The sequence below is a fragment of the Variovorax sp. CAN15 genome (assembly GCF_030462475.1).
Taxonomy (GTDB): domain Bacteria; phylum Pseudomonadota; class Gammaproteobacteria; order Burkholderiales; family Burkholderiaceae_C; genus Variovorax.
On record NZ_JASMRZ010000038.1, the window covers coordinates 1 to 48,776 of the forward strand.

At 68.3% G+C, this 48,776-nt stretch carries 51 protein-coding genes and 1 pseudogene; 24 read left to right on the forward strand and 28 right to left on the reverse strand.

All coding sequences use genetic code 11. From position 1 onward, the window contains the following. A pseudogene (locus tag QMO14_RS20845) lies at positions 1 to 114 on the reverse strand (FtsK/SpoIIIE domain-containing protein); the annotation flags it as partial. Positions 115 to 182: 68 nt separating this feature from the next. Here QMO14_RS20845 and QMO14_RS20850 point away from each other — a divergent pair. The 7 genes from QMO14_RS20850 (at position 183) to QMO14_RS20880 (ending at position 5,511) form a co-directional block, all read left to right on the forward strand. Then, complete coding sequence (locus tag QMO14_RS20850) at positions 183 to 314, forward strand: hypothetical protein (RefSeq protein WP_301509526.1); 132 nt, start codon at positions 183 to 185, stop codon at positions 312 to 314. A gap of 1 nt (position 315) precedes the next feature. Then, positions 316 to 1,050: a phospholipase D-like domain-containing protein gene (locus QMO14_RS20855; protein WP_301509447.1), complete on the forward strand. Its 735-nt coding sequence runs from the start codon at positions 316 to 318 to the stop codon at positions 1,048 to 1,050. Then, on the forward strand, positions 1,047 to 1,829 hold the full coding sequence (locus QMO14_RS20860) for a hypothetical protein (RefSeq protein WP_301509449.1): 783 nt from the start codon (positions 1,047 to 1,049) through the stop codon (positions 1,827 to 1,829). The genes QMO14_RS20855 and QMO14_RS20860 overlap by 4 nt, the downstream gene beginning before the upstream one ends. Positions 1,830 to 1,952: 123 nt before the next feature. Further along, the gene (locus tag QMO14_RS20865) at positions 1,953 to 3,125 is read left to right on the forward strand and encodes a CaiB/BaiF CoA-transferase family protein (protein WP_301509451.1); all 1,173 of its coding nucleotides are present in this window, start codon (positions 1,953 to 1,955) and stop codon (positions 3,123 to 3,125) included. Further along, positions 3,122 to 4,111: a hydroxymethylglutaryl-CoA lyase gene (locus tag QMO14_RS20870; protein ID WP_301509452.1), complete on the forward strand. Its 990-nt coding sequence runs from the start codon at positions 3,122 to 3,124 to the stop codon at positions 4,109 to 4,111. The genes QMO14_RS20865 and QMO14_RS20870 overlap by 4 nt, the downstream gene beginning before the upstream one ends. Next, entirely contained in the window at positions 4,108 to 4,488 is a 381-nt protein-coding gene (locus QMO14_RS20875) for a VOC family protein (RefSeq protein ID WP_301509453.1), read from the forward strand. The genes QMO14_RS20870 and QMO14_RS20875 overlap by 4 nt, the downstream gene beginning before the upstream one ends. A gap of 54 nt (positions 4,489 to 4,542) precedes the next feature. Next, entirely contained in the window at positions 4,543 to 5,511 is a 969-nt protein-coding gene (locus QMO14_RS20880; protein ID WP_301509454.1) for a tripartite tricarboxylate transporter substrate binding protein, read from the forward strand. Positions 5,512 to 5,522: 11 nt separating this feature from the next. Here QMO14_RS20880 and QMO14_RS20885 read toward each other — a convergent pair whose 3' ends face one another. After that, on the reverse strand, positions 5,523 to 5,669 hold the full coding sequence (locus tag QMO14_RS20885; protein ID WP_301509455.1) for a hypothetical protein: 147 nt from the start codon (positions 5,667 to 5,669) through the stop codon (positions 5,523 to 5,525). Positions 5,670 to 5,888: 219 nt separating this feature from the next. On the opposite strand from QMO14_RS20885, the gene QMO14_RS20890 reads away from it, so the two are divergent. Then, a complete protein-coding gene (locus QMO14_RS20890) occupies positions 5,889 to 6,380 on the forward strand; it encodes a GNAT family N-acetyltransferase (protein ID WP_301509456.1) in 492 nt (163 codons plus the stop codon). On the opposite strand, the gene QMO14_RS20895 is transcribed toward QMO14_RS20890, so the two are convergent. Next, a complete protein-coding gene (locus QMO14_RS20895) occupies positions 6,377 to 6,943 on the reverse strand; it encodes a LuxR C-terminal-related transcriptional regulator (protein WP_301509457.1) in 567 nt (188 codons plus the stop codon). The genes QMO14_RS20890 and QMO14_RS20895 overlap by 4 nt on opposite strands. Before the next feature lie 104 nt (positions 6,944 to 7,047). Here QMO14_RS20895 and QMO14_RS20900 point away from each other — a divergent pair, with 104 nt between their 5' ends. The 3 genes from QMO14_RS20900 (at position 7,048) to QMO14_RS20910 (ending at position 9,950) form a co-directional block, all read left to right on the forward strand. Further along, positions 7,048 to 7,854, forward strand: a complete 807-nt coding sequence (locus tag QMO14_RS20900) for a CoA transferase subunit A (protein ID WP_301509458.1) — start codon at positions 7,048 to 7,050, stop codon at positions 7,852 to 7,854. Between the two features lies 1 nt (position 7,855). Next, a complete protein-coding gene (locus QMO14_RS20905) occupies positions 7,856 to 8,494 on the forward strand; it encodes a 3-oxoacid CoA-transferase subunit B (RefSeq protein ID WP_301509459.1) in 639 nt (212 codons plus the stop codon). A 73-nt stretch (positions 8,495 to 8,567) separates the two neighbouring features. After that, positions 8,568 to 9,950, forward strand: a complete 1,383-nt coding sequence (locus QMO14_RS20910; protein ID WP_301509460.1) for a CoA transferase — start codon at positions 8,568 to 8,570, stop codon at positions 9,948 to 9,950. Here the strand turns inward: QMO14_RS20910 and QMO14_RS20915 are convergent. Both QMO14_RS20915 and QMO14_RS20920 read right to left on the reverse strand, forming a co-directional pair. Then, on the reverse strand, positions 9,947 to 11,116 hold the full coding sequence (locus QMO14_RS20915) for a pyridoxal phosphate-dependent aminotransferase (protein WP_301509461.1): 1,170 nt from the start codon (positions 11,114 to 11,116) through the stop codon (positions 9,947 to 9,949). The genes QMO14_RS20910 and QMO14_RS20915 overlap by 4 nt on opposite strands. Before the next feature lie 35 nt (positions 11,117 to 11,151). Further along, complete coding sequence (locus tag QMO14_RS20920; protein ID WP_301509462.1) at positions 11,152 to 12,114, reverse strand: LysR family transcriptional regulator; 963 nt, start codon at positions 12,112 to 12,114, stop codon at positions 11,152 to 11,154. 161 nt (positions 12,115 to 12,275) lie between these two features. On the opposite strand from QMO14_RS20920, the gene QMO14_RS20925 reads away from it, so the two are divergent. From QMO14_RS20925 to mmsB, 4 genes are read left to right on the forward strand one after another with little or no spacing between them, the layout of a single operon-like run. Further along, complete coding sequence (locus tag QMO14_RS20925) at positions 12,276 to 13,799, forward strand: CoA-acylating methylmalonate-semialdehyde dehydrogenase (RefSeq protein WP_301509463.1); 1,524 nt, start codon at positions 12,276 to 12,278, stop codon at positions 13,797 to 13,799. Positions 13,800 to 13,814: 15 nt separating this feature from the next. Beyond that, positions 13,815 to 14,969 carry an acyl-CoA dehydrogenase family protein gene (locus tag QMO14_RS20930; RefSeq protein WP_301509464.1) on the forward strand — a complete coding sequence of 385 codons (1,155 nt, stop codon included), beginning with the start codon at positions 13,815 to 13,817 and terminating at the stop codon, positions 14,967 to 14,969. A gap of 28 nt (positions 14,970 to 14,997) precedes the next feature. Beyond that, complete coding sequence (locus QMO14_RS20935; protein WP_301509465.1) at positions 14,998 to 16,113, forward strand: enoyl-CoA hydratase/isomerase family protein; 1,116 nt, start codon at positions 14,998 to 15,000, stop codon at positions 16,111 to 16,113. A 44-nt stretch (positions 16,114 to 16,157) separates the two neighbouring features. Beyond that, positions 16,158 to 17,054, forward strand: a complete 897-nt coding sequence (gene mmsB / locus QMO14_RS20940; RefSeq protein WP_301509467.1) for a 3-hydroxyisobutyrate dehydrogenase — start codon at positions 16,158 to 16,160, stop codon at positions 17,052 to 17,054. 19 nt (positions 17,055 to 17,073) lie between these two features. Here mmsB and QMO14_RS20945 read toward each other — a convergent pair whose 3' ends face one another. Continuing rightward, on the reverse strand, positions 17,074 to 17,241 hold the full coding sequence (locus QMO14_RS20945; protein ID WP_301509468.1) for a hypothetical protein: 168 nt from the start codon (positions 17,239 to 17,241) through the stop codon (positions 17,074 to 17,076). After that, positions 17,238 to 18,536, reverse strand: a complete 1,299-nt coding sequence (locus tag QMO14_RS20950; RefSeq protein WP_301509469.1) for an MFS transporter — start codon at positions 18,534 to 18,536, stop codon at positions 17,238 to 17,240. The genes QMO14_RS20945 and QMO14_RS20950 overlap by 4 nt, the downstream gene beginning before the upstream one ends. Positions 18,537 to 18,665: 129 nt before the next feature. Here QMO14_RS20950 and gcvA point away from each other — a divergent pair, with 129 nt between their 5' ends. Continuing rightward, positions 18,666 to 19,613 carry a transcriptional regulator GcvA gene (gcvA, locus tag QMO14_RS20955; protein ID WP_301509470.1) on the forward strand — a complete coding sequence of 316 codons (948 nt, stop codon included), beginning with the start codon at positions 18,666 to 18,668 and terminating at the stop codon, positions 19,611 to 19,613. 2 nt (positions 19,614 to 19,615) lie between these two features. Here the strand turns inward: gcvA and QMO14_RS20960 are convergent, their stop codons facing one another. Beyond that, positions 19,616 to 20,542 carry a LysR family transcriptional regulator gene (locus tag QMO14_RS20960; protein ID WP_301509473.1) on the reverse strand — a complete coding sequence of 309 codons (927 nt, stop codon included), beginning with the start codon at positions 20,540 to 20,542 and terminating at the stop codon, positions 19,616 to 19,618. A 113-nt stretch (positions 20,543 to 20,655) separates the two neighbouring features. Here QMO14_RS20960 and metE point away from each other — a divergent pair, with 113 nt between their 5' ends. The 4 genes from metE to QMO14_RS20980 all read left to right on the forward strand — a co-directional run bounded on the left by metE (position 20,656) and on the right by QMO14_RS20980 (position 25,683). Then, positions 20,656 to 23,001 (forward strand): 5-methyltetrahydropteroyltriglutamate--homocysteine S-methyltransferase, encoded by a 2,346-nt coding sequence (metE, locus tag QMO14_RS20965; RefSeq protein ID WP_301509475.1) that lies wholly within the window; start codon positions 20,656 to 20,658, stop codon positions 22,999 to 23,001. Between the two features lie 67 nt (positions 23,002 to 23,068). After that, positions 23,069 to 23,923, forward strand: a complete 855-nt coding sequence (locus QMO14_RS20970; protein ID WP_301509477.1) for a hypothetical protein — start codon at positions 23,069 to 23,071, stop codon at positions 23,921 to 23,923. 146 nt (positions 23,924 to 24,069) lie between these two features. Then, positions 24,070 to 24,996: a tripartite tricarboxylate transporter substrate binding protein gene (locus tag QMO14_RS20975; RefSeq protein ID WP_301509523.1), complete on the forward strand. Its 927-nt coding sequence runs from the start codon at positions 24,070 to 24,072 to the stop codon at positions 24,994 to 24,996. Positions 24,997 to 25,329: 333 nt separating this feature from the next. Beyond that, positions 25,330 to 25,683 carry an alpha/beta hydrolase gene (locus QMO14_RS20980; protein ID WP_301509479.1) on the forward strand — a complete coding sequence of 118 codons (354 nt, stop codon included), beginning with the start codon at positions 25,330 to 25,332 and terminating at the stop codon, positions 25,681 to 25,683. An 83-nt stretch (positions 25,684 to 25,766) separates the two neighbouring features. On the opposite strand, the gene QMO14_RS20985 is transcribed toward QMO14_RS20980, so the two are convergent. The 9 genes from QMO14_RS20985 to QMO14_RS21025 all read right to left on the reverse strand — a co-directional run bounded on the left by QMO14_RS20985 (position 25,767) and on the right by QMO14_RS21025 (position 33,693). Further along, on the reverse strand, positions 25,767 to 26,354 hold the full coding sequence (locus QMO14_RS20985; RefSeq protein ID WP_301509480.1) for a DNA-3-methyladenine glycosylase I: 588 nt from the start codon (positions 26,352 to 26,354) through the stop codon (positions 25,767 to 25,769). A gap of 129 nt (positions 26,355 to 26,483) precedes the next feature. Beyond that, a complete protein-coding gene (locus QMO14_RS20990) occupies positions 26,484 to 26,930 on the reverse strand; it encodes a MerR family DNA-binding protein (protein ID WP_301509482.1) in 447 nt (148 codons plus the stop codon). A gap of 117 nt (positions 26,931 to 27,047) precedes the next feature. Next, entirely contained in the window at positions 27,048 to 27,365 is a 318-nt protein-coding gene (locus QMO14_RS20995; RefSeq protein ID WP_301509483.1) for a chaperone modulator CbpM, read from the reverse strand. Between the two features lie 2 nt (positions 27,366 to 27,367). Beyond that, complete coding sequence (locus QMO14_RS21000; protein ID WP_301509484.1) at positions 27,368 to 28,330, reverse strand: DnaJ C-terminal domain-containing protein; 963 nt, start codon at positions 28,328 to 28,330, stop codon at positions 27,368 to 27,370. 55 nt (positions 28,331 to 28,385) lie between these two features. Continuing rightward, positions 28,386 to 29,033, reverse strand: coding sequence for a histidine phosphatase family protein (locus tag QMO14_RS21005; protein WP_301509485.1), 648 nt, complete (start codon positions 29,031 to 29,033; stop codon positions 28,386 to 28,388). Between the two features lie 24 nt (positions 29,034 to 29,057). Next, entirely contained in the window at positions 29,058 to 31,460 is a 2,403-nt protein-coding gene (locus tag QMO14_RS21010) for a penicillin acylase family protein (protein ID WP_301509486.1), read from the reverse strand. Positions 31,461 to 31,558: 98 nt separating this feature from the next. After that, entirely contained in the window at positions 31,559 to 32,140 is a 582-nt protein-coding gene (locus QMO14_RS21015; RefSeq protein WP_301509488.1) for a glutathione S-transferase family protein, read from the reverse strand. 34 nt (positions 32,141 to 32,174) lie between these two features. Then, a complete protein-coding gene (locus QMO14_RS21020) occupies positions 32,175 to 32,813 on the reverse strand; it encodes a phosphatidylcholine/phosphatidylserine synthase (protein ID WP_301509490.1) in 639 nt (212 codons plus the stop codon). 136 nt (positions 32,814 to 32,949) lie between these two features. Continuing rightward, positions 32,950 to 33,693, reverse strand: a complete 744-nt coding sequence (locus QMO14_RS21025) for a glutamine amidotransferase (protein WP_301509492.1) — start codon at positions 33,691 to 33,693, stop codon at positions 32,950 to 32,952. A 109-nt stretch (positions 33,694 to 33,802) separates the two neighbouring features. On the opposite strand from QMO14_RS21025, the gene QMO14_RS21030 reads away from it, so the two are divergent. Genes QMO14_RS21030 through QMO14_RS21040 form a run of 3 tightly spaced genes read left to right on the forward strand, consistent with a single transcriptional unit; the run spans position 33,803 to position 35,055 of the window. Beyond that, the gene (locus QMO14_RS21030) at positions 33,803 to 34,273 is read left to right on the forward strand and encodes a hypothetical protein (protein ID WP_301509494.1); all 471 of its coding nucleotides are present in this window, start codon (positions 33,803 to 33,805) and stop codon (positions 34,271 to 34,273) included. Between the two features lie 11 nt (positions 34,274 to 34,284). Next, positions 34,285 to 34,761, forward strand: a complete 477-nt coding sequence (locus tag QMO14_RS21035) for a ribonuclease HI family protein (protein ID WP_301509496.1) — start codon at positions 34,285 to 34,287, stop codon at positions 34,759 to 34,761. A 45-nt stretch (positions 34,762 to 34,806) separates the two neighbouring features. Next, on the forward strand, positions 34,807 to 35,055 hold the full coding sequence (locus QMO14_RS21040; protein WP_093200855.1) for a DUF3297 family protein: 249 nt from the start codon (positions 34,807 to 34,809) through the stop codon (positions 35,053 to 35,055). A 22-nt stretch (positions 35,056 to 35,077) separates the two neighbouring features. Here the strand turns inward: QMO14_RS21040 and QMO14_RS21045 are convergent, their stop codons facing one another. From QMO14_RS21045 to QMO14_RS21075, 7 genes are all read right to left on the reverse strand, one after another. Next, positions 35,078 to 36,103, reverse strand: a complete 1,026-nt coding sequence (locus QMO14_RS21045; RefSeq protein ID WP_301509503.1) for a DUF2272 domain-containing protein — start codon at positions 36,101 to 36,103, stop codon at positions 35,078 to 35,080. Positions 36,104 to 36,123: 20 nt separating this feature from the next. Beyond that, a complete protein-coding gene (locus QMO14_RS21050) occupies positions 36,124 to 36,900 on the reverse strand; it encodes a DeoR/GlpR family DNA-binding transcription regulator (RefSeq protein WP_301509505.1) in 777 nt (258 codons plus the stop codon). A 189-nt stretch (positions 36,901 to 37,089) separates the two neighbouring features. Further along, the gene (locus QMO14_RS21055; RefSeq protein WP_301509507.1) at positions 37,090 to 39,345 is read right to left on the reverse strand and encodes a phosphocholine-specific phospholipase C; all 2,256 of its coding nucleotides are present in this window, start codon (positions 39,343 to 39,345) and stop codon (positions 37,090 to 37,092) included. Between the two features lie 49 nt (positions 39,346 to 39,394). Continuing rightward, a complete protein-coding gene (locus tag QMO14_RS21060) occupies positions 39,395 to 39,580 on the reverse strand; it encodes a hypothetical protein (protein ID WP_301509509.1) in 186 nt (61 codons plus the stop codon). 51 nt (positions 39,581 to 39,631) lie between these two features. Next, positions 39,632 to 41,725, reverse strand: a complete 2,094-nt coding sequence (locus QMO14_RS21065) for a LamG-like jellyroll fold domain-containing protein (protein WP_301509510.1) — start codon at positions 41,723 to 41,725, stop codon at positions 39,632 to 39,634. Between the two features lie 240 nt (positions 41,726 to 41,965). Continuing rightward, positions 41,966 to 42,502 (reverse strand): SRPBCC family protein, encoded by a 537-nt coding sequence (locus QMO14_RS21070; protein ID WP_301509512.1) that lies wholly within the window; start codon positions 42,500 to 42,502, stop codon positions 41,966 to 41,968. 35 nt (positions 42,503 to 42,537) lie between these two features. Beyond that, entirely contained in the window at positions 42,538 to 42,888 is a 351-nt protein-coding gene (locus tag QMO14_RS21075) for a helix-turn-helix transcriptional regulator (protein ID WP_301509513.1), read from the reverse strand. 174 nt (positions 42,889 to 43,062) lie between these two features. Between QMO14_RS21075 and bla the strand changes: the two genes are divergently transcribed. Further along, on the forward strand, positions 43,063 to 43,950 hold the full coding sequence (bla, locus tag QMO14_RS21080) for a class A beta-lactamase (RefSeq protein WP_301509515.1): 888 nt from the start codon (positions 43,063 to 43,065) through the stop codon (positions 43,948 to 43,950). An 18-nt stretch (positions 43,951 to 43,968) separates the two neighbouring features. Here the strand turns inward: bla and QMO14_RS21085 are convergent, their stop codons facing one another. The 4 genes from QMO14_RS21085 to QMO14_RS21100 form a co-directional block, all read right to left on the reverse strand. After that, positions 43,969 to 44,829: an amidohydrolase family protein gene (locus QMO14_RS21085; RefSeq protein ID WP_301509525.1), complete on the reverse strand. Its 861-nt coding sequence runs from the start codon at positions 44,827 to 44,829 to the stop codon at positions 43,969 to 43,971. An 85-nt stretch (positions 44,830 to 44,914) separates the two neighbouring features. Then, the gene (locus tag QMO14_RS21090; protein ID WP_301509517.1) at positions 44,915 to 45,343 is read right to left on the reverse strand and encodes a hypothetical protein; all 429 of its coding nucleotides are present in this window, start codon (positions 45,341 to 45,343) and stop codon (positions 44,915 to 44,917) included. A 64-nt stretch (positions 45,344 to 45,407) separates the two neighbouring features. Then, a complete protein-coding gene (locus QMO14_RS21095; RefSeq protein WP_301509519.1) occupies positions 45,408 to 46,238 on the reverse strand; it encodes an OmpA family protein in 831 nt (276 codons plus the stop codon). A gap of 47 nt (positions 46,239 to 46,285) precedes the next feature. Further along, positions 46,286 to 48,776: YadA-like family protein (locus QMO14_RS21100; protein ID WP_301509521.1), on the reverse strand; the 2,491-nt coding region annotated here is incomplete at its 5' end.

Consider the following 48,776-nt stretch of genomic DNA (forward strand, 5'->3'; position numbering starts at 1 on the left):
GTGGATGCCGGCCGCGCGCGCCTTCTGCGCGAGGCGGGCGATCAGCTCTTCGATCTTCTTGCCGACCACCATCATCAGGTCGGCCAGTTCGTCGATGACCACGACGATGTGCGGCTCGCGCTTGAGCGGCTCGGGGTCGTCGGGCGTGAGGCTGAAGGGGTTGTAGACTGATCCTGCCGCTGGTGACTGCCACCGAGCGCCGACTGGAGCTGGACCGCTCCATCGCCCAGAACATGGAGCGCCTGGCGGCGGAGGCGATGGCCACGCGCACGCCACCGAAGCGCGCGTCCAAGCCGGACAACAAGGAGCAATGAGATGTCGGCCCTGCCCGCGACCACCGAATCGCCGCCTGGTCTGCCCTCGCTGCTGGCGCAGCTCGACGACACCCTCGCCGACGCCCGCCTGAGCGACGACGAGCGCCGCGTGCTGGTCCACACGCTGCGCGAGGCCCAGCCGCCCGAGGACGGCCTGCGCCAGCTGCGCAACCGCGCGTTCGACCTGGTGCGTGCGCGCACCGCCGACCCCGAGCAGCTTGCGCTGCTGAAGTGGCTCGAAGGAGTGGTTCGCGCCATCGATACCGGCCGCTCGGCCGACGGAAACGTGACCGTGCGCTCGCAGGCCTTCTTCAGCCCCGGCACGGCCTGCCTGCAGACCATCAACCAGCAGCTGCGCTCGGCCAGGCATTCCGTCGACCTGTGCGTGTTCACCCTGTCTGACGACCGCATCACGGCAGAGGTGCTGGCCGCGCACCGGCGCGGCGTGTCGCTGCGCTGCATTTCCGACAACGACAAGGAGTTCGACCTGGGCAGCGACATCGGCCAACTGCGCGCGGCCGGCATTCCGGTGGCAGTGGACCGCACCGAGGCGCACATGCACCACAAGTTCGCCATCTTCGATGGCGCCCGGCTGCTCAACGGCAGCTACAACTGGACGCGCAGCGCCTGCGAGTTCAACGAGGAGAACCTCGTGCTGACCAACGACCCAGCGCTCGTGCGGCGCTTCGCCGATGAGTTCGACAGCCTCTGGAAAGAACTGCAGGCCCCCCGATGAGCACCCGACGCGTCGACTACGACTGGGAGCTGCCGCCCGAGATGCAGCAGCGTCTGGGCGGCTCCAGCTACGGCGCGCAGCGCGTCATCCACGAGCAGGGGCACCTGATGGTGATCCTGCACGAGCCGCCCGCGGGCACGGCGTCGGAGCGCAAGGCGGCGGTGTTCCTGCGCAAGCCCGATGGCACCTGGCTGCACAAGGGCAACAACCCGGGCGAGCGGCCGCTGGCCAAGCTGGTGGAGAACTACCGCGCGGCCATGGCTGCCTTCGAGGTCCGGCATGAGGCCGCCGAGAGCTCGCAGGCGCTGTTCCAGATTCTCGGGCCGCTGATTCCGCTCTCGCGCGCCGCCTCGAACATGCAGGCCACCTTGCAGGCCGCGCGCGAGGCCGTGCCTGGGGACCCGATGATCACAGACCTGCGCGACCGCGCGGTCGAGATCGGACGCGGGCTCGAACTGTTGCTGGCCGACACCCGCATGTCGCTGGACTACCGGCTCGCGCATGCGGCCGAACAGCAGGCCCGCGCGGCCAACGAGGTCAGCCGCGCGCAGCACAAGCTCAACACCATCGCCGCGCTGACCTTCCCGCTGATGGCCATCGGCGCGGCCTTCGGCATGAACCTGCACAGCGGCGTCGAGAACCTGCCGGGCTGGGTGTACTGGGCGATCTTCGGCGCGGGGCTCTTCAAGGGCGTGCTGCTGCGCGGATGGGTGAAGGCGCCCGATGCGCCAGCGCCGGCCGCGCCGCCGATCGGATCGGGCTTGCCGAAAAAGAAGTAGGGCAACTCTGTCGCAGCCGGGGCCTTCGCGTTTCGCGAAGGACTGCTGCCACCAAAGCAATTCCGCATTCCGCGATCCGTTCCTAGAGTCGGGGCCAGCCCAACAAAGGAGACGGACGCGGACATGAATGCACTCGAAGGCCTGAAGGTGCTGGAGCTCGGCCAGCTCATCGCCGGCCCCTTCGCCGGCAAGACGCTGGCGGAGTTCGGCGCCGACGTGATCAAGGTCGAGCCGGCCGGCGTCGGCGACCCGCTGCGCAAGTGGCGGCTGCTGCGCGACGGCACCTCCGTGTGGTGGGAAGTCCAGTCGCGCAACAAGCGCTCGGTGTGCCTGGACCTGCGCAGCCCCGAAGGGCAGGAGGCCGTGCGCGCACTGGCGCTCGAAGCCGACGTGCTGATCGAGAACTTCAAGCCCGGCACGCTCGAAGGCTGGGGTCTGGGCTGGGAAGCGCTGCATGCGCTGAACCCCCGGCTCATCATGCTGCGCATCTCGGGCTACGGGCAGACCGGGCCCTACCGCGACAAGCCCGGCTTCGGCGTGCTCGGCGAATCGATGGGCGGGCTGCGCTACCTGAGCGGCGAGCCGGGCCGGGTGCCGGTGCGGGTGGGGGTGTCGCTGGGCGACACGCTGGCGGCGCTGCATGGCGTGATCGGCGTGCTGACCGCGCTGCACCACCGCACGGCCCATGGCGGGGAGGGCCAGTTCATCGACGTGGCGCTCTACGAGTCGGTGTTCAACGTGATGGAAAGCCTGCTGCCCGAATACGACGCCTTCGGGGCCGTGCGCGAGCGTGCGGGCAGCGCGCTGCCCGGCATCGCACCGACCAACGCCTACCGCTGCGAGGACGGGCACTACGTGCTGGTGGCCGGCAACGGCGACAGCATCTTCCGCAGGCTGATGCGCGCCATCGGCCGGGAAGACCTGGGGAGCGATCCTGGCCTCGCGCACAACGACGGCCGCGTGCTGCGCGTGGAGGAGATCGACGCAGCCATCGAGGCTTGGACGCTGCAGCGCAGCCGCGACGAGGTGCTGGCCGCGCTCGATGCGGCGGGTGTGCCGGTCGGGCGCATCTACACCGTGGCCGACATAGCGAGCGACCCGCAGTACCTTGCGCGCGGAATGATCGTGGAGGCGCCGACCTCCGACGGCAGCACCCTGAAGGTGCCGGGCGTGGTGCCCAGGCTCAGCGCCACGCCGGGGCGAATCGCGCATCCGGCGCCTCGGCTGGGCGAGCACGATGGCGATCTGCGCGGTGCCGGATGGCCCGCGCGGCGCACGGAAGGAGCGGCGGCATGAAGACGGGCAACGGCACGCGGCTGTTCATCAACGAGGTCGCCACGCGAGACGGCTTCCAGATGGAAAGCCGCTTCATTCCCACCGACGACAAGATCGCGCTGATCGACCGGCTGAGCGGGCTGGGCTACGCGAAGATCGAAGTCACGTCCTTCGCGTCGGCAAAGGCGATTCCCGCGCTGCGCGACGGCGAGGAGGTGATGCAGCGCATCGCCCGCCGCCCCGGCGTGGTCTATACCGCGCTCGTGCCCAATGTGCGCGGCGCCGAGCGCGCGCTGGAGAGCCGCATCGATGAATTCAACATCGTCATGTCGGCGAGCGAGACGCACAACCTCGCCAACCTGCGCATGACGCGCGAGCAGTCGTTCGCGCAGCTTGCCGACGTCATCGGCCTGGCGAAGCAGGCAGGCGTGCCGGTCAATGTGTCGCTCTCATGCGTGTTCGGCTGCCCGATGGAGGGCGATGTGCCGCTGGCGGCCGTGCGGGCCTGGATCGACCGTTTCGCCGCGCTGCAGGTGCAGGGCATCACGTTGTGCGACACCACGGGCATGGCCTATCCCACGCAGGTGGGCGAGATCTGCGAAGCGGTGATGGCGAGCCATCCGGCACTGGAGTGGACGGCCCACTTCCACAACACGCGCGGCATGGGCCTGGTGAACACGGTCGCTGCCGTCGAGTCCGGCATCCGCCGGCTGGACATGTCGCTCGGCGGCATCGGCGGATGCCCCTACGCGCCGGGCGCGACCGGCAATGTCGCGACCGAGGACGTGGTCCACATGCTGCAGTGCATGGGCTACGACACGAGCATGGACCTCGCGGGCCTGGTCGGCGCGGCGGCCGAGCTGGAAGCGCTGGTGCAGCACGAACTGCCGGCCCAGGTCTCGCGCGCAGGCCACCGGCTGACGCGGCATCCGCCGCCGCCCGATTTCAACGACATCGTGACCCGCGCCCGTGAGCGCGAGCACGCAAGCAGGGAGCTTCAACCATGATCGACCACCTGGATCACCTCGTGCTGACCACCGCGCACGAGGAAGCCTGCATCCGTTTCTACGTCGACGTGATGGGCATGTCGCTGGAGAGCTTCGGCGCGGGCCGCAAGGCCTTCCGCTTCGGCAACCAGAAGATCAACCTGCATGTGAAAGGCCACGAGTACGAGCCCAAGGCGCAGCTGCCGACGCCCGGTTCGCTGGACCTGTGCTTCATCGCCAGCGTGCCGCTCGACGAGGTTGTCGCGCGCCTCGGCGAGAAGGGCGTGCCGGTGCTCGAAGGGCCGGTGATGCGTACGGGCGCCGCCTCGCGCATCCGCTCGGTCTACGTGCGCGACCCCGACCTGAACCTGATCGAGATCTCGGAGCTGTCGCCCTGAGGGCGCTGTCCGAAGACAGCAGGCAAGCGAATACAAAACCACCGGAGACAAACCATGAAACCCATCCACCGCCTTCTCGCGGTAGGCCTTGCCCTGGCCGCTTCGGCCGCGGCGGCCGGCGAAGCCTGGCCTTCGAAACCCATCACCATGGTGGTGCCGACCGCGCCGGCCGGCTCCACCGACATCATGGCGCGGCTGGTCGGCGACCCGCTGCAGCGCGCGCTGGGCCAGCCCGTGGTGATCGACAACAAGCCCGGCGCCAGCGGCAACATCGGCACCGAGTTCGTGGCGCGCGCCGCACCCGATGGCTACACGCTGCTGATGCAGTACTCGGGCTATCACGTCGGCAATCCCTCGCTCTACCCGAACATCCGCTGGAGCCCCGCCAAGGACTTCGTGCCGGTGGCGATGGTGATGCGTGCGCCGCACGTGGTCGCGGTGAGCGGCAAGCTGCCGGTGAAGTCGATGAAGGAGCTCATCGAGTACGGCAGGAAGAAGGAGGGCGGGCTCTTCTACGCCTCCTCGGGCAACGGCTCGATCCAGCACATCGCGGGCGAGCTGCTGTCGCGGCAGACGAAGCAGGCCATGACGCACGTGCCCTACAAGGGCTCGGGGCCGGCGATCAACGACCTGATCTCGGGCAACGTGGACATGTTCATCACCACGCCGCCCTCGGTCATCGGCCATTTCGCGGGCGGGCGCATCAAGCCGCTGGCGTACACCGGCAGCAAACGCCATCCCTCGATGCCCGACGTGCCGACCTCGGCCGAGGCGGGGCTGCCGGGCTACGAAGTGGAGTCGTGGTTCGCTGTGTTCGCGCCGGCGAAGACGCCGCCGGAAGTCGTCAACAGGCTCAGCACGGAACTGCGCAAGATCGTGGAGAGCGAGGCCTTTCGCAAGAAGGTGGACGAGCAGGGCGCCTTCGCCACCTACATGGACTCGCCGACGCTCGCGAAATTCGTCGACCAGGAACTCGCGACTTGGTCGAAGGTGATCAAGTCGGCGGACATCAAGCCCGAATGATTCAGGGCGCGCTAAAGCTTGACGTTGATGATCGACAGGATGATCGCGGAGAGCGTCATCGCGACCGGCAGCTTCCGCACGGCAAGCGCATGGGCGCGGGCGACGGAGGCCTGGGTCTGCAGCAGAAGGCTGCGTTCGGAATGGATGGGGGTGGACATTTCGGACTCCTGTGTGGTTGCGGGCTTGTCGCCCTTGATGACCTCCACGATAGGCTTCGCGGAGCGCTCCGGCGCAGGCGTTTCGCCGACACGGCGTTTCTGTTTTCGCAACGATGAGGCGGCAACCGGCCGGAACTTCGGGCGGGTCTTTCGGATCGGCGGGTCTGCGTGCAACGCGAGAATCCGGCACCGACTACCCATGGAAGCAGACAGGAATAGATGACGAGCAAGAAGGCAACGCTCCGGCCGCAGATACGCCGTGCCACCCCCGACGACTCGACACCATGGCCGCTGCTGCTGGCCGCCGACGGTCCGCGTGCCGAGATCCGCAAGTACCTCTTGCGCGGCGAGCTCTGGCTGGCGGAGGCTGCAGGCGAGGTCGTCGGCCAGATGGTGCTGCTCGAAACCCGCATCGGCACCTGGGAAATCATGAACATCGCGGTGAGCGATGAGCTGCGCGGTCAGGGCTTGGGCACCGCGCTGCTGCGCAAGGCGAAGGCGCTGGCCATCGAACGCGGCGCGCACCTGCTCGAAGTCGGCACCGGCAACAGCAGCCTGCGCGAGCTGGCCTTCTACCAGCGCTTCGGCTTCCGCATCGTCGGCGTGGATCGCGATTTCTTCGTGCGCCGCGCGGCCGGTGGCAGGCTGCAGAAGCAGGACGGCATCGTGCTGCGCGACATGGTGCGCCTGCGCATCGAACTCGCCGGTTAGCCGGCGATCAGTTTCTGCACCAGTTCGGCCGTGGTCGCGGCCGCGTACTTGCGCATCAGCCGGGCCCGGTGCAGTTCCACCGTGCGGTGGCTGATGCCCAGCGCCTTGCCGATTTCCTTCGAGGTCAGCCCGCGCATCACCTGCGCCGCCACCTCGCGCTCGCGCGGCGTGAGCTCGGCCTTGACTGCGCGGCGCGAGCCCAGGTCCTCGAAGGTCCAGATGCCGGCCTCGTGCGGGGCGGCGCGGTTCATGGCGTGGCCGGTGACGTGGCACCAGAAGGTTTCGTCCGCGATGGCGCCGTGCAGGCCGCCGAGGCGCTTCATCATGCGGTTGTCGGCGTAGTGCCCGCTGGCGTTGAGGAAGGGCTCCATGCGCTTGCCGATGCGCTCGAACTCGGCCACGCTGGGGTAGAGGATGCTGAAGGAATGCCCGACCAGCGCGGAGGGCGTTGCGCCGAAGATCTCGCAGACGCGCAGGTTGCACGCCACGATGATGCGGTTGCTCGACACCACCATGCCGACGGGGGCGTGTTCAAAGGCCAGCCGGTAATCGATCTCGGGCATCGGGGGTCACCATTACGAAATACTACGTATGTGGGTACGTAGTATCGTTCAGGGCTGTCTTCCTCCCGCTTTCACCACTCTCATTCATCCATCAAGGAGCTCGAGTGAACAAGATTTTTCCTACCGCGGACGCGGCACTCAAGGGGGTCGTCGCCGACGGGCAGATGCTCGCGGTCGGCGGCTTCGGCCTCTGCGGCATTCCTGAAGCGCTGATCGACGCGCTCAAGGACTCCGGCGCGCAGAACCTCACCGTCATCTCCAACAACGCGGGCGTCGACGGCTTCGGCCTCGGCAAGCTGCTGGAAACGCGCCAGATCAAGAAGATGGTCGCCTCCTACGTGGGCGAAAACAAGGAGTTCGAGCGCCAGTACCTGGCCGGCGAACTCGAGCTCGAATTCACGCCCCAGGGCACGCTGGCCGAGAAGCTGCGCGCGGGCGGCGCGGGCATCCCGGCCTTCTTCACCAAGACCGGCGTGGGCACGCAAGTGGCCGAAGGCAAGGAACTGCGCGAGTTCGACGGCGAAACCTACGTGATGGAACGCTCGCTCGTGCCCGACGTGGCGCTGGTGAAGGCCGACGTGGCCGACAAGTCGGGCAACCTGCGCTTCCGCCTGACGGCACGCAACTTCAATCCGGCCGCCGCCATGGCCGGCAAGATCTGCATCGTCGAGGTCGAGAAGATCGTGGAAGTGGGCGAGCTGGCCCCCGACGACATCCACCTGCCTGGCATCTACGTGCACCGCATCGTGCTCAACGCCAGCCCCGAGAAACGCATCGAGAAGCGCACCGTGAGCGCCGCCGCGCCGATCGACGCCGCCGCCGCCAWGGTCGAGGCGCAGACCGCCATTGCTGCCGCCGCTGCAGGCAGCGAAGTACCCGCCAAGGTCGTCAACAACAAAGAAGGAGCCTGAGATGCCCTGGACCCAAGACCAGATGGCGGCCCGCGCCGCCCAGGAGCTCGAAGACGGCTTCTACGTCAACCTCGGCATCGGCATTCCGACGCTGGTGGCCAACCACACCGGCGACAAGGAAGTGTGGCTGCAGAGCGAGAACGGCATGCTCGGCATCGGCCCGTTCCCCACCGAAGACCAGGTCGACGCCGACCTGATCAACGCCGGCAAGCAGACTGTGACCACGCTGCCCGGCTCGGCCATCTTCGGCAGCCATGACAGCTTCGCGATGATCCGCGGCGGCAAGATCAACCTGTCGATCCTGGGCGCGATGCAGGTCAGCACCAAGGGCGACCTCGCCAACTGGATGATCCCCGGCAAGATGGTCAAGGGCATGGGCGGCGCCATGGACCTCGTGGCCGGCGTGAAGCGCGTGATCGTGCTGATGGAGCACGTCGCGAAGAAGAAGGACGGCACCGAGGACCTGAAGATCCTCGAGAAGTGCACCCTGCCGCTGACCGGCGTGGGCGTGGTCGATCGCATCATCACCGACCTGGCCGTGATGGACGTGGTGCCCGAGGGCCTGAAGGTCGTCGAATTGGCGCCGGGCGTCAGCTTCGACGCGCTGCAGGCGAAGACCGGGGCGAAGCTGATCCAGTAAGGGCGGCGAACGCAATGACGAACGAGGGCAGGGCCGTGATGCGGACCTGCCCTTTCTGCTTTGGAGCATGGGCATGACGAATGCGAGCGAGGTTCTCGGCGGCATCTGGCGGCAGGCGGGGCTTCCCGAAGAAGCGCTGGCATTCGCGCGGCTCACCGGCGTCGACCCGGTGCTGCCGTCCTCCTTCGCGGTGGGTGCGGCCGCGCAGGCCACCGTCGCCGCAGCCGCGCTCGCGGCCTGCGAGCTGGGCCATCTGCGCGGGACGGCGCGCCAGCAGGTGAGCGTCGACATGCTGCACGCAGCCCTGGAATGCACGGGCTGGTTCAGCCTGGACGGGCAGGTGCCGCCGCAATGGGACGAGTTCTCGGGGCTTTACCGATGCGCCGATGGCTGGGTGCGCGTGCACGCGAATTTCGCGCATCACCGCGACGGCGCGCTGCGGCTGATGAAGCTCGACCCGCTCACCGCCACGCGCGCGGATGCCGAGACGGCCATGGCCCGGTGGCGCGCGCTCGACTTCGAGGACGCGGCCGCCTCAGCCGGACTTGTCGCGACGGCATTGCGGCGTTTCGACGAATGGGACACCACCCCGCAAGGGCAGGCCATCGCCGCGCAGCCTCTCTTCACCGTCGAGCGCATCGGCGACGCACCGCCGCTCGCACTGCCGCCGCTGCGCGAAGACCAGCGGCCGCTGTCGGGCCTGCGTGTGCTCGACCTCACGCGCGTGCTGGCGGGGCCGGTCGGCGGACGCGCGCTCGCGGCCTATGGCGCCGACGTGATGCTCGTGAATTCACCGAACCTGCCGAACATCGCCGCGATCGCCGACACCAGCCGGGGCAAGCTCTCGGCGCATGCCGACCTGCGGACCGAGGAAGGGCGGATCGCGCTTCATCGGCTGGTGGCCGATGCGCATGTGTTCGTGCAGGGCTACAGGCCGGGCGGTATCGAGGCGCGCGGCTTCGGGCCGTTGGCGCTGGCGCGGCTGCGGCCGGGCATCGTCTGCGTATCGCTCAACGCATACGGCACGAAAGGCCCGTGGGCCGGCCGGCGCGGTTTCGATTCGCTGGTGCAGACCGCGATGGGCTTCAACCACGCCGAGGGCGAGGCCGCCGGCGACGGCAAGCCCAAGCCGCTGCCCATGCAGATCCTCGACGAAGCCACCGGCTACCTGATGGCCTTCGGCGCCGCCGCCGCGCTCTGGTGCCAGCAGCGGGAGGGCGGCAGCTGGCACGTGCAGGTGTCGCTCGCGCAGACGGGACAATGGCTGCGCAGTCTCGGGCGCGTGCGGGATGGGCTCTCGGCTCCGAAGCCCGACCTGAAGCCGTATGTCGAAACCTCGGACTCCGGCTTCGGCAGGCTGGCCGCGTTGCGCCACAGCGCGCAACTGCAGCGCACGCCCGCTGCGTGGTTGCGGCCTTCGATGCCGCCGGGCAGCGATCCGCCGTTGTGGCCTTAGACCCCCAGCGCCGCCCGCACCTTGTCCCCCAACCCCCGCAGCCGCTCCACCGGCTCGTTGGAGAACACGAAGCGCAAATACTGCGCCCCGTGCGTCTCGCCCCAGCCCTTCATCGCTGTGGCGCACACCCGGTGCGCCAGCAGGCGTTCAGACAGCGTCTGACCGTCGATACCGAAGTCGCTGGTGCGCAGCAGCAGCGACCAGCCGCCGCCCGGTACGCCGACCGGCAGGCCCTTGAGTTCGTCGAGCACCGTGTCGCGCCGCCGCTCCAGCTCGGCCACGTAGGGCGCGAGCGTGCGAGGCGATTGCTCCAGCGCCGTAGCCACCGCGTCCTGCGCGATGCCTACCGGCACCACCACGTTGGCGAGCGACACGGCCACGAGGTCGGGCATGTAGCTCTCGGGCGCCACGGTCCAGCCCACGCGCCAGCCGATCATGCGCAGTTCCTTGGCCGAGGAGCCCACGGTGATGGTGCGCTCGGCCATGCCGGGCAGGCCTGCAGGGTGGATGACCTTGCGGCCGTCGTACAGCAGGCGTTCCATCGCGGCGTCGAGGATCAGCGTGAGGTCGTGCCGCACGCACAGCGCGGCGATGGCGCGCCAGTCTTCCTCGTCGAAGCAGCCGCCCGAGGGCATCGAGGGCGACATCAGCAGCATGGTGCGCAAGCGCGGGCCGACGGCTGTCTGCAGCGCTTCGCGGTCGAGCTTCCATTCGCCGCCGGGCGTGAACCGGAAGGGCACGTACTTCGGTGTGCCGCCCGCGAGGCGGATGCGGTTGAGCAGGCCGGCGTAGGTCGGATCGGTCACCAGCACTTCGTCGCCCACCTCGACGGTGGCGAGCAGCGCATTGAGGATGCCCGAGAGGCCGCCCGCCGAGATCACGCAGTTGCGCGCGCCGCTGTATTCCACGCCCGAGAGCGCCGACACGTGCCGCGCCGCCACGTCACGAAGCCGCGACTGTCCGACGAAGGGCAGGTAGCTGTTGTCCGGGTCGAACGACGCGGCCTGCACGGTGCGCGCGACGGCCTCGGGGTCGGGCGGGATGTCGACGTCGAGGTTCTCCAGCCGCAGGAAGGGCGGGCCGTCCGCGTCGTCGGCGATGGCGCCCATGCGGTCGACGCCGATGCCGGCGATGTGTTCCAGGCGGGCAGGGCGATGGCGTGGCATGGGGCGTGTCTCCGTGTAGGGGTTTGCGTTGCTCGTTACGGGGCTGCTGGCTTGCGCGGGCGGCCCGGGCGCTGCGGCGGGCCGCTCGCGCCATTCTCTTCGCCGGGCGGCGGCAGGAGCAACAGCGGCTGCCGCTCCTGCACCGTCTCGCGCAGGAAGTTCCACACCGCCTGCATGCGCGCGAGGTGCTTGGTCTCCGCCGGCATCGACATCCAGAAGGTGCGCGTGAAGTTCGCCTGCCCAGGCAACACGGGGCGCAGCGCGCTGTCGTGCTCGGCGACGAAGGCCGGCAGCACCGCGATGCCCGCGCCCGCCGCCACCGCGCTGTGCTGCGCGAGCACGCTGGTGCTGCGCAGCGCGAACGCGTCGGGGCGGTGCAGCTCGTCGAGGTACTGCAGCTCCTTGCTGAAGAGCAGGTCGTCCACGTAGCTGATGAAGGTGTGGCCGCGCAGGTCCTCGCGCGTACGGATGGGCTTGTGCGCCGACAGGTATTGCCTCGACGCGTACAGGCGCAGCGTGTAGTCGGTGAGCTTGGCGACCACCACCGGCCCGCGCGCCGGGCGTTCGAGCGAGATCACGATGTCGGCCTCGCGCCGCGACAGGTGCACCAGACGGGGCATCGCGAGCAGGTCGATGGTGAGCTTCGGGTGCCGCACCGCGAACAGCGCGAGCTGTGGCGCCAGCACCATCGTGCCGAAGCCCTCGGTGGCGCCGATGCGCACCAGCCCCGAAAGGCCTTCCTGTGAGGCCGGCGCGGTGCTTTCCACGGCCTGGAATGCGCTTTCCATCGCTTCGACCTGCGGCTGCAGCCTGCGACCGGCCTCGGTGAGCCGGTGGCCGCCCGATTCGCGCGAGAACAGCGGGGCGCCGACTTCCTTTTCGAGCGCCTGGATGCGGCGCGCCACGGTGGTGTGGTCGACCTCCAGCCGGCGTGCCGCGCTCATCAGCGTGCCCGAGCGGGCCAGCTCCAGGAAGTACCGCAGGTTGTCCCAGTCCATGTGCTTTCGTGCCTCGGGTGGTTCCGAATGTGAGGCTCTGCATTTTTGCAAAGCGGTCGCGCAATTTTGTCTATTGTCATGGCAAATCTGCAAAGCTAGGATGCGTGACCGACCCGGCTCGCCCGGCGCCGCTTTCACAGGATTCACAGGAGACAAACCCCATGGACGCCACAACCACGCCCTCTACCCAGGTCGCCACCGTCAAGCTGCTGATCGGCGGCAAGCTGGTCGAATCGAAGACAACCGAATGGCGCGACGTCGTCAACCCCGCCACGCAGCAGGTGCTGGCGCGCGTGCCCTTCGCCACGCAGGCCGAACTCGACGCGGCCGTTGCTTCCGCAAAGGAAGCCTTCAAGACCTGGCGCAAGACGCCCATCGGCGCCCGCGCGCGCATCTTCCTCAAGCTGCAGCAGCTCATCCGCGAGAACATGGGCGAGCTCGCCGCGATCCTCACGGCCGAGCAGGGCAAGACGCTGCCCGATGCCGAAGGGGACGTGTTCCGCGGCCTCGAAGTGGTCGAGCACGCATCGAACATCGGCAACCTGCAGCTCGGCGAGCTGGCCAACAACGTGGCCAACGGCGTCGACACCTACACGCTGCTGCAGCCGCTGGGCGTGTGCGCCGGCATCACGCCGTTCAACTTCCCGGCCATGATCCCGCTGTGGATGTTCCCGATGGCCATCGTCACCGGCAACACCTTCGTGCTCAAGCCCTCCGAGCAGGACCCGATGGTCACCATGCGCCTGTGCGAACTGGCGCTCGAAGCCGGCATTCCGCCCGGCGTGCTGAACGTGGTGCATGGCGGCGAAGCCATCGTCAATGGCATCTGCGACCACAAGGACATCAAGGCGATCAGCTTCGTCGGCTCGACCAAGGTCGGCACGCACGTCTACAACCGCGCCACGCTGGCCGGCAAGCGCGCGCAATGCATGATGGGCGCGAAGAACCACGCCATCGTGATGCCCGACGCCAACAAGGAGCAGACGCTCAACGCGCTGGCCGGCGCCAGCTTCGGCGCCGCGGGCCAGCGCTGCATGGCGGTGTCGGTGGCGGTGCTGGTGGGCGAGGCGCGCAACTGGGTGCCCGAACTCATCGAGAAGGCGAAGACGCTGAAGATCGGCGCCGGCACCGAGAAGGGTGTGGACGTGGGGCCGCTGGTCTCGTGCGCCGCCTATGACCGCGTGAACGGCCTCATCGAACGCGGCGAAGCCGACGGCGCAAAGCTGGTGCTCGACGGCCGCAAGCCCACCGTGCCCGGCTACGAGAAGGGCAACTTCGTGGGCCCGACGATCTTCACCGGCGTGAAGCCCGGCATGACCATCTACGACCAGGAAATCTTCGGCCCCGTGCTGTGCATCGCCGACGCCGAGAACATCGACGAGGCCATCGATCTGATCAACAGCAACCCGAACGGCAACGGCACGGCGATCTTCACGCAGTCGGGTGCCGCTGCGCGCCGCTTCCAGGAAGACATCGACGTGGGCCAGGTAGGCATCAACGTGCCGATTCCGGTGCCGGTCCCGATGTTCTCGTTCACCGGCTCGCGCGCCTCGAAGCTCGGCGACCTGGGGCCGTACGGCAAGCAGGTGGTGCTGTTCTATACGCAGACCAAGACGGTGACGGCGCGCTGGTTCGACGACAGCACCGTCTCGCACGGCGTCAACACCACGATCAGCCTCAAGTAAGAAGAAGCCCGGCGGATGGACTTCGAACTTTCCGAGGAGCAGCGCGCCTTCGCCGAGACGGCGCGCGACTTCGCTCAGGCTGAATTCGCGCCGCACGCGGCGCAGTGGGACGCGGAAGCCATCTTCCCGAGGGAGGCGATCGCCAAGGCCGGCGAGCTGGGCTTCTGCGGCCTGTATGCGCCCGAGCGCATCGGCGGCCTCGGCCTGCCGCGGCTCGACTCCGCGCTGGTGTTCGAGGAGATGGCCGCGGTCGACCCCTCGACCACCGCCTTCATCACCATCCACAACATGGCGACGTGGATGCTGGGCACCTGGGCCACCGATGAGGTGGCACGCCAGTGGGGCGAAGAGCTGACGAGCGGGCGCAAGCTGGCTTCCTACTGCCTGACCGAGCCCGGCGCCGGCTCGGATGCGGGCTCGCTCAAGACGCGCGCCGAATTGCAGGGAGCCGAGTACGTCATCAACGGCGGCAAGGCCTTCATCTCCGGCGCGGGCTCGACCGACGTGCTGGTGCTGATGGCGCGCACGGGCGGCGCGGGTGCCAGTGGCATCTCGGCCTTCGCGGTGCCGGCCGACGCGCCGGGCATCAGCTACGGCAAGAAGGAGCACAAGATGGGCTGGAACAGCCAGCCCACGCGCACCATCAACTTCGACAACGTGCGCATTCCCGCGCAGAACCTGCTGGGCAAGGAAGGCGAAGGCTTCCGCATCGCCATGAAGGGGCTGGACGGCGGGCGCATCAACATCGCGACCTGCTCGGTGGGCGCGGCGCAGGGCGCGCTCGACGCGGCGCGCCGCTACCTGCACGAGCGCCAGCAGTTCGGCAAGCCGCTGGCGAGCTTCCAGGCGCTGCAGTTCAAGCTGGCCGACATGGCGACGGAGCTGGTCGCTGCGCGGCAGATGGTGCGGCTCGCAGCCTCGAAGCTCGATGCCGGCCATGCCGACGCCAGCACCTACTGCGCAATGGCCAAGCGCTTCGCGACCGACGCGGGCTTCAATGTCTGCAACGACGCGCTGCAGCTGCACGGCGGCTACGGCTACCTGGGCGAGTTCCCGCTGGAGCGCCTGGTGCGCGATACACGCGTGCACCAGATCCTCGAAGGCACGAACGAGATCATGCGCGTGATCGTTGCGCGAAAATTGCTGGAAGGGGACAGCGATATCCGCTGAAGCCCTGCATCCAGAACCTCTCAAGACAATGACCGACTCCGTAGTTCTCTTCGACGAAATCAAGACCGCCGGCGGCCAGCGCTTCGCGGTGGCCACGCTCAACGCGCCGGCTTCGCTCAACGCACTGTCCGTGGACATGGTGCGGCTGCTCACGCCCAAGCTGCGGGAATGGGCGAGTGACGCCGGCATCGTCGGCGTGCTGCTGCAGGCGGCAGGCGACAAGGCCTTCTGCGCCGGCGGCGACCTGCGCCAGCTCTACCAGACACTGCTCGACTGCGGCCCCGCGCGCAATACCTACGCCGAAGACTTCTTCCGCGAGGAGTACGAGCTCGACTATCTGATCCACACCTTCCCCAAGCCCTTCCTGTGCTGGGGCCACGGCATCGTGATGGGCGGCGGCGTGGGCCTGCTGGCCGGCGCATCGCACCGCGTGATGACGCTGCAAAGCCGCATCGCCATGCCCGAGATCAACATCGGCCTGTACCCCGACGTGGGCGGCAGCTGGTTCCTGCGCCGCACGCCGGGCCGCACCGGGCTGTTCCTGGCGCTCACGGCTGCCAACGTCAACGCGGCAGACACCATCTTCTGCGGCCTTGCCGACGCGCTGGTGCCGCAGGAGCGCAAGGGCGAAGTGCTGGAAGCCATCGCTTCGACCCAATGGGCCGGCGAGAACAAGGCCGACCGCGCCACGCTGTCGCGCATCCTCGCCAAGGCGGGCGAGGGCGCCGGGATGCCGGCCTCGAAGGTGCGCGAGCACTACGACACCATCAACGCGCTGATGGCGGGTGACGACCTGCTCGACATCGCGAAGCGCCTGCGGGATCTGCAGAGCGACGACGCATGGCTGCAGACCGCGGCCAAGACCTTCGCCAAGGGCGCGCCCAGCTCGGCCGCGCTGAGCTTCGAGCTGTGGCAGCGCGTTCCGCGCATGTCGCTGGCCGAGGTGTTCCGCCTCGAATACTGGGCCTCGCTCGGCTTCTGCGCGCACAAGGACTTCGCCGAAGGCATCCGCGCGGTGCTGGTTGACAAGGACCGCAATCCGCGCTGGAGCCCGGCGACGCTCGAAGAGATCACGCCCGCCTTCATCGAAGACCACCTGCGCCCGCGCGGCGAGATGCCGGCAGAGCTGGCATCGCTGGTCTGACCCGCACGCACCGATTCCTGCACAGAACAACGGAGACAAGACACATGAAGATCGCTTTCATCGGCCTGGGCAACATGGGCGGCCCGATGGCCATGAACCTGCACAAGGCCGGCCACGCGCTCGCCGCCTTCGACCTCTCGGCCGAGGCCTGCGCGAAGTTCGGCGCCGAGGGCCTGCCCATTGCCCGTTCGGCCGCGGAGACGGTGGCGGATGCCGAAGTCGTCATCAGCATGCTGCCGGCCAGCGCGCACGTCGAGGGCCTGTTCCTTGGCGGCGCGGGCAAGCCCGGCCTGCTCGACAGCATCCGCGCCGGAACGCTGGTGATCGACAGCAGCACCATCGCTGCTGCCACCTCGCGCAAGGTGGCGGAGGCGGCGGCGGCCAAGGGCATCGCGATGATCGATGCGCCGGTGTCGGGCGGCACGGGCGGTGCCATCGCCGGCACGCTGACCTTCATGGTCGGCGGCGAGGCGCAAGACCTGGAGCGCGCGCGCCCGGTGCTGGAGAAGATGGGCGCCAACATCTTCCACGCCGGAGCGGCCGGTGCGGGGCAGACCGCGAAGATCTGCAACAACATGCTGCTGGGCATCCTGATGATCGGCACCTCCGAGGCACTGGCGCTGGGCGTGGCCAACGGGCTCGATCCGAAGGTGCTGTCGGAAATCATGCGCCGCAGCTCGGGCGGCAACTGGGCGCTGGAAAAGTACAACCCGATGCCCGGCGTGATGGAAACCTCGCCCGCCTCGAAGAACTATGCAGGCGGCTTCGGCACCGACCTCATGCTCAAGGACCTGGGGCTGGCCCAGGAAAACGCCACCGCCGTGCGTGCGGCCACGCCACTGGGTGGGCTGGCGCGCAGCCTGTATGCGGCCCACAGCCTCGCCGGCCACGGCGCGCTCGATTTCTCCAGCGTGCTGAAGCTGGTGCAGAAGGCTTCCTGAGCCCGCTGCGTCTGCCGGCTCAGCTGTAGCGGGACTGCAGCAGCCACAGCAGGCCGAGCACCACCGCGAACAGCACGGCGAACAGAACCCAGGCGCGCATGAACGCCTGGGTTTCGGTGAGTTCGATCTGTGCAATCTGCTGTGAAGGAGGCGGGCTGACGGTAACTTCGGGTTGCGGTTGTGTCATTTCCCCACTGTACAGCGCAGTTCGCCGGCCGTGGCCAGCTTTGCACGGGCATCCATCCGCGACATCGACCACATGATGGCGGCCGCCACCAGGTTGGCTCCCACGCTGAACAAGATCGGCAGGAGGTAGCTGCGGCTGATGTCGAAGGCATAGCCCGCGGCGGCCGGACCGACCAGCGTGCCGAAGGCCACGCTGGTGTAGAGCACGCCGATGATCGCGCTGATGTTGCGCCCGCCGAAGTAGTCCATCACCAGCGCCGGCAGCAGCGCGACGAAGCCGCCGTAGAACGCGCCATAGAAGAAGGCGAACACCGCCAGCCCCCGGAAGCCGCCCGATGAGGCCCACACCAGCAGCGACAGCGCCATGCCGGTGGACATCAGCAGCATGGTCTGCGCGCGGCCCATGCGGTCCGCCAGCCCTCCGAGAAAGAAACGCCCGGCCGTGCTGCCCACGCCGATGGCGCCCAGCAGCAGCACCGCCGATGCATTGGGCACGCCATGGTCCAGCGCATAGGGCACCAGGTGCACGAAGGGCACGAACAGGCCGAAGGAACTGATGAGGCAGGCCGCGTAGAGCCCGGCGAAGCGCCGCGAGCGCACGGCATCGCGCACCGTGAAGCCCTCGGGCCGGGCCGTCGCGGCCTTCGGCTGGGAAGGATCGCCGTCGGGCCCCAGCCCACGGTCGCGCGGGTCGTTCTCGATCAGCAGCGCCATGCCCACGCCCACCACCACCGCCAGCGCGCCCAGTGCAAGGTAGGCGTTGCGCCAGCCCAGCGTCTCGATGAAGAGCGATGCCAGCGGCGGCATCACCAGCGTGCCCACGCCGATGCCACTCACCGCGAGCCCTGATGCGAAGCCGCGCCGCCGGACGAACCAGCGCTGCACCGCGCCCAGTACCGGCACGTAGGAGGCGCCGACGCCCAGGCCCACGCCCAGCCCGTAGGCAAGGTAGATCTGCGTCAGGCTCCGCGCCTGCCCCGCGAGCGCAAGGCCGAGCCCCACCAGCACCATGCCCGCCACGGCCAGCCGCCGCGAACCCCAGCGGTCGGCCAGCGGGCCGCTGAGCACGCCGAGGCCGAAGTAGAGAAAGCCCGCCAGCGAGAACACCAGCGAGACCGATCCGCGCGAGGCGCCGAAGTCCTTCTGCAGCGATTCGAGAAAGGCACTGAAGGTGTAGGCGCAGCCGAAGCCGACGAAGGTCACGGCAAAGGCGCCGGCGACCACCAGCCAGCCGCGGAAGATGCCCGTGCCCTGCAGCGTTGCGGAAGAAGGCTGGCTCGATGGTGTGGTCTTCATGCAGGTGTGTGGATCAAAATATCTAAGCTCGCGAGACTCGTTCTGGCCGCGCGGATGCCGATACTCCTCCTTTGCCGTCTGCGGCACAAACCAGAATTTCTGCCTCGTTCGAATCAGTTTAGCTAAACGATGGAACACCAGCTCCCGCCACTCAACGCATTGCGTGCCTACGAGGCCGCCGCGCGCCATCTGTCGGTGAAGAACGCGGCCGACGAGCTCTGCGTGACGCCGGGCGCCGTGAGCCAGCTCGTGAAGACGCTCGAGCTGCACCTGGGCGTGCAGCTGTTCCGACGCGTCAACAGGGGCATCTTCCTGACCGAGGCGGGTCAGGCCTACCTGCCGCCTGTGCGCAGTGCATTCAGGCAGATCAGCGACGCGACGCAGAAGCTGGCCGTGCCCGCCGAAAACGGCCTGCTCACCGTGAGCACCTCGCCGTTCTTCGCTTCCGCGTGGCTGGTGCCGAGGCTCAAGTCATTCCAGAAGGCGCATCCCGACATCGACCTGCAGGTGCAGGCGAGCAACGCGTTGGCCGATTTTTCGCGCGACGGCGTGGACGTCGCCATCCGCCACGGCACGGGCCAGTACCCGGGGCTCGTCAGCCACTGCGTGCTGACCGTCGAGGTTGTTCCCGTTGCCGCGCCCTCGTTGCTCGCTGAGCAGGGCAAGCCCGCGAAGCCAGCCGATCTGCTGCGCTGGCCGCGCGTGAACGACGCGCAGCGCAAGGGCTGGCGCCTGTGGTTCGCGGCGCAGGGCGTGGCCGATGCGGGCCCGGTGCGCGGACCGTCGTTCGACGATGCCGGTCTGTTGCTGGGGGCGGTGCAGACAGGGCAGGGCGTCGGCCTGCTGCCCGCGGCGCTGGTGGCGAGCGACGTGGCCGAGGGCAGGCTGGTGCGGCTCTTCAAGGCTTCGCTGCTCGACGGCTTCGCCTACCACCTCGTGTATCCGCCGGCCAGCCATGACCGGCCGAAGGTGGCGGCCTTCCGTTCCTGGCTTGCAGAGGCGATGGCTGATGGCGGCCTGGCCGCGGCCAGGACGCCGCCGAGGGAGCTGCAGCCGGCGCGGAAGCGGAGGAAGTAGCGCTACAGCAGCTCGATCCCCGGCAGGCTCTTGAAGCAACTCTCGCGCGTGACGCGCACGAAGTCCGCGAGCCAGGGCTGCGCCGAGGTGTTTTGCGTGCACGCCATGTAGAGCCGCCCGGTCAACCCCTTGCTGCCGACGCGGCGGGCCGTGACGTAGCCGCGGTCCAGGTAGTTCTGCACCGCCCACAGGGGCAGCGTCGCCACGCCGCGTCCGCTGGCCACCAACTGCAGCATCGCCACGGTGAGTTCGGTGGTGCGCCGGTGCGCTGGCTCCACGCCGGCGGGGCCGAGCACCTGGCGAACGATGTCGAGCATGTCGTCGGGCACGGGGTAGGTGATGAGCGTCTGGTCGGCGAAGTGCCGCGCCGTGAGGTAGGCCTTGGCCACGAGCGGGTGATCGTTGGCCAGCAGCGCCATGATCTCGAAGCGGAACAGCGCGTGGTAGTCCACGGTTTCGCCGGGGTCCTGCTCGGACACGATGGCCACCTCGGCGCGGTTCTGCATCACCAGCGCGATCGGGTCGGGGTGGAAGCCCGAGACGATGTCGAGCTCGATCTCGGGCCAGCGCTGGCGGAAGGCGTCCATGGCCGGCATGAGCCAGTCGAAGCAGGTGTGGCACTCGACCACGATGCGCAGCTGGCCGCTGCGCCCCAGCGCGAGCCGGGCCACGTCGCGCTCGGCTTCCTCGATGAGCGGCAGCGCGGTGTCGGCCAGCTGCAGCAGCCGCAGGCCTGTGGTGCTGAACTGCGGCGGCACCGACTTGCGCTCGAACAGCTGCGCGCCGTAGCGGTCTTCGAGCAGCTTGATCTGGTGCGACAGGGCCGACTGGGTGAGGTTGAGCAGCTGCGCGGCGCGCACGAGGCTGCCTGTGTCGCGCAGCGCGATGAGCGTGCGCAGGTGGCGTATTTCAAGGATCGATTGCTGCATGACGGGCTGCATGAAAAATATTCAATCGAATGGGCAAAAGGTTTCGTTTGAATCATATGACGCAAACGCCGACCATCGCAGATTCCCAAGATCAGCGACCGGATTACCTGCAAATGACCACCCGTACCCACACCCTCGGCTTTCCGCGCATGGGCGCGCACCGGGAACTCAAGTTCGCCCTCGAGAAGCACTGGCGCGGCGAGATCGACCGTGCCGCGCTCGAAGCGGTCGGCGAGCAGCTGCGCGCCCGCCACTGGCAGGCCCAGCGCGACGCGGGGCTCGACTTCGTGACGGTGGGCGACTTCGCCTGGTACGACCACGTGGCCAACCATATCCAGCTGCTGGGCTGCGAGCCGGCGCGCTTCGGCTTCCATGGCGACGAGCCTGAACTTTCGCGCTACTTCAAGATGGCGCGCGGCGTGGAGAGCGAGGCGGCCCACGCGCACGGCGAAGGCTGCACGCACGGCAGCGAAGGCACCTTCGCGCTGGAGATGACCAAGTGGTTCGACACCAACTACCACTACCTCGTACCCGAGTTCGACGCGCGCACCCAGTTCAGGCTCGCGTCGACGCGCCTCTTCGACGAAGTGGCGCAGGCGCAGCAGGCCGGCCATGCGGTCAAGGCCGCGCTGCTGGGGCCGCTGAGCTTCCTGTACCTCGGCAAGGAGAAGGCGGCCGGCTTCGACCGCTTCTCGCTGCTCGACGCGCTGCTGCCGGTGTACGAGCAGCTGCTCACGCGGCTGAAGCAGCAGGGCGTGGAGTGGGTGCAGATCGACGAGCCCATCCTCGGCCTCGATCTGCCCGATGCATGGCGCAATGCCTTCGAGCGCGCCTACTGGCAACTCGCCCGCAGCGCGCCGAAGCTGCTGCTGGCCACGTACTTCTCGCCGCTGTCGGACAACCTGCGCCTGGCCTGCCAGCTGCCGGTGGCCGGCCTGCACGTTGACGCGGTGCGCTCGCCGCAGGAACTCACCGGCGTGGCCGACTGGCTGCCGGCGCACAAGGTGCTGTCGGTCGGCGTGGTCGATGGCCGCAACATCTGGCGCACCGACGTCGACGCGGCGCTTGCCAAGCTCAGGCCGGTGGCCGGGAAGCACCAGGGCGAGCTGTGGATCGCACCGTCGTGCTCGCTGCTGCACGTGCCGTTCAGCCTCGCGACGGAGACGAAGCTCGATGCGGAACTGAAGTCGTGGCTCGCCTTTGCCGTCGAGAAGCTCGACGAGCTGCGCGTGCTGCGCGCGGCCATCGATGGCAACGGGGCCTCGGTCGCGGCAGAACTCACCGCAGCTCGCGCCGCGGTGGAAGCACGCCGCGTCAGCCCGCGCGTGCATCGTGCCGACGTTGCCCTGCGCCTGGCGCGCAGCGTGTCCGGTGACGACAGCCGTATGTCGTCCTTCGGGCTGCGCCAGCTGGTGCAGCGCACGCGCTTCGCGTTGCCCGCGCTGCCGACCACCACCATCGGCTCGTTCCCGCAGACCGCCGACATCCGCGCCGCGCGTGCTGCGTTCAAGCGCGGCGAGCTCGACGCGCCCGGCTACCGCGAGAAGATGCGCGCCGAGATCGCGCTGGCCGTGCGCAAGCAGGAAGAACTGGGCATCGACGTGCTGGTGCATGGCGAGGCCGAACGCAACGACATGGTCGAATACTTCGGCGAGCAGCTCGACGGCTTTGCCTTCACCGCCAACGGCTGGGTGCAGTCGTACGGCTCGCGCTGCGTCAAGCCGCCGGTGATCTTCGGCGACGTGGCGCGACCGGCGCCGATGACGGTCGAATGGACCGCCTACGCGCAAAGCCTGACCAAGCTGCCGATGAAGGGCATGCTGACCGGCCCCGTCACCATCCTGCAGTGGTCCTTCGTGCGCGACGACCAGCCGCGCGCCACCACCTGCGAGCAGATCGCGTGGGCCATTCGCGACGAAGTGGTCGATCTCGAAGGCGCGGGCATAGGCATCATCCAGATCGACGAGCCGGCCATCCGCGAAGGCCTGCCGCTGCGCCGCGCGGGCTGGCCCGCGTACCTGAAGTCGGCCACGCGCGCCTTCCGCATCAGCGCTTCGGGCGTGCGCGACGAGACGCAGATCCACACGCACATGTGCTATTCGGAGTTCAACGACATCCTGCCGGAGATCGCGGCCATGGACGCGGACGTGATCACCATCGAGACCAGCCGCTCCGACATGGAGTTGCTGCGCGGCTTCGGCGGCGAGAACAATTCGGGCGGCTTCCGCTACCCGAACGAGATCGGCCCGGGCGTGTACGACATCCACTCGCCGCGCGTGCCTTCGGTCGAAGAAATAGTGCGGCTCATGCGCAAGGCCGCCGACGTGGTGCCGCCCGCCAACCTGTGGATCAACCCCGACTGCGGCCTCAAGACCCGCGGCTGGCCCGAGACCGAGGCGGCGCTGTCGAACATGGTGGCTGCGGCAAAGCAGCTGCGCAAGGAACTGGCACGGGCCTGAAGCGCGGAAGAGACCGGCGCGGACGGGGGCAGCGGGAGAAGAGGGGCAGCGTGCCAATAATGGCGCCATGCTCTCCCTGAACCGTCTCTCTCTTTTCCGTTTCTCCCTGTTGCTTCTCCTGCTTCCAGCCCCCTTGATGGGCTGGGCGCAGAGCCGTGCGGAAGCGCTGCTGCAGTTCGAAGGCGTGCAGCAGCGCTACCAGGCCTCGTACGGGCCTGGTGCCGTCTCGCGAGGCGCCAGGGAATTGCTCGATCCCGACGACCAGGCCATTGCCGACAAGGCGCTCAAGGCGCTGGACACGGCGGCGGCGCGCGCATTCAACACCAACGCCTCGGTCGCGGCCATGCAGCAGGAAGTTGCATCGGCCGGTAACGGCGGGGCCGCGCCCGGCCCGCAGCTGCTCGCTGCCGTGGCCCGCTTCGTGAAGCTGCGCTCCGACTACACGGCGATGAGCGAAGCCGGCAAGGCGGAGTTTTTCAACCGCGAGCGCGCGAAGCCCGTCGACCCGGCGCGCGCCGAATTGCTGGAGCGCATGGCTGTGGCCGACGTGCGCGAGATCGACTTCTCCAGCCAGTTGCTGATGAGTGCCGTCGTCAAGCAGCTGGCGCGCGGCAACGGCGGCCAGCTCAGCTCGCTGCCCGACCGCACCCTCGACATGGCACTCGACACCCTGTGGTCGCGCGGCGTGACCTCGACCCGCCCGCGCAACCTGATGCTCGTGGCGCGCGAATTCGAAAGGCAGGTGACGCAGGCGCAGCTTGCCGCGCTGCCCGATGCCGACGTAGCCGCCTTGCTGGCATGGCGCAACGACCCGCAGGCCGCCGCCGAGCGCGAGGCGCTGGTGGGCACCTACCGCGCCGAGGTCAAGGGCAGCGGCGGCGTCGCGCTGCGGACCCTGATCCGCGCCTGGCCGCGCTCCTGATCGCGCTGGGGGCTCTGGGAGAAATCCCGAGGCCAAAAATGCCCCAGCGGCGTGCAATGCATGACGTACCTGACAACGATTCACAACACACAGGAGAACCTGCCATGCTTTCCCACCGAATCGCTTCGCTCGCCGTCGGGCTTGCCATGTCCGTCTTCGCCCAGGGGGCCGCCGCGCAAGCCTGGCCCGCCAAACCGATCAGGCTGGTCGTTCCCTTTTCCGCCGGAGGCGCCAATGACCTGATGGCGCGCGCGGCGGCCGAAGGCGCTTCGAAGCTACTGGGGCAGCCTGTGATCGTCGACAACAAGCCCGGCGCGGGTGCGATCCTCGGCGCCGACGTGGTCGCCAAGAGCGCGCCGGACGGCTACACCTTCCTGGTGAGCGCGGCCGGCGTGGTGTCGAACAGCATGATCAAGAAGAGCATGCCGTACAAGGACGATGCGCTGGTGCCGGTGGCCATGATCGGCCTGGCGCCCTCGGTGATCGTGGTGCCGGCCAACGCGCCGTACAAGGACCTGAAGGAGTTCGTCGCCGCGTCGAAGAAGTCGGGCAGCGGGTTTCACTGGGCCACCGCCGGCACGGGCAGCACGCCGCATTTCGTCGAGGGCATCCTGCAGACGAAGTACGGCAGCAAGCTCGACGTGGTGCCTTACAAGAGCGGCTCGGAGTCGATCACCGCTGTGCTCGGCAACCAGGTCGAGGCGACCTCGGAGGCCAGCATCGTGGTGCTGCCCTATGTGAAGGGCGGCAAGCTCAAGGCGCTGGCCGGCACGTGGACGCAGCGCATCTCTGCCTACCCCGGACTGCCGACGGCAACGGAGGAGGGCTTCCCCGAGATCCGCATCGCGCACTGGGCCGGCGTGCATGCGCCGCGCGGCACGCCCGACGCGATCATGGACAAGATGGCCGCGGCCGTCGACGCCGCCATGAAGTCGCCTGAAATCTCCAAGCGCCTGAAAGACCTGGGCATCGAGCCCATCGGAGGCACGCGTGCGAGCTTCGCCAAGTTCGTCGACGAAGAGCGCGCGAGGCTCGGCAGCGTGGTCAAGGCGACTGGCATGAAGGAAGACTGAACCGAGCCAGGATGCACCGAAACCGAGCGCGTGGGCTGGCATGCAATGTGCATTGAGGGAGACGCGCAGCGCCGTTGAGCGTCGGTGCACCCGTAGCACCTTTTGCTGAAAGTCGGGTGTCGATCGGCAAGTTCCGCTTGACGGTCTAGAGACAAAGTATGCAGACTGGCTCCGTTTTTGACGGCTGAAAAGGCACTTGGACGAGCGTTGTCAGAAAGTTCCTGGCTATTGTTTCAATTTCGTGAACACTGCGGTTCATTCTTCATAGGGTTTGCCCTAGTCATCCTGGTGCACACTTGCGGCACCGAAAAGCCCAATGAAGAAGGAATTGAAATGAAGACCTCGAACATCCTCGCCGCCGCCGCTCTGTCCCTGCTCGCCGCAGCCGGCGCCCATGCAGAAACCTACGAAGGCGTTCAGCCGCTGACCTCCGGCTACAGCCGCGCCGATGTGGCGCCCCAGGCCGTGGCAGCCGCCCGTGCCGGCAACGCCTACGGCGACAACGAAGGCGCCGCTTCGACCGCCACCCCCGTTCTGACCGCTTCGGTCGACCGCGCCACCGTCCGCAGCCAGGCTGTCGCCGTTGCACACGCTCCGGGCCAGAACCTGCGTCCCGAAACCTTCGCCGGCAGCGTGATCCCGGCGCAAGCCAAGGGCCTGACCTTCACGCGTCAAGCCGGCCTGTAATTCGATGCGGCGCAAGCCGCTTCATCGAATCACAAGTCACACATCTGGAAAGACCGGACCTGCGAGAGCAGCGTCCGGTTTTTTCATTGGGTTTTCGGCTTGTGTTTCGCGCTGTGCCGGTGGCAGTCGTGCGCATGGTCGTCCACGATGCCCGTGGCCTGCATCCATGCGTAGACGATGACCGGCCCCACGAACTTGAAGCCGCGCTTCTTCAGCGCCGCCGATATGTCCTCCGACAGCGGCGTCTTCACCGGCACGCTTCCAGCGCGGTTCACGATGGGCTTGCCGCCCGCCATGCCCCAGATGAATTCAGAAAAGTCCTCGCCCTTGGCCTGCATCGCGAGGTAGGCGCGGGCGTTGCCGATGGTGGCTTCGATCTTCGAGCGCGAGCGCACGATGCCGGTGTCCTGCATCAGGCGTTCGACGTCGGCCCCGGTGAATCTGGCGATCTTCTCCGGCACGAAGCCTTTGAAGGCCTTGCGGAAGGCATCGCGCTTTCGCAGGATGGTGAGCCACGAAAGCCCGGCCTGGAAGCCGTCGAGCATGAGCTTTTCCCACAGCGCGCGGCTGTCATGCTCGGGCACACCCCATTCGGCGTCGTGGTAGGCCATCAGCAGCGGGTCGGTCTGGGCCCAGGCGCAGCGGATCTTGTCGGTGCTCTTGTCGTTCATCGTTCGTTCTTGTGCGGCCGGGTTGAGTTAGCTTCGGCACGGCATTTTCGGCGCTTTCGCCGCAAGGAAGCATGCCACGGCGGCTTCGCGTAAAGAGGCTCCCGAATGGCCTGGCCAGCCAGCCAGCCACTACCCGGAGAAGCCCCTGAGTTCCAGCAGTTCGTCGAGGATGGGGCAGGCAGGATGGTGGTCGCCCAGGCACAGTCCGGCGAGGCGCTCCAGCACGCGCTTCGTCGCCAGCAGTTCCTCGATGCGCGATTCGAGCTCCTCGGTGCGCGTCAGCACAATGCGCTTCACCTCGGCGCTCGTGCGGTGCTCGTCCTGCCTGAGCGCGAGCAGGCTGGCGATGTCGCTCATGCCGAAGCCCAGCGCGTGGGCCCTGCGGACGAAGCGCAGCACGCCGACGTGCTCGTGTGTGTATCCGCGGCCGAAGGCGCCCTGGACCAGTCCGCGGGCTTCGCACTGGCGAAGCAGCCGTTCAGAGACGCCTGCGCGGGCGATGGTCTCCTCCATTCCGAGTCGCCGGCCGGCTTGCGTTGTGGCCGGCTCGGGCGTGCCGTGGGTGCGAGGGTTCATGCGGGCTCCTTCGTGTCGAGAAGGCCCGCAGTCTTCGGCTTCGCACGGTGTCAAGGTCAAGCGGGCGGGCCGCTTTTCCCTGGAGGCGGAAGGGCGATGCGTCCTTCCGCCGGCTGCTTACCGGAGGGCGTGCGCGTGCAGCGCCGCCTTTAGCCGCCGCACCTCGTGCTGCAGGTCGATGATCAGCGCCGCGGCGTCGAGGTTCACGCCGAAGTCGCGTTCCAGCCTGCGTGCCTCGAGTGCGCACTGCAGGTCGGTGCTCGAGAACTCCCAGCGCTCGGGCGGCGCCTCGGCGGTTTCTATGCGCAGGATGCCGACTTCGACCAGCTGCACGACCCAGGCGGTGTCCGCGCCGACGGCATGCGCCAGTTCGCTCGCCGCAAGCGGTTGCGAGGCGCTGATGGCGGTGGTGCTCGTGAGGGTGAAATTCACCATGCTCAGACTCCCAGATGCTGGCGTGGGTTGAAGGATGAGGTGGCTTGGGCCAGCTGCTCGTAGGCCTTGCGCGCCTCGTCGCCATCGGCGGGCGGCAGCGCGATGTCGAGCAGCAGGTACAGGTCGCCCGGCGTCTTGCCTGCGAATCCGCGGCCCTTCAGGCGCAGTTTCAGGCCGCTGCGCGCATTGCGCGGCACGGTCACCTCGACCACGCCGCCGGTCGGCGTTGGCACCTGCACCTGCGCGCCCAGCGCGGCCTCGGTGGGCGTGACGGGCAGCGTCATGTACAGGTCGCGCTCTTCCACGCGGTAGAGCTTGTGCGGCGCGATGCGCACTTCGAGGTACAGGTCGCCCGGCGGCTCGCCGCCGTGGCCCGGCATGCCCTGTGCTGCAAGGCGGATGAACTGCCCCGGGTGCACGCCCGGCGGGATCTTCACGCTCAGCGTGCGGTTGGTCCACTGGGGGTGGCCCTGCGCGTCGATGGTCTGCGCACGCAGCGTGATCTCGCGTTCGGCGCCATTGAGCGCGTCTTCCAGCGTGATCTCGATGGCCGCGTGGTGGTCTTCGCCGCGCGCGCGGAAGTTCTGCCGCGTGGCGCCGCGCCGCTCGGCCTCGCCGAACAGCGACGAGAAGAACTCGCTGAAGTCGGCATGGTCGGCCGGCCCCTGGCGCGGACCGCGGTGGAACTCGAAGCCCTCGTCCCAGCCCGGAGGCGCGCGGAAGTCGCCCTCGGGGCTGCCGCCGCGCGCGACGCGGTCGGCCAGCGCGTCATAGGCGGCGCGCTTTTCCTTGTCGCCCAGCACATCCTTTGCCTCGTTGATGTCGCGCATGCGCTGCTCGGCATCGGCCTCGGTGCTGACGTCGGGGTGGTACTTGCGGGCGAGCTTGCGATAGGCCTTGCGCACTTCGTCGTCGGACGCGGTGCGGTCGATGCCCAGTGCGCTGTAGTAGTCCTTGAATTCCATGGTGCGTGGTGCTTCGGTGGGTGGACGGCGTCGAGGTCGGGAAGATTCCCGGCAGCTAGGCCAGGGCCGCGTCGCCGTCGGCGTGCCGCAGCAGCGGCGTCACGGCCCATGTGGGGCCGCGGCGTTCGAAACGCAAGGGCTGGGCGTTGCCGAGCAGGCCGAGGTCGACGGGCACGCCAAGCAGGGCGGCCAGTGCATAGAGCGTACCGCCGTGCGCCACCACCAGCACCGGTGCCGGCAGCCGCAGGACGGTGCCGATGGCCTCGCGCGTGCGCGCGATGAACTGCGAAAGCGTCTCGCCGCCCTCGGGCTCGCAGGCCCAGTCGATGTTGGCGGACGAGGTGCCGATGAGCGCGCCGAAGTTGCGCTCGCGCAGTGTCGCCTGTGCGGCGGGCACGAGCTTGAGCGCGGTGGCCACCGCATAGGCGGTGTCGTTCGCGCGCCGGGCATCGCTGCACACCACGGTGCGTATCGGCTCGCCCGCCAGCAGCGCGGCGGCGCGCGCGGCCTGCTGCAGGCCCAGCTCGCTCAGCGGCTCGTCCACCGCCTGGAAAATGCGCAGCGCGTTGCGGCCGGTCTGGCCATGGCGCAGGAAGTAGAAGTGATCACAGTCGGGCGAGAGCGGCTGGTCCGCAGCGATGCGGATCAACTGGTCGAGCCCGCTGGGCCTGATGTGGGCGGTGGCGGCGGTCTGTGTCGACATGAATGGCAAGAGGGTATCGATCGGTCAGTAGGCGAGCTGCAGCGGCGCGCCCACCCGCTGCGCCTGCACGTCGGCGCGGTGGAAGGGCAGCGGGTGCCACTGCTTGGCGGCGAACAGCGGCAGCTGGTCGTAGGCGCGCGGCGAGGCGGGGTCGCTGCTCTGGCCGTAGGTCAGCAGGCCCTGGGCGACCGGGCCGTTGGCGTCGAAGCTCACGACCTGCATGTAGCTGCTGCCGTAGTTGACGTTGTAGCCCTTCGGGTCGATCAGCGACTGGCCCTGCGACTCCAGCTTGTTGAGCACGCCCTCGAACTCGTCGCCGCCATGCAGCGCGATCTTCTGTCCGCGCACCATGCGCGACTGCGGCACGCCCAGCGGCACGTCGGCCGCGAAGCCGGCGGTGCGCAGGATTCCGACTGCCTCGCCCAGCGCCTTGAACACCGCCTGGCGCGTGGCCGGCGTGGCCATGTCGAGGCCGGCTGGCGTCGCCACCGGCTGCGCCGGGTCGAAGGGCAGCCGCCAGACCTTCGGGATGTCCTTGGCCTTGCGCCAGAACTCGCGAAAGAGCGGCGCGCCCTTCGAGTCGGCATTGCTGGTGCGGTCCCAGGCGGAGAGCACGCGGCAGCCCAGCGCCTGGTCGGTGTCGAGCGCGCCGCCGGCGGCGCGGCAGGCGGCCCGCAGGTCGTCCATCACCAGCATGCCGGCGAGATTTTTGCCGCGGAAGATCACGCTGCGCAGCTCGGCCGCGCCCATGCGGTTGTCGGGCAGGCCGTCGGTGCCCGCCAGCCGGCCGCGGATTTCCATGATGCCGCTGCGCGTGCGCAGCCGCTGCGGCACGCCGATGGGGCCCACCAGCGGAGAGATGCCCGCGGCCGGCGCGACGTCGGGGTTGCTGAGCCAGAAGCTGTCGTTGCTGTTCTGCACGTAATCCGGCGTGACGAGCACCGGCATGCGCGCCGGCGCGATGACGCCGGGCGCTGCGGCGGTGCTGTCGCGGTTCCAGGCGCATGCGCTGCGCGAGCCGTCGAGCACCGCCAGCCCGGCCGCGTTGAGCAGCGCGGCGGCGGCGGGCGAGGGCGCGCAGCTCCTGAGCATCTCGGCCGAGACGTCGGGCACCACCGAGAGGTCGGCGTACATCGCGTTGCCGTCGCGGTCAGCCGCGATGGTGTTGATCCACGGCATGCCCTGGTTGCCCATGGCGGCGCGCAGCTCGGCGACGTTGCGTGCCAGCGCCATCTTCATCCAGGCGTCGGCGGATCGCACGTTGAGCGTGTTGGCGTCGCGGATGGCGTAGGCCTTCCGCGCGGTCCAGCCGAGGCCGGCCCGCGGCAGCGAGATCACCGGGCCCCATTCGGTGGCATAGAAGGTGTGCTGCACCGGCGGCGCGTTGCCGCCCGTCGCCGCGGCGGGCAGGGTCACGGTGCGCGCGACCATCTTCCGCGGCTGGCCGTCGACCAGGTAGACGGTCGGGTCGGCGGGGTCGAGCTTCAGCTCGTAGAGCGTGAAGCGCTTGCCGGTCGAGACGGTGTGGGTCCAGGCCACGTCCTTGTTGAAGCCGATCGCCACAACGGGGCTCAGGCCGCCGGTGGCGCCCATCACGTCGAGCTTGCCGGGAATGGTCAGGTGCATCTCCCAGAAGCGGTTGGTGCCGTTCCACGGGAAGTGCGGGTTGCCCAGCAGCAGGCCCCGGCCGTCCGGCGTGGCGTTGCGTCCGAAGGCCCAGCCGTTGGAGCCGAACTCGCCGCCCTCTGGGTTGGCGTTGAAGCTGTGGCGGCCGATCTCGGCGACCGCCTCCTTGAGCTCGACGGGTGCGGCGCCAGTCCTGGCGCCGGGCGCAGGCGGCACGGCGGCCAGCACGGCGCCGGCCAGCGCGCCCAGGCCGCCCTGGATCATCGACATCTCGGTGGCACGCGACAGGTCGGCGGCCGTCATCGGGCGCACCCAGGGCTTGCCGCGGCAGGCTTCGGGCAGGCCGTTCGGCCCCACGTCCTGCAGGTAGCGGTTGTAGCCGGCCACGTAGCCGCGCAGCGCGGCCCGCACCTCGGGACTGGTGCTGGCGCCCGCGCGGGCCAGCGCGGCGTCGTCCATGTGATAGCGGATGAACAGGTCGATCTGCGCATTCGGCGCGCGGCCCAGGCCCAGTTCGCCTGTGTTCTGCGCGCCGAGGAACTGCGAGCGCTCGCCGCGCAGCGTGAGCAGGTGCTCGGCCGTCTGGCAGACGTTGTCCTGCGCATGCGCATAGGCGCTGCCGTAAGCCAGGCCCTCGTAGTCCGGCGCCGTGATGTGCGCGATGCCGAAGGTGGTGCGCTCGATGGTCACGCTGCGCCCTCCGGGCGGCGGCGTGCTCGCGCAGGCTGCGAGCAGGGCGGCCAGGCCCAGCGAAAGGGCCGTGAGCGGCAACCGGGAGGGCGTGGCGTTCTTCGATGTCATGCGGGCGTCTCTCTTCTTCGTTGGAGGGGAACAAGCAAGCCGATTAAAGGACGTGCCTTCGCCGCGCGTTGTCACCAGCGCGGCACGCCGCGCCGGGTTCAGCCGAACTTCATGCCCTTGGGGCGAGCCTGCAGCCGGTGGATGTACGCATCGATCTTCGGGCGGTTCGAGCGGCCGCCGAATGCGCGGTGCCAGATGAACATCGAACCGATCATCACGTCGGCCGCGGTGAACTGCGCACCGAACAGGTAGGGGCCGTCGCCCAGCTCGCGCTCGACCGCATCCTTGGTGGCCTCGAAGTTGGTCCAGCCGCGCGCGCTGTTGTCGCTGTAGATTTTCAGCAGGCTGTCGCCCATCGCAGGCTCGAGCTGCGAGGTCGAATAGACCATCAGCGACAGATAGCGCCCCCGCTCGGGCGAACCGACGGGCGGCGCCAGCCGCTTGCCGGGAAACTTCTCCGCCACGTACATGCAGATGGCCGCGTTCTCGAAGATGCGCGTGCGGCCGTCGACCAGCGCCGGCAGCTTGCCTGCCGGGTTGATCTTCAGGAACTCGGGCGTCTTGTGCGCCTTCTCGCGGATGAGCGTGGGCACGATCTCGTAGTCGACGCCGGCTTCGTCGAGCATCCACTTGGCGACCTGGGCCCGGCTGTGCGGGTCGAAATACAGCTTCATGGTCATGGGCGTGTCTCCTGTGGCCCCAATGGGCTATCGGTCAGAACTTTGGGATGCGCAGCGTCTTGCTGATCATGAGGGTGCCCGACAGCGCGAACAGCAACGCCAGCGGATGCAGCTGCCAGGGGCCGACGATCCATGTGCCGCCCCAAACGTCGGCACCGATGCGGCCCTGCCATGCGGCGTAGGCCAGCACGGCCACCAGCACCACGCTGGTGGGGATGGGCGTACCTTCGAAGTACTTCACCTTGTCGGAGCCGGCCGAAAGCGCCTCGGCCGTCACGTTGAAGCGCGCGAGCCGGCTCACGCCGCAGCAGACGAAATACACCAGGATCGCGCAGTCCCAGCCGCCGTCGAGCCCCGCCGCGAAGCCGAGTGCCGCGGGCGCCACGCCGAAGGAAATCACGTCGGCCAGCGAATCGAGCTCGCGCCCGAGGGCCGACTGCGTCTGCCGCCAGCGCGCGATGCGGCCGTCGAGCACGTCGAAGACGAAGGCCGTGGGTGCGAGCGCGGCGGCCCACAGGAACTGCGCGAGCGAATGGCTCGCCATGAAGGCCATCGCCAGGAAGACCGCTCCCACGCCGCAGGCCGCGTTGCCGAGCGTGAACACGTCGGCGAGGTGGAACTCCCGGATCATCGAGAAATGCTTGCGGCCCGGCACGGGGGATGGTGTGGTCATGGAGAGCGAGGGAAGAAAGTCTGGCAAGACCTGGATGACGGCCGATGGAACCGCACCTTAACCGAAGCGGCGGGCGCAGCCTGTAGTCGCGGTCCGACGCGCGGGCGCCGCCTGTCCGACAGGGCTTGGCGGGCGCTCAGGTGCCCTGGTGCGACTCGACGATCCGCGCGAAGCGCCCGAGCAGGCTGGCGGCCGCTTCGGTGTCGACCACGCCCTCGCGCAGCGCGGCCGGATCGGCGCCCTTGGAGGCCAGCTCGCCGCCCAGCATCCCGATGTAGCCGCGCATGGCCTCGGCGTTGAATTCAGGGTGGAACTGAACCCCCCAGGCGTGCCGGCCGACGCGGAAGGCGTGCACCGGCTCGTGCTCGTTGCTGGCCAGCAGCACGGCGCCTTCGGGCAGGCGCAGCGCGCTCTGCCAGTGCACCGCGTGCGCCGGGAACTGCGCGGGCAGGCCCTGCAGCAGCGCGTCGGTGGCGGCGGCCTCGCCGAGCGTGACGGTCACAGTGCCGACTTCCGCGCCCTGCGGACGGTCGCCGGCCTCGCCGCCCAGTGCGTGTGCCAGCAACTGGTGGCCGTAGCAGATGCCCAGCACGGGCGTGTCGCGCGCGACCAGCTGTGCGAGCCAGGCGGCCGTGGCCTCGCTCCAGGGTTCGCGGTGCGACACCATCGCATGCGAGCCGGTGATTACTGCGCCGGCCACTCCGTCGGGGTCGGGCAGCGCGTCGCCCCGGCGCGGATCGATTACCAGCAGGGGCAGCGCGTGCTSGCCGWGGCCGTCGGCGATCCAGTGTTCGAAGTCGCCGCCCTGCTGTGCGCGCAGGGCTTCGAAGGTGCTTCCCAGCTTGACGATGACGAGGGGGTGCGGTCGGGGAGTGTCCATGCCGCGATCATGCCGCAGGTGCGCAACCGGCAAGCAACGGCTACAGTGGACGACCCGGGGCCGTTCCCGGGTGCCTGACCTGACCGCAACCCTGCCGGAAACACCATCGATGCGCGCACTGGCTGCCTTCCTCGCGATCTCCGCCGCGGCGCTCGGCGCGCATGCGGCCGAGGTGGTGCGCTGCACCGATGCCAGCGGGGCCATTTCGTACACCAACGTCGAGTGCCCGCCGGGCAGCAGGCAGTCGCGGCAGGTGCCCATTCTCGAAGCGCCGCCGTCCGATCCGGCTCGCCGCGACTACACGCCGCCGCCCACCTCATCCGCGCCGCCGGTTGTGCCGCCGAGCCAGGTGGCGAGCAATCCGCCCTCGGGCCCGGCCATCATTCCACGCTACCCCATCGAGAGCCAGCCGCAGGCCGCGGCCGAGCCTCCGGGTGTCGTGATCCTGAGCCCCGATCCGTACTACGACGGCGTGCGCCCCATCCGCAGGCCGCGGCCGCCGCACGCGCACGACTACGGGCCACCGCCCGGTCAGCGGCCCTGCCAGAACCTCGCCGGCATCAGGCGCTACAACTGCTGAAGACCGACCGGATGAGCGTTTGGGAAGAACAGGGGCCGGGCAGCCTGCCGTGGACCGTCTATTGCGACGGCAGTGCCATGCCGAACCCGGGGCGCATGGGCATCGGCGCCGTCATCACCGCGCCCGACGGCAGCCGCCACACGCTGTCGCAGGCCACGTACACCACGGGCTGCAACAACGAAGCCGAGCTGCGGGCGCTGACCCTCGCGCTGCGGGATCTGCGCGAACGCGGGGCGACGGAGGTGCTGGCTTACAGCGACAACAGCATCCTGGTCGAACAGCTCGGCGCGCCGGGGCCCCAGCCGGTTGCGCCCATCGCACGGCTGGCCGGCCTGTTCGACGAAGCCCGCACGCTGATCGGCAGCTTCGAAGACGTGCGCCTGCGGTGGATTCCGCGCCACCGCAACGGCGAAGCCGACGCGCTCGCGCGGGCCGCGCTGGGCTTCGGCCCCAAGCCGCCGGTCCGCCGGCACCGCAAGCGCCGGTAGCTGCCGAAAAGGGCCCGCCCCCGGGAGCCCCTATCATCACGCGCCATGACAGAAGCCACCTCCCGCCCACCTCTGCCCGACCATCTCTCCATCGACCCGCGCAGCCCGCACCACGTGGCCGCCGCGTTCGAGCACGACATCGGCATCCGTTTCAACGGCAAGGACCGCCTCGACGTCGAGGAATACTGCATCAGCGAAGGCTGGATCAAGGTGCCCGCCGGCAAGACGCTCGACCGCAAGGGCAAGCCGCTGCTGCTCAAGCTCAAGGGCACCGTCGAGGCGTACTACAAGTAAGCAGGCGCAGAGCCTGACAGGCTCACCGCCACTGCAGCAGCAGCGACCAGGGCTGCCGGCTCATGTGGCGATCGACGCACCCCGGCGTACCGGGCGTGCATCCCTCGGGCAGGTAGCTCGGGTCCAGCCACCGCGTGCCCGGCGCGAAATCGAGCCGGCGCCGCGTGACCGACTGCAGCACGTTGCCGCCCACCGTATCGAAGCCGGTGGCATCCACCGTCACCACCACGTCGCAATGCATGGGCAGCGGCTCGCCGCCGGTGTCCCGCGCGGCCAGCACTTCGCCGATCTTGTCGAAGGTGTCGAGTTCGGCGCCCGTGCCGCGCGCCTGGCAGACCAGGTCGCCGACGCGCGGCGGCGTGCGCCTGAGGTCGCAGGCCCGCAGCGCATAGCGCGTGTTCCGGCCGAAGCTCTCGTCGATGCCGGCCTGCCACGCGGCTCCGGCGTAATCGGCATGCGCCTCGGAGAACACGAATTCCTCTTCCGTCAGCCCGGCCTGCCGCGCGAGCCAGCTGACGAATGCGGCGGACCAGGGCGTGTCGATCACCGCCACCCGTGCCAGCGCGGCCTGAACGGCGCGCAGCTCCGCTGAATCCAGCCCCTCGTCGGGGCCCACGCCCATGCCCTGAAGCCGCCCGGCAGTTGCCTCGTTCAACGCCTGCATCAGCAGATGGCGGTCGGCCGGGCGCAGGGCGCCGAAGCGCACCTGCGAGGGCAGCCGCGGATCGACCGCCTGCCAGTAGCCCAGCACGCGCTGCCAGGGCGCGAGGCCGGGCACGGTGTGGCGCGTGTCCTCCGCCTCGGAATCGCCGGCTTCGGTCATGCGGCCTTCGGCGTCCATCGCCTGGCCGCCGAAGGCTTCGTGCTCCTGGATGGCGAAGGTGGCCATGGCGAGGGCGCGCGAGGGTGATGGGAGCTGCGTGGCGGTGTCGAGGCAGCCCGAAGAGGCCGATGCCGGGTTCGCGAACGCTGCCAGCCACAAGGTGCAGGCGAGCACTCCCGCCGAGTGTTTCGACGCGCGGGGAGTCTTGTCGCCGACGAATGGCATGCGACTCTTGCGCGGGCGCCTCAGGCCAGGATCACGCGCTCGCAGGCCTTGCGCAGACCCGGCAGGCCCGGCAGTTCGCGCGCCTTCGCGTCGGTGATCACCACGTCGATGTCGGCCGTGCGCGCGTAGGTCACGCGGCTGGCCTGGCCGATCTTCGCGTGGTCGGCCAGCAGCACCAACTGCTGCGCCTGCTCGGCCATCGCGCGCGCGACGGTGGCCTCGTGGTGCTCGAAGCTCATGGCGCCGTGCTTCGCATGCAGGCCCACGGGCGACAGCAACGCGATGTCGGCGCGGTAGCGGTGAATGGCCTCCACCGTGGTGTCGCCGAATGTGGCCTGTCCCTTCACGTCGATCTGGCCGCCCAGCAGGATGGTCTGGTTGCCGGTGAGGCGGCCTTCGCCCGCGCCCGCGAGCTTGAGCGCGATGCTCAGCGAATTGGTGATGACCGTCATGCCGCTGAGCGTGGCGATCTCTTCCGCGCAGATCGACATGGTGCTGCCCGCGTCCATGAAGATGGTCTGGCCCGGCTGCAGCAGGGCGACAGCGGCCTTGGCGATGGCGCGCTTCTCGCGCTGCCGTGCCACCAGACGCACCGCGAGCGGCGGCTCCGGCTCGGCCTTGACCGCGATGGCGCCGCCATGCACGCGCCGCAGTTCGCCCAAGCCCTCGAGTTCGACCAGATCGCGCCGCACCGTTTCGCGCGACACGGCAAGGTCCTGCACGATGCGTTCCACGCTCAGGCGCGAGAAAGTGGCCAGCAGGCTGCGGATACGCAGGAATCGTTCTTCTTGGAGCATGGAAACGCGGCTTATGGGAAGAAATGAAAAAGGCGGCGTCGGCGAGACGGCCGCCCCGGACAGGCGCGGAAGCCGCGCCATTGTGCCCGCGCCGAATGTCGGGCACGGGCGTGATCACGAGACCGCGCGGTCACGCATTCATGCCACCGGCCGGCGCCCCGATGCGGATGCGCCGGCCGGATGCCATCGTCAGAGGTCGGCCATGCCCATGGCCGGGTCGCTCACCGAATGCCTGCCCGTTTCGACGCGGCCGGCGAAGCGGCGGTAGAAGGCCGGATCGGCGTCGCAGGTTACGGCGAAGTCGTACCACTGGCCGCTGCTTGCCAGCACCCAGGCTTGCTCGACCTTACCGTCTCCGGCCACGGTGGCATTCCAGGGACCGTCGTCGCGGTAGGCCTTGGCGCGCACCGTGAACTTGCAGTTGCTGCCTCCACTATTGAGCATTTCTACCGAAACGTTGCCGTTGGTGATGTCGTAGCACACGCGCACCTCCGGGTTGGGCACGCCGCCGGCACGGAGTCTGTTGAGGTCGCCCTTGAAGTGGCGGTGGAAACCGTTGGGGCCGAGCACCCAAAGGTCGTAGAGGCCGCCGTTATCGGCTGCCGGGTTCCAGGTGTCGTCGAGCTGCTTGCCGGGTTCGATCATGTAGCGGCGGGGCAGGCGGTCGAGGTTGAGCTTGTCGTACACGTGGAACACGGCCGCTGCCTTGCCGCTGTTCTTGAAGATCAGCCTCATCTGGCCGTTGATGGAATCTGCGCGGCCGCTCACGTGCAACTCGTAGGGCAGGGCGCGCGAGGGGCGTGTGCCGGTAGTCTGGCGCGGCAACTGAGGGTTGAGCGGCAGTGCCACTTGCGGGAGTGCTTCCTGGTCGGTGCGCAGCTTGGTGGCGGCGTTCTTGGTCGTGCGTCCTGCGAGAGCGGGAAGCGCCTCGTTGTTCGGCGTGGCGAAGTTGAACGCGCTCGTGAGGTCACCGCACACCGCACGCCGGTAAGGCGAGATATTGGGCTCCTTGACACCGAAGCACGCTTCCAGGAAGCGAATGACGGAAGTGTGATCGAACACCTGAGAGTCGACCCAACCCCCGCGGCTCCATGGGGAGATCACATACATGGGCACGCGCACTCCCGGGCCGTAGACGCGGCCGTCCGTCGACGGCGCGGAGCTTCCAACCAACGGATAGGTATGGCGCTCGAAAGCAACGTCGCTTTCGGACAGAGTGGTCTTGCCTGCTGCTGTCTTGTCCGGGTTGATCGAAGGTGCCGACGGCGAGGGCATGTGATCGAAGTAGCCATCGTTCTCGTCGAAGTTGACGAGCAGCACGGTCTTGCTCCAGACCTCAGGGACTGCCGTGAGTGCATCCAACACTTCCTGGATGTACCACGCACCTTGCACAGGGCTTGAGGGGTTCGGATGCTCCGAATATGCCTTCGGAGCCACGATCCACGACACCTTCCGGAGATTTCCGGCCAAGATGTCCTGCTTGAAAGTGCCTAGGAACCCTCCATCCGGCATCGTGTTGGCCACCCCCTTGTAGAGCGGATACTTGATGTCGTCGCTGGCAGCGTCATATGGCAGCACCGTGGCGCCCTCCGGAAAGTTATCGCCGTCGTACCCTGGCTTGTTCTTGCCCGAGGCCCAACTTGCCGCGCGGAATTGTTTGAACCCCGCGAGTGGGTTGTCGGTGTAGTTGTCGGGCAGATTCTGGTAAACGATCCAGCTCACATTGGCTTCCTCCAGCCGTTCTGGATAGGTCTTCCAATTGCAGCCGTATGCAGAAGCATCCGTGTCAGTGGTGACCGGATTCTTGAGGTTTTCCCACGTGTTGTCGATCGATGCAACGCCTGCCAGGCCGCCGCCGGTGCTCAACTCGCCCGATGGCCCATTCGTGCCCGTCCAATGGAACAGTCGGTTCGAGTTCGTACCGGCGTGCATGCTGCAATGGTAGGCATCGCACAGGGTGAAGGCGTTGGCGAGCGCGAACTGGAACGGAACCTCGGCTTCCTTGTAGTAACCCATCGACGCGGTGTTCTTGAAACGGGGCCACTGATAGATGCGTCCGCCGTCCCAGGCGTCCTGCCCGTCGCCCCAGGAGTGAGGTGTGCCGTTTACGCGCTGTGCGTTGCCCTTGCTGCTGTCCAGGTGGTAGGGCAGGATCGGCTTGCCGTTGCCATCGCTTTGCTGCCACACGTTCAAATTCTTGGGCAATGGAATGGTGAAGCGGTCGCCGAAGCCGCGCACGCCCATCAGGGTGCCAAAGTAGTGATCGAAGGAGCGGTTCTCCTGCATCAGGATCACCACGTGCTCGACGTCCTTGATCGTGCCGGTCTTGTTGTTGGCCGGAATGGCGAGCGCGCGGCGGATGCTGGGCGGAAAGGCCGAGAGCGCGAGGGCGGCGGCGCCGGTGGTGGCGGTGCCGGTGAGGAACTTGCGACGCGAATTCGTCATGGGTTTGTTCTTCTCTTGTTGGGGCATGGCGTAGGACTTGGCGTGGAACTCAGGGGGCGCAGCTCTTCACGGGGGCTGCACCGGTGTCGGGTTGCGTGGGTGTGGTGGGGGTGGTCGGGGGCGTCGGCGTGCCGACGAAGCCACCGCCTCCGCCGCTGCCGCCGCAGGCGGACAGGACGCAGGCCAGGAGGAGCGCGGGTGCGAGACGCGCGAGGAGACGTGGGTGAAGTTGCATGGTTGGAGTCCTCTGAAGGCGTTGTTGTCTTGGGGCTGAAGGTGATCGGGGTCAGGGCAGGGTCGACAGCGGCTGGCCCGACTTGAAGATGCTGTTGAGCTCGGCGCTCGTGAGCGCGCGGTTCCAGATCGCGAAGTCGTTGAAGTCCATGGCGCCGCGTGGCGAGGCGCTCTGCCGCTTGTAGTAAAGGCCGGAACCGTCCTCGTTCAAGCCGATGCCGTTCTTCAGGCCGCCGAGCTTGGCAATCAGTGTGGGTGTGGGAGACAGGTCTACGCGGCCCGTCTGGACACCACGCACCGGATCGAAGGCGTAGCCGTCCATCTTCATTGCGGCCTTGTCGATCACCACGGCCACGTATGCCCATTGGCCGGCACTCAGGTAGTGCATTCCCTTGATCTCGCCGCGCACACCGCTGCCGTTACCGGTGTTGAAGCGAAGTTCGCAGCTACCGAACAGCCCGATGGCGATGCCTTCATTGGTGCCGGTGTCGTAGTTCTTGTTGGCGATGATCGACCCGCCGTTGCTCACCCCCTGGCTGCAGGTGGCATCGGTGCGCATCCAGAAGCCGATGGTGAATGCCGTGACCGCAGCGTTGGTGGTGACGTCGTTGTTCTGCACGAGGCGGTAGCCGGCCATGCCGCTGGCGTTCTTCACCGTGCTGTCGACGCGCAGCGCCTTGGCCTTGTAAGGTGCGCTGAAGCCGTCGTCGACCAGCGAGCCGCCGTTGGCATCGGACGCCCACGGTGCGAGCGTGGAGGCGTTCTTGGTGTCCACGCCGGGCAGGGCGTCGAGCGGGTAGTAGTTGACCAGGCCGTTCGCGAGCGTCGGGGCGAGCGTCACGGGTGCTTCGGGCGCGACATAAGAGATCTGCGCGGCAAGCGCCACGCTGGCTTCGCCTGCGACGACCGTGTACTGGAAGGCGTAGACCCCGTCGCTCGCCGCGACGATGGGATCGGTGTAGCTGGTGGTGCCGGCCGGCAGCGTGGTCACCACCTTGCCGTCGCGCAGAACCTGCACCGCGGAGGTCGTGTTGCCGGAAAGGGTCCACGACAGTTGGATGCTGCGCCTGTCCGCGCCCGTCTTCGCCGCCAGGCTGCGCAGCGAGGTGCTGGCCTGCAAGGCCTGGCCGGCGAAGCGGTAGTCCGTTGCCGCCGGCAGTGCACCCAGGTGGCGCAGCACGGTCGGAGCGATGTCGGTGGCGGCCGCGAGTGCGAGCAGCGTGTCGTCCGGCGGAGCGGCAGCGCCGACGCCCGGCAGCGCCGCCAGCGTCTTGTTGCTCGCGATGAAGACGGTCTTGTTGCTGTTGTCCTGCAAGCCGGCGGCACTGCCGTAGGCATCGAGGCCGTGGCCGGTGGTGAGGATCACCAGCCAGTCTTCCTTCGGGTCGTTGGTGGTGCGCTGCGCGATGCGGGCGAGCAACTTGCCCACGCCGGTGGCAGTGTCGGCGATCGAACGCTGGTAGGCGTCGCTCTTCAGGCCGTTGCCCGCGACCGTGGCAGGCGCGCCGTACTGCGCCACCAGCAGGTCGTAGCCGGCGTCGATGAGCTGCGCGGTGCGGTCGGTGACGCAGGCATCGGCGCCCGCGCAGTCGATGGCGCTGTCCACCGTGCCGGCTTCGTTCGCGAGCAGCAGCGGATAGAGCGCGCCGGAGGTGACGGAGGCCGTCCTGTAGCCAGCGGCCTTGTTGTTCTGCTTCGCGAGAGCGAAGACGGAAGGCGCGAGCTTGACTTCGATGCGCTGATCGTTCGTGTCCCAGCGCACGTTGTGGCGCTGTGCCCAGGTGCCGGTGAGCAGGGTGGCCCAGCCGGGGCCGTCGGTGGTGCGCTGTTCGCTCGGCGTGCCGTTGGCGCCGCCGGTCCAGCCCGGCGCGACGCGCAGCGATTGCAGTGCAGGCACCTTGTTCTGCGCCATCGCGTCACGAAGCGCTGAATGTGTGAGGCCGTCGATTTCCACGACCAGCGCCTTGGGGCCGCTCTTGCCCTGGTTCACCGACGGCGTCGTATTGCCGCCGCCGCTGGCTGGTGGCGTACCGACGAGCGGAAGACCGGTGCCGCCGCCTCCACCACCGCCGCAAGCCGCGAGAAGCAGCAGCGCCCACGTGCTTCCCCACGCCCGCATGCGGCGCGCATTCATTCCTCTGGTCATGTTTTCCCTCGAAGTATTGAGATGCCGGCCCGTGGCTCGAACCCCGGGCTTCCGTGTTTCCACATGTGTTTGTGCAAGTAAATGCATTTGCAACAAAACACACAAATGCTCTGAATGCCTCGGATATTGCGTTTGCCGAGTGACAGCGGTTTGACAAGCTCTTCGAACTTCGAGGTCCGGAAAAAGAAACGGGGCCCGAAGGCCCCGTAGGAGAAAAATGAAAGCGAGGAACGCCGCGGCTCAGCGAATCTGCGTCTCGTATTCCTTCGCGACCTCGGCGAGATTCGTCCAGAAGCCCTGGGGCTTGTTCCCCGCGAGCACGTCGATGAGCACATCCACATGCGCGTGCCAGCCGCCCGCCACGCTGAGCATTCCCTTGCGGCTGGCTAGGCGCCTGTGCGTGAGCACGAGCCGCGTGCTGTCGCCCTGCGGCGTGAGTTCGAAGCTGACTTCCGACGGTGCGGCGCTTCCTTCGTCCCAGCTGATGGTCAGCAGCTTCTGCGGTTCGATGTGCAGCAGCCGCGACTTCTGGTGGATGGGCGCGCGGCATTCGGCGAAGCGGTCGGGCGCCACTTCACCGGTGAGCTTCGTGTGCTCGAAGCGCAGTTCGAACAGCTCGCCGGATTGCTTCGGCAACGCGCCGCCGGCCAGCCATGCGGCGCGCTTGTCGGAGTCGACGAGGTAGGCCCACACCCGCTCGATGGGGGCGGGCAGGGTGCGCTCCATGCGCAGGGTGCCGGGTTCGACCTGGGTGCCCAGGCTGTGCTTGATCGTCATTTGCAGTTTCTCCTTGGGTTGGATGAGAAGGAAGCTCACTTCTTGCGGGGTGCCGCATCGCGCCGCAGCTCCTGCTCCAGCGCATCGAGACGGTTGCTCCAGAAGCTTTCGTAGTAGCGCAGCCATGCGTCGGCCATGGCCAGCGCGGAAGGCTCCAGCCGGCAGACGTGCGCGCGGCCCTGCACGGTGCGCGAGACGAGGCCCGCGCGCTCCAGCGTCTTCACGTGCTTGGATGCTCCCGCGAAGGACATGCGAAAGGGCGCGCCCAGTTCGCCCACGCTGCATTCGCCGTGCGACAGCAGCTGCAGCATGGTGCGCCGCGTGCTGTCGGCGAGGGCGTGGAAGACGGCGTCGAGCCGGTCGTCTGCAAGTTCTAGTTCAACCATGAGGTTTAATATAGACGGAGTTCGATCAAAATTCAACTGGATGGTTTAACGAGCGCCGGTGTTACACCGGATACACCCGGGACGCGAAACGCCGGCGGGAGGCTGGATCGCAGCAGGGGCCGCTCCTAGCATTCGCTTCGTTCCATCCACTCGCAGAAAGAAAGAGAAAACGAAATGAACCCTCTCATCCAGCGCCGCACCCTGTTGCTCGGTGTTTCCGTGTTGCCGCTTGCCGGCGCATGCACCGCGTGGTCCGGCACGGGATCGCAGTCTTCGGCCGAGGCGCAGCTTGCCGAACTCGAAAGCGCCGCGGGCGGTCGCCTGGGCGTGGTCGGCTTCAACACCGGCAGCGGCGCGCGCATCCAGCATCGAGCGCACGAGCGCTTTCCGCTGTGCAGCACCTTCAAGCTGATGCTGGCGGCGGCTGTGCTCGAACGCAGCGCGAAGGACGCGAGCCTGCTGTCGAAGAATGTGAGCTACAGCAAGAGCGACCTGATCGAGCATTCGCCGATCACCGAGAAGCATGTTTCCACCGGCATGACGGTCGCCGCGATGTGCGCCGCCACCATCCAGTACAGCGACAACGCCGCAGCCAACCTGCTGCTGAAGCTGCTCGGTGGCCCGGCCACGGTCACCGCATTCGCGCGCGGCATTGGCGACCAGGCCTTCAGACTGGACCGCACCGAGCCCGAGCTCAACAGCAGCATTCCAGGCGACCCGCGCGACACCACCACGCCGGCGGCGATGAGCGACAGCATCCAGCGCCTTGTGCTGGGCGATGCGCTGGGCGCCGGGCAGCGCGACCAGCTGCGCACCTGGCTGCTGGGCAACACCACGAACAAAGAGCGCTTCCTGGCCGGCGTGCCTGCCGGCTGGAAGGTTGGCGACAAGACCGGGGGAGGCTCCTACGGCTCGAACAACGACGTCGGCGTGCTGTGGCCGCCCGCCGGCGCACCCATCGTGCTATCGGTGTACCTGACCTTCCCGCGGAAGGACGCGAAGGTACGCAACGACGTGGTCGCGTCGGCCACGCGGATCGCGGCGGCCGCGCTGGCAGGCTGACGAGGCTTTGCGGCGGGCTCAGCGCAGCCCGAACAGACCGGCTGCGTTGCCCCACGCGATGCGCTGCGCCACATCGTCCGGCAGATCGCCCAGCCAGACCCGGTAGCCGCGCATCGTTTCGTCGTAGCTGCTCCAGCGCTGGTTGATCCAGGTGTCGGAACCGACCATGAAGCGGCCCGGATGCTTGAGGATCAGTGCGCGCCATTCGGGGCAGAGCCTGCCGCCTTCGCAGGTCAGCCCCGGCCGGTACGAGAGCTCGCCCATCAGCAGCGGATAGCGCTCCAGCATCGCCTGCACCCGCTCCACCGGCGTACCGCCGATGCCCGTGTGGGCCCAGATCAGGCGCAGCGACTGGCCCTTCGAAGGAGCATTCGCCATCAGCAGGTCGACCGCCACATCGTCGACGTGCGCGAGCACGGCGAGCTTCTCGCGCTCCGCCAGCGCGATCAGCTTCTTCGCCACCGGACCGTTGGCGTTGGCACTCTCGTACAGGTGGAATTCGCCGAGGCCGCGATAGGGACCGCTGGCGGTGCCGCGCGCAAGCTCGGTCCGCACCATCTCGTAGATGGTCTCGTCGCGGAACCAGTTGGTGTAGTCCTCGCGGTTGCGGTAGAGACGCACGAAGGGCACCACCGTCACGCCCGCCGCGCGTGTCTCGCGCGACGCGGCCAGCGTCTGCGTGCCGGCGTTGGGGCGCGAGTTCGCGATGATTGCCCTGACGTCGTTGCGCTGCATGCGCGCAAGCGCCTCGGACGGAGGGAAGGGACCGGTGTTGCCGTCCCAGGCCTCCTGGTTGTAGTGCAGGTGGGTGTCGAACAGGGGGCCCTTGTACGGGGCCTGTGTTCCTTGGGCGAACGCCGTGCCGGCGGCCAGGAGCATGGCGATGGCGGATGCGACGGCTCTCATGCCTACCCCTCGTGATGAAAGGAGCCGGATTATCCGGCCCTCGGCGCGATCCCGGGCGCTAGAGCTTCTTCCAGTCAAGGCCATCGGCCGAGCGATAGGTGCCGCCGCTGGCGCAGCAGCCGCCAGCGCCGAAGGCGCGACGCCCGAGCCTCGCCGTGACCTGGCCCGCATCGAAGCTCAGCGACTGGCGCTCGCAGGCGGTAGGGAAGGGATACGGCTCGGGAGCCAGAACGCTCGTCCATTCGATCCGGCCCTGAGCGCCCTGCTGGACGCGAAGGACTTCGCAGTCGTGCACCACCAGATGAATCGGCTGGCCTGCGAGCGTGCCCTGGAATACCTGCTCGGGAGGCGCCGTGCGGATGGCGACTTCTTCCGTGCTGGGTGGTGGCGCAGGGTTGACGCGGTCGCAGCCGGCGAGGAGAAGGCCCGCCGCGCTTGCCGTGATCGAGAGCACGGTTCGCAACGGATGCCGAGGCTTTGGCTGCATGAAGTCCTGTGGAGGTGTTCGAAAGGCCTCAGCCTACCAGCGTGTGCCCCCGTCGCCTCGCTCCTCAGGTCCCGCCCACCACGTCGATCTCGACGCGCCGGTTGGGCTGCAGGCATCGCACGAGTTCGGGCGTGGCGCGCGTTCCTTCGCAATCGCTCACCACCGGCTGGCGCTTGCCCATGCCCGCCGCTCGCACCTTGGTCCTGTCGATGCCGGCCTGCACGAGCAGGTCGCGCACGCTGTTCGCGCGGGCTTGCGACAGGGCCTGGTTGTAGGCATCGGTGCCGAGGCGGTCGGTGTAGCCCGTGACAGTCACGTAGTGCAGCACCTTGAAGTTCGCCTGGATGTCGGCGGCCAGCCGTGCGAGGCGCTCGCGGCCTTCGGGGAGCAGGTCGTTCGGCCCGGAGCCGTCGAAGCGGAAGAGGCCGTCGGCGTTCAGCGTGACCTTCTGCGGCGGCAGCAGCGTGGGCGACGCGGCAACGGGCACGACCTCGGGCGGCTGCACGAGCAGGGCGCAGTCGGGGTTCTTCCAGTGGGTGCTTTCCACCCGGTATTGCCCCTCGACGCGGGCGAAGCGCACCTTCATCTGGCAGGTCACGTGGTCGTTGCCCTTGCCGGTGTAGAAGTTGAACGCATAGTCCCACTCCGACACACCGAAGATGCCTTCGCTGAAGTGCGGGTTGCCCAACTCCAGCCGGACCTGGTCCTTGTTCAGGCCGGGCCGCACGCGCCGCACGTGGTCGGGGCCGACGAAATCGCCGGTCTTGAGGTAGGAGTCCTTCAGTTCGGGAAACTTGGTTTCTTCCGCTGCGAAGGCATTGAAAGAGGCGCTGAAGGAGGCGCCGGCAAGCAGCATTGCCGCAACAACAGCGGTCGGGATGGTTGGTTTTGACATGTCTGGCACGAGTGATTGATTCGATGGATGCATGGCATGAGCGTTGCTCAGTCCCACACGCCGCCGATGCCGACGCGGAAGGCGACCGTCCCGCGCGAAGTGGCCGAGGCGCCACCGGTGACGCTCCAGCGGCCGTTGTCAGCGGTCTTGCGCAGCGAGACCCCCATCGCAGCCTGCTGCTCGTAGTAGCCCATGCCGGCCGCGTAGGTCAGCTTGCCCGGAACGTAGGGGGCGCTTTCCATCGCCATCGCCGCGGCAACGCCTGCGTAGGCCTTCTTGCCGATGTCGTTGATCGTGTTGCCCATCTGGTTGACGCGCGCGTCGGTGTAGGCGTTGCTCGCTGCGCCGACCTGGTTGAGCTGCTGCACGTTGACCGCATCGGTGGGCGCCACGCCGGGTGCCACGTTGTGCACCGTCACCGGCCCGGTCGAGCCGCCGTTGCCCATGGTCACGCTGTTGTAGTTGACCGTGCCGTCCACGTTGGTGTCGTAGCGCACCGTGGTCTGCTGCACCGCCTGCAGCTGGCGCACGTTGACGGCATCGGTCGCCTGCGTGCCCCCGGCCACGTTGGTGATCTGGCGCTCGTTGCCCGCCGAGCCCACCGACACGCCGCCCTGCGTCGACAGCACGGAGACGTTCGAGAACAGTTCCTTCTGTCCGCCCATGCCGGCGCGGTCGGCCGTCGCGCCGTTGCCGATCGCCACGCCGTTGCTGCTGGCGGCGATGGCATTGGCGCCGAGCGCGATGCTGCCCGCACCGTTGGCCTGCGCGCCGTTGCCGGCGGCGATCGCGCTCGCGCCCAACGCGATGGCCTGCGGGCCGATGGCCACGCTCTCCGCGCCGGCGGCCTGCGAGTCGGCCGCTTGCGAGTTGGCGTGGAAGTACTTGATGCCGCCGCCCGTCTGGATGTTGTTGATCGCCTGGTTGGTCGCGTAGAGCTGGCTGCCGTTCACCGCGTCGGTGCTGGTGGCGCTGATCTGCCCGGCGGCCACGTTCTGGATCTGGCGCTCGGCGCCCGCGCTGCCCACGCTGACCACGCCCGCGGGGTTGGCGCCCGCGAAGTTGTAGGTCTGGCCCTGGATGGTGACGCCGGCCGTCGGCGTAGCGGCGGTGGTGGTGGAGCCGTTGCCCAGTGCCACGCTGTTGTCGGTTGTTGCAGTGGCGCCGGTGCCGACGGCCACGCTGTTGTTGGCGTTGACGACCGCGCCGGAGCCCACGGCGGTGCTCTCGCTGCCGGTGGCGACCGGCGCTGAATAGCTTGTGGTCTGCGAGCCGGTGATCCACTTGTTGCTCGCGGCCGCCGCCTGCGTCGCCACTGCCTGCAACTGCGCCACGTTGACCGCGTCGGACAGGGCAGTGCCTGCGGCCACGCCGGTGATCTGGCGATACACGCCGTTGGCCGCGTCGCCCACCGACACCGCGCCCAGTGTGCCGGCGGTTTTGGCGATGTTGGTGCCGACCGCCGCGGTGGTGCCGGTGCTCGGGTCGTAGCCCACGATGCCGGCGCCGGTCGACGCCACCGAGTTGCTGCCGAGCGCGACGCCGTCGGCCACGCTGACCAGCGAGTTCCTGCCCACCGCGATCGCGCGGTCCGCGTCGACGATGGCCCTGTTGCCGATCGCCACGGTTTCGCTCATGGCGGCCGTCGGCGCGGAGGTGATGATGTTGCCGTTGCGGTCGAGGAAGTCGCCCGTGGCCGGATCGACGGAATAGCCGGTGCCCGCCGAGGTGCCGATGGCTACGTTGCTGCTTCCGTTCGTGCCGATGCCGGCGTAGCTGCCGGATGCGTAGTTGTCGCTGCCGGTGGTGGCGAAGCCGGCGTAGGTGCCGATGGCCGTGTTGCGGTTGCCCGTCACCTGCCATGCCGCCGCGTTGCCGAAGGCGATGTTGGAGTCTCCGGTGACGAACTCGCCCGCGGCGAAGCCGAATGCGGTGTTGCCGTTGCCGTTGACCACCGAGCCCGCCACCGCGCCGAACGCGCTGTTGTTGCTGCCCGAGGCCTGGGTACCGGCGCCCGAGCCGACGTAGGAGTTGTGGTCGCCGGACGAGTTGGAGCCGGCGCCGTCGCCAATGAAGACGGCGCTGCTGGTGGTTGCGCCGTTGCCGGCGTTGAGGCCGATGGCCGTCGTGAAGTCGCCGGCCGCCGTTGCGCCCGATCCGATTGCGACCGCTGCCGCGCCGGCCGCATTGGAGTTCATGCCGAGCGCCATTGCCGCCTGACCCGATGCGTTCGAGTTGAAGCCGGTGGCCACAGCCTGCTGCCCGGACGCGCGCGCCAGCGCACCCGCGGCGATCGAGCCGATGCCGGTGGCGCCGTCGTTGGCGTAGTTGCTGCCCGCGGTCTGGTCGGTCGAGTTGACGCTGTAATAGTGCACGGCGCCCGCCGCCGCTGCCGCGCTGACCGCCTTGAGCTGGCTCACGTTCACCGCGTCGGTGTCCACAGTGCCGGCGGCCAGGTTGGTGATCTGGCGGTACTTGCCGCTGTCGCCCACGCTCACGGCGGCCAGCGTGCTTGTCGTGGCGTTGATCGCCGCCGCC

What these genes read in the sequence shown, in the direction of transcription:
- QMO14_RS20855 (WP_301509447.1), top strand. Translation starts at nt 316, where the DNA reads ATGTCGGCCCTGCCCGCGACCACCGAATCGCCGCCTGGTCTGCCCTCG.
- QMO14_RS20860 (WP_301509449.1), top strand. Translation starts at nt 1,047, where the DNA reads ATGAGCACCCGACGCGTCGACTACGACTGGGAGCTGCCGCCCGAGATG.
- QMO14_RS20865 (WP_301509451.1), top strand. Translation starts at nt 1,953, where the DNA reads ATGAATGCACTCGAAGGCCTGAAGGTGCTGGAGCTCGGCCAGCTCATC.
- QMO14_RS20870 (WP_301509452.1), top strand. Translation starts at nt 3,122, where the DNA reads ATGAAGACGGGCAACGGCACGCGGCTGTTCATCAACGAGGTCGCCACG.
- QMO14_RS20875 (WP_301509453.1), top strand. Translation starts at nt 4,108, where the DNA reads ATGATCGACCACCTGGATCACCTCGTGCTGACCACCGCGCACGAGGAA.
- QMO14_RS20880 (WP_301509454.1), top strand. Translation starts at nt 4,543, where the DNA reads ATGAAACCCATCCACCGCCTTCTCGCGGTAGGCCTTGCCCTGGCCGCT.
- QMO14_RS20885 (WP_301509455.1), bottom strand. Translation starts at nt 5,669, where the DNA reads ATGTCCACCCCCATCCATTCCGAACGCAGCCTTCTGCTGCAGACCCAG.
- QMO14_RS20890 (WP_301509456.1), top strand. Translation starts at nt 5,889, where the DNA reads ATGACGAGCAAGAAGGCAACGCTCCGGCCGCAGATACGCCGTGCCACC.
- QMO14_RS20895 (WP_301509457.1), bottom strand. Translation starts at nt 6,943, where the DNA reads ATGCCCGAGATCGATTACCGGCTGGCCTTTGAACACGCCCCCGTCGGC.
- QMO14_RS20905 (WP_301509459.1), top strand. Translation starts at nt 7,856, where the DNA reads ATGCCCTGGACCCAAGACCAGATGGCGGCCCGCGCCGCCCAGGAGCTC.
- QMO14_RS20910 (WP_301509460.1), top strand. Translation starts at nt 8,568, where the DNA reads ATGACGAATGCGAGCGAGGTTCTCGGCGGCATCTGGCGGCAGGCGGGG.
- QMO14_RS20915 (WP_301509461.1), bottom strand. Translation starts at nt 11,116, where the DNA reads ATGCCACGCCATCGCCCTGCCCGCCTGGAACACATCGCCGGCATCGGC.
- QMO14_RS20920 (WP_301509462.1), bottom strand. Translation starts at nt 12,114, where the DNA reads ATGGACTGGGACAACCTGCGGTACTTCCTGGAGCTGGCCCGCTCGGGC.
- QMO14_RS20925 (WP_301509463.1), top strand. Translation starts at nt 12,276, where the DNA reads ATGGACGCCACAACCACGCCCTCTACCCAGGTCGCCACCGTCAAGCTG.
- QMO14_RS20930 (WP_301509464.1), top strand. Translation starts at nt 13,815, where the DNA reads ATGGACTTCGAACTTTCCGAGGAGCAGCGCGCCTTCGCCGAGACGGCG.
- QMO14_RS20935 (WP_301509465.1), top strand. Translation starts at nt 14,998, where the DNA reads ATGACCGACTCCGTAGTTCTCTTCGACGAAATCAAGACCGCCGGCGGC.
- mmsB (WP_301509467.1), top strand. Translation starts at nt 16,158, where the DNA reads ATGAAGATCGCTTTCATCGGCCTGGGCAACATGGGCGGCCCGATGGCC.
- QMO14_RS20945 (WP_301509468.1), bottom strand. Translation starts at nt 17,241, where the DNA reads ATGACACAACCGCAACCCGAAGTTACCGTCAGCCCGCCTCCTTCACAG.
- QMO14_RS20950 (WP_301509469.1), bottom strand. Translation starts at nt 18,536, where the DNA reads ATGAAGACCACACCATCGAGCCAGCCTTCTTCCGCAACGCTGCAGGGC.
- gcvA (WP_301509470.1), top strand. Translation starts at nt 18,666, where the DNA reads ATGGAACACCAGCTCCCGCCACTCAACGCATTGCGTGCCTACGAGGCC.
- QMO14_RS20960 (WP_301509473.1), bottom strand. Translation starts at nt 20,542, where the DNA reads ATGCAGCAATCGATCCTTGAAATACGCCACCTGCGCACGCTCATCGCG.
- metE (WP_301509475.1), top strand. Translation starts at nt 20,656, where the DNA reads ATGACCACCCGTACCCACACCCTCGGCTTTCCGCGCATGGGCGCGCAC.
- QMO14_RS20970 (WP_301509477.1), top strand. Translation starts at nt 23,069, where the DNA reads ATGCTCTCCCTGAACCGTCTCTCTCTTTTCCGTTTCTCCCTGTTGCTT.
- QMO14_RS20975 (WP_301509523.1), top strand. Translation starts at nt 24,070, where the DNA reads ATGTCCGTCTTCGCCCAGGGGGCCGCCGCGCAAGCCTGGCCCGCCAAA.
- QMO14_RS20980 (WP_301509479.1), top strand. Translation starts at nt 25,330, where the DNA reads ATGAAGACCTCGAACATCCTCGCCGCCGCCGCTCTGTCCCTGCTCGCC.
- QMO14_RS20985 (WP_301509480.1), bottom strand. Translation starts at nt 26,354, where the DNA reads ATGAACGACAAGAGCACCGACAAGATCCGCTGCGCCTGGGCCCAGACC.
- QMO14_RS20990 (WP_301509482.1), bottom strand. Translation starts at nt 26,930, where the DNA reads ATGAACCCTCGCACCCACGGCACGCCCGAGCCGGCCACAACGCAAGCC.
- QMO14_RS20995 (WP_301509483.1), bottom strand. Translation starts at nt 27,365, where the DNA reads ATGGTGAATTTCACCCTCACGAGCACCACCGCCATCAGCGCCTCGCAA.
- QMO14_RS21000 (WP_301509484.1), bottom strand. Translation starts at nt 28,330, where the DNA reads ATGGAATTCAAGGACTACTACAGCGCACTGGGCATCGACCGCACCGCG.
- QMO14_RS21005 (WP_301509485.1), bottom strand. Translation starts at nt 29,033, where the DNA reads ATGTCGACACAGACCGCCGCCACCGCCCACATCAGGCCCAGCGGGCTC.
- QMO14_RS21010 (WP_301509486.1), bottom strand. Translation starts at nt 31,460, where the DNA reads ATGACATCGAAGAACGCCACGCCCTCCCGGTTGCCGCTCACGGCCCTT.
- QMO14_RS21015 (WP_301509488.1), bottom strand. Translation starts at nt 32,140, where the DNA reads ATGACCATGAAGCTGTATTTCGACCCGCACAGCCGGGCCCAGGTCGCC.
- QMO14_RS21020 (WP_301509490.1), bottom strand. Translation starts at nt 32,813, where the DNA reads ATGACCACACCATCCCCCGTGCCGGGCCGCAAGCATTTCTCGATGATC.
- QMO14_RS21030 (WP_301509494.1), top strand. Translation starts at nt 33,803, where the DNA reads ATGCGCGCACTGGCTGCCTTCCTCGCGATCTCCGCCGCGGCGCTCGGC.
- QMO14_RS21035 (WP_301509496.1), top strand. Translation starts at nt 34,285, where the DNA reads ATGAGCGTTTGGGAAGAACAGGGGCCGGGCAGCCTGCCGTGGACCGTC.
- QMO14_RS21040 (WP_093200855.1), top strand. Translation starts at nt 34,807, where the DNA reads ATGACAGAAGCCACCTCCCGCCCACCTCTGCCCGACCATCTCTCCATC.
- QMO14_RS21045 (WP_301509503.1), bottom strand. Translation starts at nt 36,103, where the DNA reads ATGCCATTCGTCGGCGACAAGACTCCCCGCGCGTCGAAACACTCGGCG.
- QMO14_RS21050 (WP_301509505.1), bottom strand. Translation starts at nt 36,900, where the DNA reads ATGCTCCAAGAAGAACGATTCCTGCGTATCCGCAGCCTGCTGGCCACT.
- QMO14_RS21055 (WP_301509507.1), bottom strand. Translation starts at nt 39,345, where the DNA reads ATGACGAATTCGCGTCGCAAGTTCCTCACCGGCACCGCCACCACCGGC.
- QMO14_RS21060 (WP_301509509.1), bottom strand. Translation starts at nt 39,580, where the DNA reads ATGCAACTTCACCCACGTCTCCTCGCGCGTCTCGCACCCGCGCTCCTC.
- QMO14_RS21065 (WP_301509510.1), bottom strand. Translation starts at nt 41,725, where the DNA reads ATGACCAGAGGAATGAATGCGCGCCGCATGCGGGCGTGGGGAAGCACG.
- QMO14_RS21070 (WP_301509512.1), bottom strand. Translation starts at nt 42,502, where the DNA reads ATGACGATCAAGCACAGCCTGGGCACCCAGGTCGAACCCGGCACCCTG.
- QMO14_RS21075 (WP_301509513.1), bottom strand. Translation starts at nt 42,888, where the DNA reads ATGGTTGAACTAGAACTTGCAGACGACCGGCTCGACGCCGTCTTCCAC.
- bla (WP_301509515.1), top strand. Translation starts at nt 43,063, where the DNA reads ATGAACCCTCTCATCCAGCGCCGCACCCTGTTGCTCGGTGTTTCCGTG.
- QMO14_RS21085 (WP_301509525.1), bottom strand. Translation starts at nt 44,829, where the DNA reads ATGCTCCTGGCCGCCGGCACGGCGTTCGCCCAAGGAACACAGGCCCCG.
- QMO14_RS21090 (WP_301509517.1), bottom strand. Translation starts at nt 45,343, where the DNA reads ATGCAGCCAAAGCCTCGGCATCCGTTGCGAACCGTGCTCTCGATCACG.
- QMO14_RS21095 (WP_301509519.1), bottom strand. Translation starts at nt 46,238, where the DNA reads ATGTCAAAACCAACCATCCCGACCGCTGTTGTTGCGGCAATGCTGCTT.